This window comes from Pelagibacterium mangrovi (genome assembly GCF_036662815.1).
Taxonomy (GTDB): Bacteria; Pseudomonadota; Alphaproteobacteria; order Rhizobiales; family Devosiaceae; genus Pelagibacterium; species Pelagibacterium mangrovi.
Genome location: NZ_JBAFXA010000010.1, coordinates 1 through 57124 on the forward strand (window position 1 = coordinate 1; position 57124 = coordinate 57124).

Below are 57124 nucleotides of genomic sequence, written 5' to 3' on the forward strand. Positions count from 1 at the left end.
ACCGGAAATCCGTCGATGACCACCCTTCAGCTACACCACCAGTTGGGACACGACCGGTTTCGGAACAGCACAATAGGTCATCTGGTGTCTTCAATGGGGTCGGTAGCCCCCTGCCCCTTTGGCGATCTTTGATGTCCACGGCCGTAGGGCCCGTTGCTCAACCGTTCCTCTGCCGGCCACTTTGGCCATAGGAGAAACGTAATGGGTATCTCACAGTATGATCCTGCTGCGGCAGGGAGGCCAGCTTGGAACGCCGGCAAACAGGTCGGCGCAAAACGCGCTCTAAAGATCAAACAGGTATGGTCGATCCGCTTCTTCCTCGACCGCGAAGGTCGAATGCGAGATCGAGCGCTCTTTGATCTGGCGATCGACAGCAAACTACGGGGATGCGATCTGGTGAAGATCAAGATCGGCACACTCGTGGCTGGCCCGACAATCCGTTCTAGATCGATGGTCATCCAGCAGAAGACGGGCAGACCTGTTCAGTTTGAGATCACCTCAGACACAAGAACCAGCCTGCTGGCTTGGTTGGAGCGACGAGGCGGCACGGTCGATGACTTTGCGTTCCCGAGCCGCGTCGATGCTGATCGCCACCTGAGCACGCGTCAGTACGCGCGCCTGGTAGACGAATGGGTCACCGCCATCGGTCTGACACCGCAGGAATATGGCACCCATTCGCTGCGCCGAACCAAGGCGTCGATCATCTACAAGGCCACAGGCAATTTGAGAGCCATTCAGATATTGCTCGGGCATAGCAAGATAGAGAACACCGTGCGGTACCTGGGTGTCGACGTAGACGATGCACTCTCGCTGTCTGAGGCAACGGAGATTTAAGCCCTGCGGCTTTGCCCATTCTGGGCAGAGCCGCTACATGCCCCTGCCCTGCCCGTCTTCACTGCGCGCCCCCATTCCAGTCGTTCGACGAGCCTTGCAAGTTTGCCGAAAGCGGACATTCCACTGTGATGGGCGATCCGTCGAATGTGAGATGCGATGCGGACGGTTTGTCTTGCGTCAAGGATCGTTGAAATAGGACGATGCGTCCGTTCGACTTGCTGAGGTATCAGTCCGACCCGACCGAATTTCACCCGGTGGCTTGAGGGGTGGCGGCAGCTGTTCGTTCACGGGGCGGCGAGGTTTTGTAAGTCCCTCGGACAGGTTAAGTGAATGGCCTGTGCACAACAGGTCAATGACTAGGGCCTGTTTGTAGCGCAGGCCGAATGGGCGAAAATTTCCAGCGGCAGGTTGTTGCGGATAGTGAGGTGGGTGCCGTTGAAAGCTTGGCCGCGACCTAGACGGCGAAATCAAAATCGCCGGATTGTCCTGGTTGTTAAGGATATCGAGCAGGTCGGAACCATCGAGCGCTGAGGGATCGGTGGTCAGCAAGATAAAGCCGACATCGCCGCGCGCCGAGCCGATGATCATGCGCTGCTCATCGGGAACCAGATGTACCGATGACTCCATGCCCATGCGCAGCAGGCGGATATGTGTATCGAGCGCACTGCCCTGTGAGAGCTGATCGGCCGGCAGGACGCACAGGTGTCGAGCGGTCGCGATGACATCGAGCGCCGCGGCGAAGGCGGCAATATCGAGATCGGACGCTGCGTCAGCGAGAGCTGTCGTCAGGGTTTCCTTCATCGCCATGGCGAGTTCGGAGAAGGAATCAGTGTGGGTCACCGAATTGGCCATAAAACGCGCGTTGACGGCCAGGTTTTGCGCTAGGCAGAGCTTAAATTCGCGCAGCTCGGCCACAAGGCCGGCTTCGGCAGTTCCGACGTCGATGTCATCACCTATGTGGGCGCCGACGACATGGAATTCGGTCGCCTGCAGGTCCAACTCGTGGCCGACCATTTCAAGGGTGAACCGGTCAAAGTGGCCTATGTCATGGGCCCGCTATCGAGCCCGGCACAGGTTCTGCGCGCCCAGGGCTGAGACGAGGCCATGGCCCTCCACCCCGAGATCACTGAGATCGCCTGCGTGTCCGACGACTTCGACAGTGCCAAGGGTCTGGCCGTGGTGCAAGATCTGCTAAGCCGCTTCCCGTCCGGTGAAATCGACGCCATCGTCATGCAGGGACCAGAAGGCGGTGCCGCCGTCGAAAACACCCTGCGCAACCAGCGCACCGATGTCGTCGTCTTCTTCTCAGGCGACTATCCGGCCGATAACCGCCAGTTCATCTATGATGGCAAGATTGCCGGCACCGTGAACCAAGACCCTTATCCCCAGGCGTTCCACGCCATGGAAACGTCAGAATGTGGTTCACCATCGCGACCGTCGATAGTTCAGTCATTAAAGCGTTTCTTTCACGCGACGCTCGCCAGCTTGCCACGTGCACTGTGGAAGTCAGGTGTGAAAGGGTCTACATTTTCCTTGAGGGCGTTGTGTACCGCGATAACGCGGTCGCGAAAGAAATTGCCTTATGCTGGCTCAGATGTAGGCCAGCAATTTGGATGCAAAACTCGGTCTTTTCGAGCTTGTCCATGACCGGGCCTTTCACCTCCGACAGATGCAGGCGAATACCCACCTCGGCCAGCCGGTGATGGATGACCTCGAGGCTTTCGAGCGCCGACATGTCGATGGTGTTGACGGCCGAACACATGAGGATGAGATCGGTCGTATCAGGATTTTCGGCGATCTGCGCCAGGACCAGATCTTCAAGGTAGCGCGCATTGGCGAAATAGAGGCTTTCGTCCACTCGGATGGAGAGGATGCCGGGTACGGTCTCGACCTCGTGCCGCTTGACGTTGCGGTAATGCTCGGTGCCCGGAACTTGCCCCACAACGGCGGCATGGGGGACCGAAGATCGATAGAGGAAGATCAGGATGGACGCGCCCACACCCAGCGCTATGCCCGCTTCCACGCCAAACAGCAGTGTGCCCGCCGTGGTTATGGCAACGGCGCAAAAGTCGGCCCTGGAGTAGGACCAGGCGCGCTTGAAAATTGAAAAATCGACCAACGTCAAGACGGCAATGACGATCGTCGCCGACAGCGTCGCCTTGGGCAGGATCGCGAGGAACGGAGTCAGCATCAGCGTCGCCCCGGCGATGGCGACCGCAGTGAAGGCGCTCGCCGCAGGAGTGGCGGCGCCCGCGTCGAAATTGACGACCGAGCGGGCAAAGCCGCCGGTCACCGGATATCCCCCGCCCAGGGATGCGGCCATGTTGGAGGCGCCCAGACCGATCAGTTCCTGATTGGGCGTGATGCGCTCGCGCCGCTTTGCCGCCAGCGTCTGCGCCACGGAGATGGATTCGACGAACCCGACGATGGAGATGATCAGGGCCGGTACCGCCAGCTGGCCGATGACATCGAGATCAAATGCCGGCAGGCTCAGCATGGGCAGGCCCTGCGGCACGTCCCCCACCAGGGGCACGCCTTTTCCGCCCAGGTCCAGACCGACGGAGCAGGCCATGGTGAGGAACACGACCACCACCGGCCCGGCGCGCGCGATGACGGTTGCGGCGCCCATTGGAATGCCCCAGCGGGCCAGCCAGTTCTTGAGATCGAGGCGGATCCACAACAGCATGCCCAGCGCCGCAATCCCCACCGCAAATGTCCACCAGTTGATGGCATCGATATTGGCGCTGATCGACATGACCAGTTCGGGCATGGCATGGCCGTGAGTACTGATGCCGAGCAGGCCGCCGATCTGGCTGGTGGCGATAATCAGGCCGGAGGCCGTGATAAAGCCGGAGATCACCGGATGAGAGAGGAAGTTGGCGATGAAGCCGAGCCGGAACAGGCCCATGACAAGCAGCATCAGGCCAGAAAGCATGGCCAGCATGATGGCGGCGCTGGCATAGTCGAGGCTACCCTCGGCGGCGATGCGGCCCACCGCACTGGCGGTCATCAGCGAGACGACCGCCACCGGCCCGACTGCCAGTGCCGATGAGGTGCCGAAGATGGCATAGGCGATGAGCGGCAGGATGGAAGCGTAGAGCCCCATTTCGGGAGGCAGGCCCGCCAACAAGGCGTAAGCCAGCGACTGCGGGATCAGCATGATCGTGACAATGACGGCCGCGACGAGATCGCTGGCCAGCGTTCGACGGTTATAGTGCCGGCCCCAGGCGAGAATGGGCACCATCTTCGTCGCCCCGGCGACCAACGACCTCAAGTTCATTCGGACGACTTGCGCGCGAGACGCCGTGCCATTTCGGCGGCGGATTTCGCATAGGGATGGGGCGGCGTGTCGAAGGCACGAACCAGGCTCTCGTCGGGCGGCAAACCCAGGACGTCATAGAGCGCCGAGCGGCCGGCGCGATCATTCTCGGCCTCCTGAACAGCGTATTTGAGCACATCGTCGATCAGGTCGGCCGGCACGGCAATGGCGCCATCGCCATCGGCAACGACAAGATCGCCGGGCCTGATCGCGACACCCCCGATTTCGACGACCGCATCATGGTCACCGAATTCCACCCGGCCCTGATACATGGGCTGCACGATCCAGCGATACCAGCAGGGGAGAGCCTTCTGCAGCAATTGCTCGTCCGTATCGCGTGTACCGCCATTGGTCAGGACGCCTTTGACGCCGAGCGCCGACCAGATCATCGAATCGAGCGAGCCGACCGCGGGGGTCTTTTGCCCCATTGTATCGACAACCAGGAAGTCGCTCTCGCTCACCGACTGGCGGAGGGCGCTGACATCCCATAACTGGCGCGACCAGTATTCGAAGGCCCATTTGGTATAATCTTCGGGCGACAGTTCCGGAATGCGCCGTTGTGTAGGCACATGGCGATAGGTTCGGGCGAAGCCGGCGGCCTTGGTGCGCCAGAGCGGCCGGATATCGCTGTCCACGCTGCCGATATGGTGCATCCCGACCCAATCGAGTCCATCGCGGATATCGCAGACCCGCAGTTGCGCGACAATACCCAGTATGTCCTGGCGCCGGGCGGCATCCATGGCAATATCTCCATCTGTGAACGGCTATGGTCGAATTCTACTCTGGGTAGTGACAGGCAGCCGCGTGCGACACATCGGTTTCGAGAACAGGGGATTCGCTGGCGCACCGCGGTTGCGCTTTGTAGCATCGCGTGTGGAAGCGGCAGCCTGGCGGTACGGCCACGGGGCTGGGCAGATCACCCTGAAGAATGATGCGCTTGTCCAACGACCTCTCGAAGGGATTGTCCGAGGGAACCGCTGACAGCAAAGCCTTCGTATAAGGATGACGGGGATGCGCGAAGAGCGAGGCGCGGTCGGCTATTTCCACGATGCGCCCGAGATACATGACGCCGATGCGATCGGCCATGTATTTGACCACCGACATGTCATGCGAAATGAACAGGAAGGACAGCCCCCGCTCCCGCTGCAGCGACTTGAGCAGATTGAGCACCTGCGCCTGGATCGACACGTCGAGTGCTGACACCGGTTCATCGAGAATGATGAGGCGCGGCTCGAGCGCGAGGGCGCGCGCTATGCCGATGCGCTGGCGCTGGCCGCCTGAAAACTGGCCCGGGGTGCGCATCGCGTGATCGGGCGCCAAGCCCACTTGCGTGAGCAGGTCATTAACCCGACGGCGCAGCGCGTCGCCGCTGGCCACCCCGTGGATGACGAGGGGCTCGGCGACGATGTCGAACACTGTCATGCGCCGGTTCAGCGAGGAGAACGGGTCCTGGAACACTATCTGCACATTGCGGCACAGATCGGCGTCCGCCTTGCGGCTGGCTTCGGTAATATCCCGGCCTTCAAACGTGATCTTGCCGAAGCTGGGTTTTTCGAGACCCACCAGCATCGAGCTGACGGTTGATTTGCCACAGCCCGATTCACCGACAAGCCCAAAGGTTTCGCCACGCTGGATATCGAAATCAACGCCGTCGACGGCCTTGATCTGGCCGCTCACACGCTGAAGCACGCCGGTGCGAACCGGGAAGTGCTTGCCCAGGCCGGATACACGCAGGACCGGGTCCGATGGTGAAGCACTCATCATCATACTCGTCCTTCCTCAAAAATCCTGCTCACGAGTTCTTCGGCAAAGTGACAGGCAGAACGCTGACTCCCGGAAATGGGGCGCAGGCGCGGTTCGGATTCCACGCATTGCGGGCGACCGCCCGAATGCGTGCAGCGCGGCCGGAAGCTGCAACCGGGCGGCAGGTTGTTCAGCCGGGGTGGCTCGCCACCAAGCGCGACGAGGTCTTCGGCGGGCGACATGGACGGTCGCGGCACGCTCGCCATCAGCGCGCGCGTATAGGGATGGCGCGGCTGACCGAGCACATCGAAGACCGACCCTTCCTCCACGATCTGACCGGCATACATCACGAGCACCCGATCGGCGGTTTCCGCAACCAATCCGATATCGTGGGTGATGAGCAGCAGAGCGGCGCCACTCTCGGCAACGGAGGCGCGCATGACATCCATGACCTGCGCCTGGATGGTGACGTCGAGCGCCGTCGTCGGCTCATCGGCGATGATCAGGCGCGGGCCGTTGGCTACTGCCATGGCGATGAGAATGCGCTGGCGCATGCCGCCTGAAAGCTGGTGGGGATAGGCACTGAGCCTTTGCCGCGGTGCGGGAATGCCGACGCGTTTGAGGATATCCTCGGCCATGTCGTCGAGTTCGCGCCGCCCCAGACCCTTGCGATGCGCAGCGATCACTTCCCTGATCTGTTCACCGATGGTGAGGACAGGGTTGAGCGAGGTCATGGGATCCTGAAAGACCATCGCCACCTGATCGCCGCGCAGGCCGGCAAGCTTGCGCTCTGAAAGACCGGTAACATCAACATCGCCGATCGTGACGCGGCCCCGCGTGACGTTGACGGGCGCAGTGTGCAGCCCCATCAGCGCCAGAGCAGTAAGCGTCTTGCCGGACCCCGATTCACCGACGATGCATACGGTTTCGCCGGGCTGTACGACTAGGCTGACATCGCGCACGACGTCAAACCCCGTCTCGTCACCCCCGATACGGACGACCATGTTCTCGACGGCAATGGCTGGGGCAACGGCGGATTGTGCGTTCTGCATGCCCATCATTTTCCCCGCGTTGGATTGAGCGCCTTTTGCAGCGCGTCGGTGAAGAAGTTAAGCCCGAGCACCAGCACGAAGAGCATCAGGCCGGGGGCGATCGCATACATTGGCGCCATGCCGAGGAAGTCGCGACTCTTGTTGAGCATGGCGCCGAGCGAAGCCGTCGGGGCCTGCACGCCGAGGCCGAGGAAGGACAGCGACGCCTCCAGCAGCACCGCATGGCCCACAGCGGCCGAAATCTGGGTGATCACCACGCCCACGGAATTGGGCATGATATGCACGAACAGAATGCGGCGCAGGGAGGCGCCCTGCACCAGGGCGGCCTTCACATAGTCGAGCTGGTGCTCGCGCAGCGCAGCCGAGCGCATCAATCTGGCAAAGACCGGAATGTTGATGACGGCGATGGCGACACAGACCTGAAACAGGCCCGGCCCTAGGACGGCCACGGCCACGATGCCCAGTAGAATGCCAGGATAGGCGAGAATGACGTCACAGGTCCGCATGACCACGGCATCCAGCCGCCCGCCCAGAACGGCGGAAACCATGCCGAGAATGACGCCTATCGCCGCGCCCACGGTGACGCTGGCGACACCAGCCATGAGCGAAGTGCGGGTGCCATGGATAAGCCGGCTCAACAGATCGCGGGACAGTTCGTCGGTGCCCAGAATGTGCCCTGAATCACCCGGCATGACCAGCCGCAGGCCGGAGAACTGGGTGTTGGGATCGAACGGAGAAATCCAGGGCGCCAGCACACCGATGGCGCAGATCAGCAGCAGCAGAACCGCGCCGAGCAGACCGGTGGCGCTGCCGAACAAGAGACCTTGGGTCTTGGCCCAGATCTCCGCCCACCGTGTTGTGGTCAAGGCGCTCATTTGCCGTTCTCCATGGCGGTGCGGATACGCGGATCGAGCACCGCGTAGAGCAGATCGATGATCAGGTTTATGACCAGGAAGAAAACGACCAGGAGCACCAGAATGGCCTGCACGACACCGTAGTCGCGATTAAGGATGGACTGGACCAGCAGCCTGCCGATACCCGGCCAGGCAAAGAGCGATTCAATCACTACGGCGCCGCCCAGCATGCGGCCGAAGATGATGCCCATCATGGTGACGACCGGTACGAGCGAGTTGCGCAACACGTGGTTGACGATGATGCGGCCCGGCAGAAGGCCCTTGGCCCTGGCGGTGCGAATGAAGTTCTCGTCCAGCGTTTCGATGGCGGCACTGCGGGTGAAGCGCGCAAGAATAGCGGTTCCTGTCAGTGCTAGGGTGGCTGCGGGAAGAATGAGCGAACGCACGAGCATGCCGATATCGCTGAACGAGCCATCGGCGCCACCAGCGGGCAGCCAGCCCAGGCTCACGGCAAAGATCATGATTGCAATCATGCCGAACCAGAAGTCGGGTGTGGCAATCGCGACGGCGGACCCGGTCGAGACAATCCAGTCCGGCCATTTGCCATTGCGCATGCCGGCAATCAGCCCGGCGGGAACACCGATGAGCACGGCGATGCACAGCGCGGTTGTTGCCAGAAGCAGGGAATTGGGAATGCGGCTGGCGATCAGGCCGGCAATATCGACATTGTAGATGTAGGAAATGCCGAGCTGACCCTGCACGAGCTGCCACAGCCAGAACAGATACTGCAGTGGCAGGGGCTGATCGAGGCCATAAGCCTCACGAATGGCCGCCAGCGTTTCCGGACCGGCATCCGGTCCGGCGATGACATCGACGACGTCGCCCGGCAGGGCGCGGACAATGACGAACACCACGATGCTTGAAACCAGCAAGACCGGCAGCCATTGCAGCAATCGACGCAAGATGAATGTGGTCATCGTCCGAACCCCTTACTTCAGCGTGGCGGTCGCCAGGATCGGCATGCCGTCGAGATTGAAGCTGACATTCTCGACGCGCTCGGACGACGCCCAGCGGATCGGCAGGCTGACGACCGGCAGTATCCAGGCTTCGGACAGCATGAAGTCGTTAATGCGCGTCCAGGCGTCGGCCACCTCGTCGGGCGCGGCATTGCCGGTCACGATGCCCACATCGGTGGCGTATTGCTCCGAAGCGATGCCGGAGAAATTGTTCGCCGGACGGAAAGGAACGATCGTGAGCAACATGGCTTCGGCCGAGCGGCCGCCGCGCGCGAAAGTGTGCGATTCCAGCTCGAAATCGCTATCGCGGTAGCGCTGGGTGGCAGCGGCCTCGGAGAGATCGACAATGCGCGTGGGAATGCCGATTTCGCCCAGGGAATACTGCACGATCTGCGCCATGCCGCCCAGTTCGGGCACGGCGGGAGCAAAGGTCATGAACTCGACCTCGGTACCCGCGAGGCCATGTTCCTCGACCAGGGCACGGGCCGCTTCGAGATCGTAACGGCATGCGTCCTCGTAGCCGGCAACACGGTCAATTTCACGTTCCGCCCATGGCAGGCACTTGAGCACGCCACCCTCGCCAATCACGTCCGAAGCGATACGAATACGGTCGATGGCCAGGTTGATGGCCTGCCGCAGATGCGGATTGGCGGTCGGGCCGTCCTTGACGTTCATCAGCAGGTCGAGCACGCGACCCTCCGGTGCTGCGATGCCGGTGACGACACCGTTGACATTGGCCAACTGGTCGATGGTCTCGCGGCTGGCGACGGGAAGGAAATCCAGAGCGCCGCTCTGCAGCTGGGCCACCGCGGTCTGGGCATCGGGCACGATGCGAATGTCGACGCCGTCAGCATCTGGGGCTTCGCCCCAGTAGTTCTCGTTGCGAACAAAGCGCGTCATCCGGCCCGGCTCGTGATTTTCGAGGCGGTAGGGGCCGGTGCCGTTGCCACTGGTGGCAATGGCGTCGGGATTGGCGGAGTCGATGATGAACACCAGGTCGAGCAGATCGAGAATGGCGGCCTGACTACCGTTGACTGTCAGTACGACCTGCCGGTCATCCGGGGCCTCGACGCTGGCGATGAGGCGGGCGAGCGGCAGCACGTTGGCGCCGACTTCAGGCGTGGCAGCGTATTCGAGGCTGAAGACGACGTCGGCCGCGGTCATTGGCCGGCCATCGTGGAAAGTAACGCCATCGCGCAGTTGAATGGTCAGCGTCTTGCCATCCTCGGACCAATCGAGGCTCTCCGCCAGTTCGAGCTGGAACGAGCCATCCGGCATCAGCCGGCCAAGCGAATTGTAGAGCAAAAAGGTGGATGTGTAGGAGCCGATGCGCAACTGCGTCGGATCGAAGGATGTGAGGTCCACCGACTGGCCGACGCGCAGGATGTCTTCCTGGGCGACGGCCAGCATGGGCGTTGCGACAGTCAGTGTGGCGCCCAGCGCCAGAGCGACTATGGATGTTTTGATGGTCATAGGGTTCCTCTCCTCCTTGCCGCAGTACGCGCTGCGGACGATCTGTGGTCAGTACGGAACTAGTGGGCGGCGATTTCGCGGATGATCTCGCTGCGCTTGGCGTGGTTGTTGGCGAGCGCCGAGTAGATGCCCTTGGCCGTTTCCTCGAGCGAGCGGCTGCAGACGCTGATTGCCGTATTGGCCTTGGTGGCGCGATCCAGCGTTTCGATCCAATCGGCAGGAATGCCATCCATGCCTGACAGCGCGCCGGACAGGCCTGCGGCAATGGCAGTGGTGCAGTCGGTATCGCGGGCGAAGTTGACGCCGTGCAGGATGGACTCGCGTGCATCGCCCCGCGTCAGGATGGTGATCGCCATGCCGCGCGAAACGACCTCTTCCCCCGAGCTTTTCAGCTCACCGTAGCGATAGATGAAGAAGTCATTGATCTTGCGCCGTGCGTCCTTGATGTCTTCCGCCTGTTCGGCAATCGAGAACACGGCTTCGAAATCGGCACGCACGAAGCGATCGAGATGATCGAGCGCGACGCGCAGGGCGCTTTCAACACTTGCCGATGGTCGCATGGCCTCTGCCAGCGCGCCGGCATAGGCAGCCGCCACCTGGAGGCCCGTACCGTGCTGCTGGTGATAGATCGAGCCGATCTGGTACACGTCATCGATGGCCTGAGCCGGATCGCCGGCATTGACCAGGCCGATCGGGTGGCAGGACCGCGCGAAGGTAACGATCTGCGGCCACAGGCTGAACAGGCCAATATGGCTGGGATGCATTCCGGCCTTGAGCATCTCGTAATAGGGCTTGTCGCTGTAGTGCAGCGAATAGCCAAAATGCTCGTCGCGGATGTTGCGCAGCCAGCTCTGGGCCAGATCGTGGATATTGATGCGATCGTTCTTCTGGATGATCGCATCGGCAATCAGCTTCTGACGCTCGATGCCGTCTTCGGTCGAGCCCGCGGGAAATTCGTACTGCTTCTTGAGCGTCAGCGGCCCATGCGGCCAGCGGAATTCCTTGGCGTTCTGAGTGATGCCACGCATTTCGTCAAGGAAGCCGTAGCGGCGTTCGCTCTCCTCGATGGGCAGGTGTTCGGTCGGCATGGACATTGACGAGCCGATGCGCGAGCCGGCAATGGAGCCGAAAATCTTGCTGTATGTGGTAGCGGCCATTTTACGCGTTCTCCGTCCTAAAAGTTGCTTTCCATTTCGCCGAGCTTCCTGACACGGCGCCGGAACTCTGGCGCCGTGCTGAACTCGGCCCGCAGGAAGGTCTGGACCATTTCCTCGGCGATAGTGCGCCCGATGATCTGCGCGCCCATGCACATGACATTGACATCGTCATGCTCGACGCATTGGCGGGCTGTGTAGACGTCGTGGCAAACCGAAGCTCGGATGTCCCTGACCTTGTTGCAGGCGATGGCGGCCCCGACGCCTGTGCCACAGACCATGATGGCGCGTTCGACCTTGCCGTCATTGATGGCCTTGCAGACCGCCGCAGCGATATCGGGGAAATCCACCGGCTGATCGTCGTAGCTTCCCAGATCGAGCACATCGTGCCCCTGGTCCGTGAGCCATGCCACGATGTGGGGCTTCAGAGAGAAGCCCGCGTGATCTCCGCCGATCGCAATTTTCATTCGCCTGTCCAATGACCTGACCCTAGTCCCGTTAGTGCTTCGATGATCTGTGACCGCTCCGGAAACGAACCGGATGCGCCCTCTTTTAGGGTGGAAAGCGAGGCGGCAACCGCGCCAAAGGCGACCGCGTTCGGCACGTCGCCGCGCTCAAGAAAGATGGTGGCGAAAGCCCCCGCGAACATGTCGCCCGCGCCGGTCGTGTCCAGAGGCTCCACCGCAATTGTGGGAATGCGGCGCGCCCCTTCCGGGCCGACGACCAGAACGCCGTCGCGGCCCAGCTTGGCCAGCACATGCCCCACACCCTTGTCGCGCAAAGCCATAGCCGCCCGCTCGACAGCGGCGAGATCGGCTGTCGGCATACCCGTCAGTTCGGAAAGCTCCACCCGGTTGGGCGTGACGAAGGCGACATCGCGCAACCAAGACAGACGCACGACGCCGGCGGGTGCGGGATCGAGCAGCACTGGAACACCGGCATCTTTCGCCAGGGCGATGGCATGTTCGGTCGTATCTGCGGGCAGTTCACCCTGCACGAGCAGCAGGCCAGCGCGCTGCAGTGCCGCCGGCACGCCGGAAAGGTGTCCGATATCGACCCTGGCATTGGCGCCACTGCTCACGAGAATCGTATTCTCGCCATCGGGATAGCTCATGACCGTGGCCTGGCCAGTCGCCACATCGGGCAGGACGGCGATATCCGCGCAGCCGATGCCAGCGGAACGCAGGCTGTCGAGCAGTGCCCGGCCGGGCGCATCGTCGCCGATTGCGCCGACCATGGTCATCACACCCCCGGCCCGCGCCGCTGCCATGGCCTGGTTTGCGCCCTTGCCGCCCGCCGCAACGAAACTGTCGAGCACCAGCATGGTCTCGCCAGGCAAAGGCGCACGACCCAGCCTCAGAAAGACATCCTGATTGAGGCTGCCGATGACCAGAATAGTGCCGGTCATGGCTTTCCAGGCGCCCAGTCCTTGTCGGCACCAATGGTGAAGTGCTGGCGCAGGGCCAGATCGGCGGCGTCGGGCACACCTGCCCGAAGCACGGCGATGAGATCGCGATGCGCATCGACCATGCTTTGAACGGCTGAGTCCGCGTTGATTTTCAGCCGGCGATCGACATGCGAGCGCATGAGCAGGTCCGAGATGACGGCATAAATACTGATCAGCGCCTGCGACCGGCTCGCCTGCACAATGGTGCGATGAAACTCGAAATCGGCCCGAGCACCTTCCACCGCATCGCCCAGCGTGCGCTCTATCATCGCCAGTCTGGCTTCGAGCTGCATGAAATCCGCGGCGGTGGCGAAACGGCAGGCCAGGCGGATGGCCTGACATTCGATGGCAATACGAGCCTGGATGACATCCTCGATGATCTGGGAATGCGGCGCCAGACCGATGCTGAAGAACTCACCCAGGGTCTGCGAGTTCGGCCGCCGGACCATGGTGCCAACGCCGTGCAGGACCTCAACGACCCCGATGATGGCCAGCGCCCGCAGCGCTTCGCGCACCACAGGGCGGCTCACACCGAGCGCAATGGCAAGATCGCGCTCGGGCAGAAGCATGTCGCCTTCATTCAGCGCGCCGGAGATGAGTTGGTCCTTGATGAAGGAAACAACTTTTTCGTAGCCCGACGAGGACGTGATTTCTGCGCGGCTGATGGACTTTGTCATGCTCATACACTGGTCATATCATGGTCATACCAATGAGTCAAGGCCGTGGTATGACCACTGGCCGCGCCATTCATTTAGGCGGTCAAGTCGCAACTGTGAACTGCTGCTTGGGCATCCGCCTGAAGCGCGCGATTATCATATCGCTCGCAACGTCTGTCTCTGGGTCAGCCGACGATGTGCTCTGCCGGCGGGAATGGGGTCGGGAGCGGCCGTGTGCTGTTGCCGGCCGAGAACGGCGGCTTTCCTGTGTCGATCGCCTGCAAGCTGCCAGTCCGCAACCGGCCCCATTTCGGCCGCACGTTCAAAAACGCGCCCGCCCTTCCACCAGACTGCCGTCGTGGAGCAGGCTTGCGGCGCCCAAATGTAGCAGCTACTGTTACAGCTGGCCGTCACACCGACGAGTCAATATTGTCATTTTTACTAGACGGGACAATAGCTTATCGGAAAAACGGGTGAGAATCCCTCTCTCTCCGCCAAATACCGCCGATTTTACGCGACCGCCCAATCTATCCCGAGCGCCGCGACGGTGACTTCCGACCCAATACGGGTCATTCCCATCCTTCCGCGAAAACGCAAAGCGGCCGCAAGGCAACTCATGTTGATGGCATAGCCGGAGATCCTGGCATTCCGGATGCCGTGACAATGCCGCAGTTCGCCCAACGCTGCATAGAATTCCTATAAGATTTCTATTTCTGGTGCCTTCGGTCTCTCTCGAACCTTTATGCGGTTCGGGGCCATATTCGAGCCGACTTCGATCGCCGTTCCGACGTTACCGCCGGCGAGGAAGACCATCCGGACGCGCCGCATTCGACGCCTCCAGGCAATGATGAGGCTGGAAAATGATCCTTGAACTCCTTTTTGGCAGCGCGGTGGCGCTGCTGATCACCGTCTACCTGATCTACGTGCTGCTGCGCCCCGAGCGCTTCTGACACGCGAACGGCCCGACCGAAAAGAGCAAGCCACCAACATCCCACGCTGGAGTCTCTCATGAGCCAGTCGAACTCAGCGAGCATCCTGGATGCGCGCATTCTTGTGCCCGCGATGGGGGGCGCATTCAAAAAACTCAGGCCATCGGCTCTTGCAAAGAACCCGGTGATGTTTGTCGTCGCCGTGGTTTCAGTGCTGACGACGGTGCTGTTCCTGAAAGACCTTGCGACCGGGGCCGAAGACCTCGGATTTTCCTTCCAGATCATTCTGTGGCTCTGGTTCACGGTCCTGTTCGCCAATTTTGCCGAAGCGGTAGCCGAGGGGCGGGGTAAGGCGCAGGCGGAATCGCTTCGCAAGACACGCTCGGAAACGGAAGCAAAGCTGCTGGTTGACGCCGCGCAGGACGACTTCTCGATGGTGTCCGGGACCAGCCTGAAGGTCGGCGACATCGTTCTTGTCGAGGCTGGAGACCTCATCCCGTCCGACGGCGAGGTTATCGAAGGCGTCGCTTCGGTCAACGAGGCGGCGATCACCGGCGAATCCGCTCCCGTCATCCGGGAGTCGGGCGGCGACCGCTCGGCCGTTACCGGCGGGACGCACGTGCTCTCCGACCGGATCAAGGTGAAAATCACGGCCGCGCAGGGCTCGACCTTCATCGACCGCATGATCTCGCTGGTCGAGGGTGCCGAGCGTCAGAAGACGCCCAATGAGATCGCGCTCAACGTCCTGCTGGCAGGCCTGACGCTGATCTTCGTGCTGGCAACCGCGACCATCCCCGCCTTTGCAGCCTATGCCGACGGATACATTCCGGTCACCGTGCTGGTCGCATTGTTCGTAACGCTCATTCCGACGACCATCGGCGCGCTCGTTTCGGCCATCGGCATCGCCGGCATGGACCGGCTCGTGCGCTTCAACGTGCTTGCCATGTCCGGGCGTGCGGTCGAGGCGGCCGGCGACGTGGATACGCTGCTTCTCGACAAGACCGGAACGATCACGCTCGGCAACCGCCAGGCGACCGAATTCCTGCCGGTGAAGGGCGTCGACGCCAAGGACCTGGCGGACGCCGCGCAGCTCGCTTCACTGGCCGACGAAACGCCGGAAGGCCGTTCCATCGTCGTGCTCGCGAAGGAGAAATACGGCATCCGGGCGCGAGACATGGCGAGCATCCACGCGACCTTCGTGCCGTTCACCGCGCAGAGCCGCATGAGCGGCGTCGATCTCGACGGCTCTTCGATCCGCAAGGGCGCAGTCGATGCGGTTCTCAAACACCCCGATCTTGCGGCCGGCGCGGAAGCCGAGACGGTTCGCGCCTTGCAGGCGATTGCCGACGATGTCGCCCGGAAGGGCGGTACGCCGCTGGCCGTGGCGCGCGACGGCAAGCTGCTCGGCATCGTCGCCCTCAAGGACATCGTCAAGGGCAGCATCCGCGAGCGCTTCGTGGAACTGCGCCGCATGGGTATTCGCACAGTGATGATTACGGGCGACAACCCGATGACTGCCGCTGCGATCGCCGCCGAGGCGGGCGTTGACGATTTCCTCGCGGAGGCAACGCCGGAAAACAAGCTGTCGCTGATCCGTGAGGAGCAAGCCAGGGGCAAGCTCGTTGCGATGTGCGGCGACGGCACCAACGACGCGCCGGCGCTTGCCCAGGCCGATGTCGGCGTGGCGATGAACACCGGCACGGTCGCCGCCCGCGAGGCAGGCAACATGGTCGACCTCGACTCCGATCCCACCAAGCTCATCGAGATCGTCGAGATCGGCAAGCAATTGCTGATGACGCGCGGCGCGCTGACAACGTTCTCCATCGCCAACGACATCGCGAAATATTTCGCGATCGTGCCGGCGATGTTCGTCACGCTCTATCCGCCGCTGGCTGCGCTCAACATCATGGGGCTCGCAACGCCGCAGAGCGCCATCCTGTCGGCGATTATCTTCAACGCGCTCATCATCGTGGCTCTGATCCCGCTGGCGCTCAAAGGCGTCGCCTACAAGGCGATCGGCGCCGATGCGCTGCTGCGCAGCAATCTTCTCATCTACGGGCTTGGCGGCCTGATCGTCCCGTTCGTCGGCATCAAGCTGATCGACGTGATCGTCACTACGATCGGCCTCGCCTGATCAAGGAACCCTATCATGACACTGATCTATATCATCATCGGCCTCGCGGTCTTCGGCCTCCTGCTGGCCCTGACCAACGCTGCCGACCGGGCCTGATCCTGGCGATGACGGAGAAATCGAAATGACAATACAGTCGATACTGTTCGTGCTCCTCGTCGTGGGCGGCACGGCGCTGCTCTCCTGGCCTCTGGGCCGCTACATGAAATGGGCGATGGATCCGGCCGACCCGTCCTCGGGGCTTGCCGCCGGCAAGACCCGCGCTTTCCAGCTCGTCGCCGGCCCGCTGGCGGCCAAGGACCAGGATTGGAAACGCTACATGGTTTCCATGCTGGTCTTTAACGCGGTGATGTTCACCGTCACCTTCGGCATCCTCGCCTTTCAGCATTACCTGCCGCTCAATCCCGACGGCAAGGAAGCGCTCGAAGGCAGCCTGATCTTCAACACTGCTGCGTCATTTACCACCAACACCAACCTCCAGCACTATTCCGGCGAGGTCTCGCTGAGCTATTTCTCACAGCTCGCCGCACTGATGTGGGTGCAGTTCGTCTCGGCGGCGACCGGTATCGCCGCATTAACGGCGCTGGCGCGCGGTCTGGCGGGGCGCGGCTTTGGCAATTTCTTCATTGACGTCCAGCGCGCATCCTTCCTCGTACTCCTGCCGGTGGCTTTGGTTTTCGCGATCCTTCTCGCATTGGGCGGCGTTCCGATGACGTTCAACGGCTCGGCGGTGGCAACGACGCTCGAAGGCGCCCAGCAGGTCATCGCACGCGGTCCGGTCGCCGCCTTTGTCGCCATCAAGCAGCTCGGCACCAATGGCGGCGGCTTTTTTGGCCCCAATTCGTCCCATCCGCTGGAGAACCCGACCTTCTGGACGAACATCCTCCAGATGGTCGCTATCATTGTCATCCCGATGGCGTGCGTATGGATGTTCGGCCGCATCATCGGCCGCATGAAGCACGCGGGTGTCATTTTTGCCGTGATGCTCGCGTTCGTGGCTGTGAAGACCACGGGTGCCGTCTGGTTCGAGATGGCGCCGACCCAGGCATTTGGCAGCCTTCCCATAGAGCAGACCCTCGGAAATCTCGAAGGCAAGGAACTCCGTTTCGGCCCGACCGGAGGCCCATTGTGGTCTGTCCTGACGACGGCGACGTCGAACGGTTCGGTGGGTTCGATGCACGACAGCCTCAACCCGTTGACCGGACTGATGCCGATGGTCGGCATGTGGCTCAACGAATCCTTCGGCGGCGTCGGCGTGGGCATGATCAACATGTTCCTCTACATCGTCGTCGGCGTGTTTCTTGCCGGCATGATGATCGGGCGCACCCCCCAATATCTCGGCTGGCGGATTGAAGCAAAGGAGGTCAAGCTCTCGCTGTTCGCTCTTCTGGCCCATGGCCTGTTCATCCTCGGCGGTACGGCGATCTTCGCCGCGACGCCCTGGGGCGCCGATACGCTCAACAACACTGGGCCGCACGGCTTCAGCGAGATCCTTTACGAGTTCACCTCCGCCAGCGCCAACAATGGCTCGGGTTTCGAGGGGCTCGGAGACAACACGGGCCCTTGGAACGTCGCGACCGGTCTTGTGATGCTGTTCGCCCGCTTCATCCCGATCATCCTGCCGCTGGCGATCGTCGGGTCGCTCGCTTCCAAGCGCCGCAGCGTCGAATCGAGTGGCACGCTGAGCGTTGAAGGCGGCACTTTCGCTACGATGCTCGGCGCGACGGTGATCGTTGTCGGCGCGCTGACCTTCTTCCCGGCGGCGACCCTCGGGCCGATTGCCGAGCATCTGATGTTCATGAACGGAGCCGGACAATGAATGCTCTTCTTGCAAGTCTGCGCATCACGGTCGCAACCATGGCGATCTGTGTAGCGGGTTACTCGGCGGCGGTCTGGGCGTTCGCCCAGGCAGCGGTTTCCCACACGGCGGAAGCCTCGCTGATCCTCAACCAGGACGGCACAGTCGTCGGCAGCTCTCAGATCGCGCAGGCCTTTACCGAGCCGCGATATTTCTGGCCCAGACCGTCGGCGGTAGATTACAATGCAGCCGGCGCGGGCGGGTCCAACAAGTCTCCGACCAGCCCGGAAATTGCCGAGCGCGGACGCGAAATCGCGGCGGCCTATGGTGCCACCTCGGACAACCCGCTTCCCGCCGAGTTGGCCGCGGCATCGGGCGCGGGGCTGGACCCGCACATTTCCGAAGCAGGCGCACTTTATCAGGCCGCGCGGATCGCCGAGGCCCGTGATCTTTCGGCCGAGGAGGTCGAAACGCTCATCCGCCGCGATGCTTTCGCACCGGGCGGATTCCTTGGTCCCGACCGCATCGTCAACGTGCTTGAACTCAATCTGGCGCTCGACGCGTTGTAAGGTGACAATGACGGTGGTTTCCCACTCGAAACCGCCGTCATATGCATGAAAGACAACGGATGCCGACCAAAGACCGCACCGAAGATATCCGGCCCTCTCCTGATGCATTGCTCGCTCAGGTGGAGAAGGAGACGCGCGGTCGCCTGAAAATATTCCTCGGTGCCGCTCCTGGTGTCGGCAAGACCTACGAAATGCTGATGTCGGGGCGGTCGCGAAAGTTCGACGGAGCCGATGTCGTCATCGGCATAGTCGAGACGCATGGGCGCCGGGAGACCGAGGGCCTTACATTTGGCTTCGAGATTATTCCGCGCGCGACCATTGACTACAAAGGTCAGAAACTCGAGGAGATGGACCTCGATGCCGTGCTGGAGCGGAAGCCGAAGCTCGTGCTGGTCGATGAACTCGCGCACACCAATGCGCCTGGAAGCCGCCATCCAAAGCGCTATCTCGACGTTCTCGAACTTCTGGACCGAGGCATCGATGTGTACACGACCCTCAACGTCCAGCACATCGAAAGCCTGAACGATGTCGTCGCCCAGATCACCCGCATCAGGGTTCGCGAGACGGTGCCGGATTCGGTAATCGACCGGGCCGATGACATCGAGATCATCGACATCACGCCCGAGGACCTGCTCAAGCGCCTCGACGAGGGCAAGGTTTACCTGCCGAAGACGGCAAAGCGGGCGACCGCGAATTACTTCTCCCCGGGTAATCTCACCGCGCTGCGCGAGTTGGCATTGCGGCGCACGGCCCAGCGCGTCGATGACCAGTTGGTCAATCACATGCAGGCCAACGCCATCCGCGGCCCCTGGGCAGCCGGCGAGCGGGTACTGGTCTGTGTAAACGATGATCCGCGAAGCCCGTCGCTCATACGCTACGCCCGGCGGCAGGCCGACCGGCTGCGCGCGCCCTGGACCGCGCTGCATGTGGAGCAAGCCAGCTCCGGCGTGACCGATGAGCAGAAGGACCGGATAGCAACCACCCTGCGCCTCGCCGAACGGCTTGGCGGAGACGCAATCACTCTCCCTGGCGACAAGGTTGCCAGGGACATCGTGCGTTACGCGCTTTCCAACAACGTCACGCACATCATCGTCGGTCGATCCGAAAAATCCCGCTGGCGCGAATTCGTGCAAGGGTCGGTTTCGCACGACCTGATCCGACAGGCCGGCGATATCAGCATTCACGTCATCTCCGGCAAAGAGCATGACGCTCTCCCCGCACGCCGCATCGCGAATGCCGAACCGCGACGCTTCTCGGTAAAGCCGTATCTGCTCAGCCTTTTGTATATCGGCATTGCTTTCGGCGTTGGTCAGCTTCTCGCAAGAGCGCTCGGCGTCCAGAGCATTGCCCTCGTTTTCCTGATGGCCGTTCTCGCCTCAGCGGCCACGGCGGGTCTTTTGCCGGCCCTGTTCGGCTCGGTCATCGGCGCACTGGCCCTCAACTACCTGTTTCTCGATCCAGTCTACACCTTTACGATCCGCGATCCGGAAGGCGTCGTCGCATTCTTCTTCTTTCTCGGCGCCGCGATCATAACGAGCAACCTCACCGCGCGCGTCCATCGGCAGGCGGCGGCAGCGCGCCATAGAGCGCGGAGCACGGAGGATCTTTATCTCTTCTCGAAAAGGCTGGCGGGCGCTGGGTCGCTCGACGACGTCCTGTGGGCGAGCGCGCACCAGATAGCCTCCATGCTCAAGGTGCGCGTGGTGATTCTCCTGCCCGACGACGGCACTGTCGTGGTCAAGGCCGGCTACCCCCCGGACGATACGCTGGTCGATGCCGACATTGCCGCCGCGCGCTGGGCGTGGGAACACAACCGTCCGGCGGGCCGCGGCGCCGACACGCTGCCGGGCGCGAAGCGACTTTACATTCCGCTGATCACGGGAAAGACGCCAGTCGGCGTCGTCGGCCTCGACAACGACCGGGAAGGCCCGCTGCTCACGCCCGAACAGCAGCGGCTTTTCGATGCCCTGACCGACCAGGCCGCGATTGCGATCGAGCGTATCCAGCTCGTGGCCGACGTGGACCGGGCCAAGCGCGCGGCGGAGGCCGACAAGCTGCGCTCGGCCCTTCTCACCTCGATCTCGCATGATTTGAAGACGCCGCTTGCAGCCGTCATGGGTGCGGCAGGGACACTGAAGGAATACGCGCAGTCCATGGACAACGCGGACCGCGAGGAATTGCTCGGCACCATTATCGACGAATCCGAACGCCTTAACCGCTTCATTGCCAATCTCCTCGACATGACCCGGATCGAATCCGGCGCCATGGCACCCAACATGTCGCTTCATTATCTCGACGACATCGTCGCCTCCGCACTGAGGCGTGCATCCAAAATTCTATCCGATCACGAGATATCGGTCTCCATTCCGCCCGAGCTGCCGATGCTGAAACTCGACCCCGTGCTGTTCGAGCAGGTCCTGTTCAACCTGTTCGACAATGCCGCCAAATACGCTCCGGCGCGAACAGCGGTGACCATCAAGGCTTGGCAGGATACGGTCAGCGTCGTTCTGCAAGTTTCCGATCGGGGGCCGGGAATTCCGGCTAACGATCTGGAGAAAATCTTCGACAGCTTCCACCGGGTGCGCAAATGCGATCAGGTTCGCGCAGGGACAGGGTTGGGCCTCACGATCTGCAGGGGGTTCGTGGAGGCGATGGGAGGAACCATCGTTGCCGGCAACCGACAAGGACGCGAAGGCGCGGTTTTCACGATCCGGATGCCTGTGCCCGCAGATCGTCCGAAACTGGAGGAGCCTCAATGACCAACGCGACAGTCAAGGTCCTCGTCGTCGACGACGAGCCACCGATCCGCAAACTGCTGCGGGTGGGACTGTCCGCCGAAGGGTACACCGTCATCGAGGCACCGAACGGCAGGGCCGCGCTGGAACTGGTCGGCAGCGACAAGCCCGATCTGATCCTGCTCGATCTCGGCCTGCCGGACATGCAAGGGCACGATTTGCTCGAAAAGCTGCGCGGCGAGCTTGCCGACCTACCGATCGTCGTCCTGTCCAGCCGCACCGACGAGGCCGGTATCGTCAGGGCCCTGGAAATGGGCGCTGACGACTATGTCACCAAGCCCTTCGGCACCCGCGAACTCGTCGCGCGCATCAGAATGGCGCTGCGCCACAAGCTCCAGCAGCAGGGCGAGCGGGCGATCTTTAAGACTGGAGATCTTTCAGTCGATCTCGTCAGGCGCATCGTGAAGCTCGGCGAGCAGGACGTGAAGCTGTCGCCGAAGGAATATGACATCCTGCGCATTCTCGTTCAGCACGCGGGCAAGGTCATCACCCATCAACACCTTCTCAATCAGGTCTGGAGCGGTTCGACCGACGTGCAGTATCTGCGCGTCTATGTTCGTCAGCTTCGCCAGAAGATCGAGCGCAGTCCCGACGCACCGCAATTCATCACCACCGAAACCGGCGTCGGCTACCGCCTGCGCGAGGCCGACCCGATCGTCACCGACTGAGCGTCTCGGCAGCAGGCCTGGGTGCCTAAATCCGTCGCGTTCCGGCAAATAGACCGATCAATTCGCGCTGGCTTGAGGTGGATGTCTTGTCGAGGAGCGAGGAAACCTGATTCCGAACGGTATTGACGCTGGTTTGGCGTTCGGCCGCGAGTTCTTTCAAATCCTTGCCGTCCACAAGTCCGCGGAGCACGGCAGCCTCAGCAGGCGACAGGCCGTACCGGATTTGAGCCGCATCCAGCATGGGCTGGGATGACGCTATGGAGATGATGACTACGGCGCCAGAACGCGTGCCGAGCAATTGGTGGAAAGCCTCCTTACCCTGAGAACCCAGAGGTATCGCCCGCAAGAACGCTGGAGATGACTGCCCTTCGATGGCAATGGGCATTCCTTCACCGAAATCATTGGTGCCTTGATTGGCCTCAAGGACGGCATTGCGGATATAGGCAGATCCCTCCGGATCCTTCATCACGACGACACCGGCGAGGTCAAGCTCGAGAACGCCGGCATCGAAAAGACGACGGGCCTGGCGATTGGTTTCCAGCGGACGCCCCTCCTCATCCAGCACCAGAAACGCTGCTCTTGCCCCTTCCATGAAGGTTTCGAGTACCGAGGCCTTGTTGGTCACCTTGCTCGCGCTATGGTTGAGCCGCAGCGAGCGAGACACATGAGGAGAAATGGCCTGCAGAATATCCATGACACGGGTCAGCGTTTCTGCCCGCGCCGTGCTGGGAAGCAGGGCGGCGAACAGAACGAGGCGGTGTTGCTGGTTCGACGCTGAAAAAATGCCGCCGGTCGTCAGGTCATTTTGCGGCTTCAGCCACTCATTATAAAAGCGCGTCTGAAAAAGGACGCTGGGAGAAACGATCTGGTCGAGACGGAAGGGCACGCCGACAGGGCGGTTGCGCATGGCGCCGATCAGAGGGTTCTCCCTGTCGTAGAGTTCCTTGTACGTCTGATATGAAGCGTCGTCGTGGCCAACATAATAGGCGCGCACGCTGCGATTGGTGGCAAGGTCGGTCGTGGAGATGGAAACATAACACTCCGCCACCATGGCCTGAAACAGCTCGCACACATTCCGCCAATGCCTCGGATCCAGGGCGGCATCATAGACGGCGTCGATAAGAGATTCGATTGGCAGCTCGGTTAACAAGCTTCTAGCGGCATTATCCATCGATCCAGTCGGTATCCTTGCTCCATTTCCACACCCAGGTGCAGAAAAGTCGTTGTCGGCTGCGGGGTTAACGCTGAGTGGCGCATGGATACGTCTTCCGCTGCCGGGCCGCCGAAAAGATCGATAGCTAAATTTGTACAGAATTCAATCTCGTACTGTTCACTATCTCGGTTGGCGGCAATTTAATCGAACGCCAGCTACCCTGAAGGAAATCAAACAAGTATTGATATCAGGGACGCCAAAATGAAAATCGCAATTTCCGCTATCGCCTTTTCTTTGAGCCTGGCCAGTGCAGTCTCAGCCTCTCCCGCCTATATCGAACAATCCCCCTTCGTCACCGGCCAGCCGGTCTTGACGATCGATACCATCGATCTTGCCAGCCTGACGACCGATGTGGACGCCATGCTGGCGCCGTTGGCCGAGGCGGACCTGCCTGCGGCGAGCGTGCTGCAGTCCGGGTTCAACAATCAGGCTGATCTTACCCAAATCGGCACCGACAATCTCGGCCTCATCGTCCAGAACGGGTTCAACAATTCTGCAAATCTCCTGCAGGCCGGTTCGCGCAATATGGCAGTTCTGCATCAGGTCGGTTTCAACAATGCAGCCAGTGTAGGCCAGATGGGCAACAATCATCGTGCGGTCGTCTCCCAGCGTGGCACCGGCAATGTGGCCATCATCCGCCAGTACTGACGCAACCGCTGATTACGCATCAATTGGTTCCGTCACCCGGGACTTCGGGCAGTTCGACCGGATTCTCAATGCCAGGCTGCGCAATGTTCCCGAAATCGGGGAAATCGATCGTGAAACCGGGCGAACCCGCGCCGCCTTCCCTCTGGGCGCTCGCCTGAGAGAACAGCCAGTTCCCATTGAGCGGATCGCCGCCGAATGACGGATTTATGGGCTTGTAAACGAGTGGCGATGCGAAGGCAGGCGCGGCGCTCAGCGCGCACAACGTCACGGCGATCAGAGCTGACTTGGCATTCATAGGCTTCCCCCTGGAAAATCGCGTGTTGGAAGAAATTTAAAGCCTATTCTTCGGCTTGTTCGGCAGTGTCGTCACCTTCATCGACGAGTCCCAGATCGGGGAAATCGATCGTAAAGCCGGGAGCACCCGCGCTATCGGTCTGCGCACTGGCCTGAGAGAATAGCCAGCTGCCATTGAGCGGATCGCCTCCAAACGAGGGATTGATCGGCTTGTAAACGAGTGGCGATGCGACCGAGGGCAGGCTGGTCAGCGCTATTGTTGCTGCGGCCAATGCGAGCATATTGATGGATTTCATTTCCGTGACCCCGATTTCTGCTATTTGTTGAATACGTACATGCGGCCGGGCACAACGATCACGACCTGGTCCTGAAGGCCCCCCAGTCCGATGGGCATCAGATATCGGCCGGTTGCCTCGGTCTGAAGTGCCACAACAGTCGAGTTGCGCCCGCCCACATTGAGAGCGCCGGCCAATTCGTTCCCCGCCTGCACATAGGCAACGTCGTTGCCCTGTCCGGAGACGCCGACGAGCTGGAGATTGTCGTTGCCGATGCTGGCCTGGAGCACGTTGTTGTTCTGCCCGCTTTGATCGAGCAGCAAGGCGTTGCTGTTGCCGGCGATAGCCTGAACGGCGCGGTTGTTGCTTCCCGATTGCGAAATGGCCGAAAGGTTCGAGGTTCCCTCGATGCCCGAAAGGGCAAAGAGATTTTCGCCCAGTTGATTGATGGTGGTGGTGCTGGGTTCCCCATTGGCAACCCAGGGAGCCACTGCGGCCCTGGCACCGCTGAGGAGCAATTGGGCCTGACCTTCTTCGATGAATCCCAGCGAATTTGGCACCGGCTGACCATCCAGGCCAATGATCTCACCTGCAGCCAAAGCGGAACCCGCGGTGATTGCGAATGCGGCGGCGGAGGCCGCCAGACATTTGGTGATCCGAGAAAGCTTGCCCAATTTCCCCTCCATCAAACCTTGCTAACCGTCAAAACCGGATTGCCGGCTGAAAACTTCATGTCGGTGGACACAAAGATGAACATTACATTCGCCCCGAAAGAGTGCCGCGCGGGACCGTGCCCGCGCGGCTTGCCTTGCATCAGTTGGATTGGATGACGGCGGCAAGATTGCCGCGACCAACCTGCACGACCTGAGCGGCCTGATTGGCGCCGCTCTGGATCACTGCAGCCCGGTTGGCTTCCATCGGATTGTCGCCGAAGCCGACCTGGAAGACATCGGCAGTCTGGCTGCTGCCAGTCTGAACGATGAGCGCATCGCTATAGCTGCCCAGCTGCAAGACGTTGGCTTCGTGGCCACCATGGCCACCCTGAAGGATCGCAGCACTCGAATTGTCTGCGAAGGTCAGGATGTTGGCGGCGTTGCCATCGCTCGACTGAATGGTCAAAGCGCGGTTGTCATCGCCGACCTGGACGGTTGCGGCAGTGTTGGACGAACCGGTCTGGACCGTGAGAGCAATGTTTTCATCGCCGATCTGAGCGGTGGACGAGAGATCCACGGCGGCAACCGAGAGGCCCTCGAAGCCGTCTTCCATCAGAGTTTCGAGGCTGATGGTGCCGGTCTGGCTGGTGGCGGCGAAGTTGTCGTTACCGATCTGGACGGTGGCGGCCGCCGAAGCGATCGCTGCTTCCTGATTGGTGAGCGCAGCGTTGCCATTGCCCGACTGCACGGTGGCAGCGAGTGCGCCGACGGTCAGTTCCTGGTTCTGGAGGGCAAAATTGCCTTCCGACGGCACGCCGTTTTCATCGGCCTGGTTCTGAACGATGCCTGCCAACGAGGCGGTAGCGCCAGTTTGGCTGTTGGCAGCGAAGTTCTCGTCGCCGAGCTGGACGATGCCAGCAGCGGAGGCTACGGTCGGAAATGCGAGCGACGATACGCTTGTGGGTAGCCCCAGTTCTTCTGCAGCTTCCTCGGCTGTCAGGCTTGCCGTAGAACCGAAGACATACGCAGTGCCGCTGCCGAAATACTCGATGACTTCCGGCAGCACTACAAGGCCCGCCTGGGTATTGAAGGCCAAGTTGTCATTTCCGATCTGCGCTGCAAAGGTCACGGAAGAGGCAGCCGGAGCGCTTGCAGAGCCACCGAACCCAATATCGGTCCATTCCAAGCCTAAGAACGGGATCCAGCCCTCGGAACCAGCTTCGATCAGGGTGTAGGATACGCTCTGCTCTTCACCCTGCACGTTGAATGCAGTGTTACCCGAGCCGACCTGGACGATACCAGCGAGAACATCGGCGCTGTTGTAATGCTGCAGGTTTGCGCCGAAGTTTCCGACGCCGGCCTGGGCGACAAGCCCGGTTGCGCCCTCGACATCGTCCTGGGTGTTGAAGGCCCAGTTGAATGCGCCGGCCTGAAGGATGGTGGCAGAGCTGCCATCGGCTTCGGTCTGGCTGTTGGCCGCGTTGTTGGCGAGCCCCAACTGACCGATCAGAGCATCCGCGCCTTCGACGTTTACTTGAACGTTGCCCGCCTGGTTGAAGCCGCCGATCTGGACGATGTTGGCAGTGAGATCGGCACCGGTAGTCTGTGAGTTCGCGCCGACATTGCCAACGCCAGCCTGAACGATAGTCGCATCGAGACCGATGCTTTCGCTTTGGCTGTTGGTGGCTTCATTGTCTGCGCCAACCTGCAGGATGGCAGCGTCGAGATCGTTTACAGTCCCGCTCACGCCGAAGCCGCGCTGGGTGTTAGTCGCGGTGTTGCCGTCGCCGAACTGGGCAATGTTGGCCATGAGGCCGCTGCCCTGATTGCTGCCGGCATTGACCTGGGAATTGACGGCGGTGTTTTCGATGCCGAACTGGGCGATATTCGCGTCGAAATTGGCGGCGCCGCGCGTTTCCTGAGTGTTGGAGGCGTTATTGACGACACCGACCTGAAGGATGTCCGCGAAATTGTCGTAGCCGTTCGACTGGGTGTTGGCGGCAACGTTGTCAATGCCGAACTGGGCGATGTTGGCTTCCAACCCATTGCGGTAGCTGCTGGTCTGGGTATTGGTGGCCTGGTTCAGGGCACCGACCTGCAGGATGTTGGCCTCGTTGGACATGCCGCCGGCCTGCGAGTTGCCGCCAACATTAGCGAAACCAAACTGAGCGATATTGGCTTGGTTCTCCTCGCCAGCACGGTTCTGGTAGGACGCGGGCAGTTGGGAATTGGTCGCCACATTGCCCGCACCGAACTGGGCGATGCTCGCATCGAGATTGCTGCCTTCGCTCTGTAGGTTGGTGCCAGCGTTACCAACGCCGACCTGAAGGATGCTAGCGGTATAGTCGCTGTCTTCAGTGCTGTTCCCAAGCTGGGTATTGGAGGCATTGTTGAGCGCGCCGTACTGAGCGATATCGGCGGTCAAACCGTCGCCATTGGCCGGCGGCTGGTTGTCCTGAACATTGTCAGCCTGGTTGGCAAAGCCAACCTGAACGATGTCGGCATCGAACTCGGACCCACCACGCGTGCGCTGATAGTTTGAGGCTTGGTTAAAGGCACCCAACTGCGCGATATCCGCAGTATTGTTCGTCCCGTTCGACTGCTCGTTGGAAGCCGAATTGAACGCACCGAATTGATTGATATTGGCGGTGACGTTCGAACCGTTCCCCTGCCGGTTTTCGCCAGCGTTGCCAACCCCGACCTGCTGAATGCTCGCATCGAGCCCTGCGCCGTAGCCGCTGGACTGGGAGTTCACACCCAGATTGTCCTGGCCCAACTGCGAGATCTGCGCGGTGTTGCCATTTCCGCCGGTCTGGACGTTGAAGGCGTTGTTATCAGCGCCCGAGGACCAGATATTGGCGACTGCGTTGTTCGCGTCGGTCTGAGTATTCACGCCCAGATTGTCCTGGCCGAGCTGAACGATGCCCGAACGGGCGTCCTCGGAATCCGTCTGCGCGGAGAAGGCCATGTTGCGCTGGCCGCCCTGGAACACGGCGGAATACTGGTCGTCGCCCTGCTGATTGTTGAAGGCGAAATTGCCCTGGGTGGCATCGGCACCGTTGATCTGGATTACGCCGGCGTCGTTGCCATCACCATTCTGGATGTTCCAGGCCCGGTTGCGATCGCCGCCCTGAAAGATCGCGGAACGGCTTTCGCCGGTCTGGCGGAACAGGTCAACCGCGTTGCGGTCGCCGAACTGGGCGATCGCTCCGACATTGGTGCCATCCTGAAGGAAGTTGCCGCCGACGAAGTTGTTGCTGCCAACCTGGTACGAGCCGAGCTGGTTGTCGCCGATCTGCGCGGCGCCATCCTGGCCGGGGATAAAAGGCAGGAACGCGTTACGCGCGCCATACTGATAAATGAAGCCGGTGTTGCCGGCGTCTGCGCCCGCAATCTGCACCAGATAAGCGAGGTTGCTGGTATCGAACTGGCCGACATAGGCAAAATTGCCGTTTGTCTGCGCCAGCGCCCCGCTGGCGCCGAGCGCGGCCAGCGCAACGCCAGTCATCAAAGTATATCGGGTCATGATTGCCCTCCATGGTTTTGCCCAAAGGAGGGGATTTCCCTCCCAACATTAACAGACAGGGGAGCCCGCCCTACATGTCGGTTAACGGGTCGTTAATAGAGGAACTGCTTCTGGACTCGCAAGTTAAAGTTACGTGAATTTTTCGACTTCGTTAATTGTAACGGTGAATCCGATATTTGAATATGTTTTTTAGTTATTATGCACTACGCCATATATATTTTAATTGTAGTGCATATGAGCTATTTGAAAAATTTGAACAAAAAAAGAGCGCCATAGGCGCCCTTCATTTTCTCAATGACAGCAGATAGAATCTATTCGGCGGGCAGACTGTACTCGCTGTTAAAGGCTTGCAGCAACGCCGTTCGTTGCGATGCATCGTTCAAATCCCAGAGCCCGCGCTCCAGTCCTTCGACGATAAGGGAGAAGACGGCAAGTTCGATGGCCTCGCGGACAGCGAGCTGGTTGGGATCGTTACGGGCCACGCCGGCTTCGATCTCAAGCAGACGCTGCGGCTCGGCAAACACATAGACGCCGGCGCGGGTGAGATGGGAGAAGATCTGCTTGGTGGTCGTGGTCGAGACCAAAACCTCGCCATTCTGAACGCTGACGGCGCGCAAGTTCACGGTGACCGTATCGGACCGATATTCGGTGTCGCCACCGATGCCGAAATAGCGCGCTCCAACGCCACCCGACATGGTATCGGCATCGTAACCGATGATGCCGCCCTCGAGGATAATGCCTGCAAAACGGATCGGCGGTAGGGGGCCGGCGCCACCATAGGATCTGTTGGTATTTTCGATCAGCGTTCGTTCCTGAACGAGATTTCGCAACCCCGTGCGTTCCGCGATGCGGAACCAGGCGCCGTCGCCAGTGCGCGTCAGAACGTCCACCAGAATCTGCGCGCCACCCTGGGTAACCGCGCGACTCGACTCCGCAAAATTGGGATTGGGACGCGCCTGGCCAGTCAGATCGGCGAACTCATAAACGGCGACATCGAGCGGCTGCCGCGGCGCCGGCAAGGACCGCAATGAGCCGGTAGTGTGCGTGTCGGAAACAAGCGTTGCGGCAGGCGCACTCGAAAAAGTGCCGGTCGAGGTGCATCCAGAAAGAAGCGTCGCCGACAGCACGGCGATTACGATTGCCTTGATCATGGATCCCCCAAGCAATGAGCACGGCAACGAGTACCGCCGCCGTGAAATGCAGATTTGTCGTAGGATTATGTCAAGGTCAATACAGTTGCCGCAATATGATGAATGCTCGCTGCAATTGTGGTTACCGCGACACAGTTAAAGCGCAGTAATAGTGCAAATGCACTATTGATCCCGCCGGGAATCAGTATTGGCAACGGCGCCCGGACCGACTGAGGGCAAGTCGGCCTGTTCGCGGGGCGTCAGAATAACCGTCACTCCGGCGCCGACCGATGGCGGCGCGGAAGCGTCGCTGGTGCGTTCGCTGATGGGTTCTGAATCGGACACTTCGCTCCACCCTTGTGGAAGGGTAGGCTCAGCGGCAGCTAAAAAGTGTTCAGGAACAGGATCTTGAACGATCCTCGTGGTCGCAGGCCGGGGCGGGATTGGCCGTGCCGAAGCAGGAAGCTGAGGGATATTGACCGCCGCCGGGGTGGGAAACTGCCTGACATAGCTGCCCGCGCCGCGATCGAGCTGAGGAACGGAAACCGTTTGCCCCGAAGCGATTGTGGTCGATGCCGCAAGCAGCAAAAACCCGCAAAACCAGCCTGTTTTCATCCCTCACCTCCATTGAACCGCCATTAGGGCATCTCGAAGCGGTTACTCTGATCTAGCGTAAAAATATGCTTCGGTATATTGGAGAATAAACCAATACGGGGACTCGGCCATGCGTTTGACTGCATATGGAGCACTTTTTCTACTGCTTGCCGGGGCGGGCAGCTCTTCTTCTCTGGCCCAGACCGTGTCCGTGCCACCATCGCCACCGCCTTTGATCGATGCGGCGCCAGCCAGCAACGACGACCAGCCGGTGGTCGAGCTGCCGACTCCTCAGATCGGCACTGCCCAGCCGGCCGCCGCCCCGCAATCAGCTCCGGCGCCCGTGATCACGACCACCCAAACCGCCGACGGGGTGGAAACCGAGAGTTTCGAGGACTGGGCGCTCGAATGTTTCCGGGAAAGCGCGACGTGCCAGATCTCACACAGGGTTATTGCCGCCGAAGGAAGCCAGGTGGTGGTCGTGCTCGCCATACTGGCCGACGATGCCGATGGCCCGGTTGAGCTCCAGCTTGCGGTGCCGCTCGGCGTTTCGACAACATCGGGCGTACGACTGACGATCGGCAATCAATACCAGGCCAACATCCCCATCGCGCGCTGCACGCCCCAAGGCTGCCTTGTCGAAGGAACAGTCTCGGACGCCCTCATGGCGGCCATGCGCCGCGGCAGTCGAGGGCAGATCAGCGTCGTCAACGAGGCTGGAAACACGATCGATCTCCCCTTCTCATTGATGGGTTTCACAGCGTCGTTCTCTACCATGATCGAGCGAAACCGGGCCAACGGAAGCTGATTGCGTTCGGACGGGCTGGACGACGGATGCAATCAGGAATTTCACTGTTCAACAGGTTCGAGGCTTGAGCGCAGCATCGAATTTCTTGATCACCAGTGCCTGATCTTCGAGGGTGAAGGCGTGGCCGCCTGGGCGCAAAAGCGTTGTGATGGCTTTTGATGCGCCAGCTCGGTTCCAGGCCGCCCCGAGCGTTTCGAACGCCGCCTCGATGCCGGCGGGCGGGAAAAGCCTGTCCTCACGTCCGGAAATAAACACCGCCGGCTTGGGCGCCGCGAGCGCGGCGATTTCGGGGTAATCGATCCGTCCGGCCAGTTGCGGATGCAGCATGGCATAGGCCGATTGGCCGCGTAGCTGGTTGTTGCCGTCAACCATGAGCGCCTGCATCCTTGTCATCCAGCAGATGGAAGCGAAAATTTCAATGCGCGGGGAGACTGCAGCCAGTTGCCAGCACCTGAGGGCGCCCATGGACAACCCCATCGCGCCGATGCGCTCGCTATCGACAGTCGGCAATCCGGCGAGCAAATTGGCCGACCAATTGTCCTCCGCCGCGATGATGCCCGCCCAGCTCAAACCAAACTGCATGATGTTGGCGGCCAGCGCCTGCTGATTTTCATATTCCCCAACGCTGCGCCCGCCCCATCCCAGCGCATCGATGGCCAACACCGCATAGCCCTGCCGCGCCAGCCAATCGCCTATGGCGCGTCCGCCATAAAAACGGTCGAACCAATCGCGTGGCGCATCCTCGGGACGATCGGCGGGGAAAATCACCTTTTCCTTGCCGACATCGAACCGCGAGCCGTGATCGTGCAGCAAAAGCACCGCCGGAAATGGCCCTGCGCCAGCCGGGCGAAGGAAGAACGCTTCGGCCTCGCCCGTCACGGGAAAATCGATAGCCAATCGCTGAAACACCAAACCCTCGCCCCTCGTTTCCACAACAACGCGGTGGCTGGGCACCAGATCGGGTTCCGGCGCCAGAATCTCCGCAAGCGCCGCGCGCGCCGCTTCGTCCTTGAGCGCGAATTGGTGCCTATCGCGCAGGTTTTCGAGAAATCGAGGAAATGTGGGCCCGCCCATGTTTTCTCCATGCTCACAAAAAGCAATGCCCGCGCCTTATGCAAGCGGGAAGGCGCCCCTCCCGCATCACAACATATGAGCGCGGACATTTATGCCAGCCTTAGCGGCTTTTGCTGACAACACTCAGGTCCGTGGACCAGGAGGGATTGATGGTTAGATCCACCACGTCGCTACGGTGGGCCACCGAATCCACGACTTCCGAGAAGGGCCGGATAGGATGGACGATCTCTTCAAACCGATCCTGGATATTCTCATACATCTGGATCTGCGTCTGGGAATCGGGCTCGATCAGCGCCGCGTCGATCATGGTGTTGAGCTCTTCGTCATGGAACGAAGTGCGCCAGCCCTGGAAGTTGGAAAGCCCGGCCTGTGGCGAATTATCGGGGTTGTAGGCGATAGCGCGCAGGTTGGAATCGGGATGAGGCAATTGCCCGCCACCGCCACGGCCCACGATCATCTCGAAATTACGCTCGCGCATGGGGCCATAGACCTGATTGCCATTGCCCGAAACGATCTGGGCATCGATCCCCGCTTCGGCAAGGCTTGCCTGAATCGCAGTTGCAAGACTGAGAAACGGGGCATCGGAAAGCGACAGCATGGTCGTCGAAAATCCGTCCGGATATCCCGCCTCGGCCAACAGTTCCTTGGCGCGCTCGATATCGAGTTCGTAACCCGGGTCTTCCATCGCGCCAAGGAACCCGGTGTGGATGGGCCGCTGATGCAGGCGCCCGAAATAGGGCAGGATCGTTTCGTTCAATCCCTCGTAATCGATGACGTAACGCAGGGCTTCGCGTACCAGGGGGTCGGCAAAGCGTTCATCTTCCATCGAAACGGCCAGATAATAGAACGCCGCGCCAGGCCCGGTCTGCACTGTGACGTCCTCGCGCCCTTCGAGCGCCTGGAGATCGGGAGCCGAGAGCGAAAACGCGATATCGATATCGCCGCGTTCGAGCATCAGGCGCTGGGTGGTGCTTTCGGGAATGTGCCGCATGATGATGCGGCTCATGGGCGGCTCCTCGCCCCAGTAATTGGCGTTGCGGGCCAAAATCACAATATCGTTGGATTGCCAGGTCTGGATCGAATAGCCGGCCGAACCCGCCGAATTGGTGGTGAGCCAGCTACGGCCCATGTCACTGTCCCGCTCGTTTTCCATAGCAAGCCGGCTGTCGATCACCGAGCCCGGACCGACGATGGCCAAGGTCTGGATGACGATCTGGGGGTCGAGCGGACGCGGCAGGTTGACCGTAAAGGTGCGCTCGTCTTCGGCGACGAAAGAGGCGTCGGCGTTCTCGGCATTGAAGCCATGGGTGACAAGGAAGGACGCCTGGGGCAGTTCGAGCGTCATGAGCCGCTTGAGCGACCATTCGACATCGGCGGCGGTCACCGGGTTGCCCGAAGCGAACTGCGCCCCTTCGCGCAAAGTGAAGGTGATCGACGAATTGTCCTCGGCCACCTGCCAGCTTTCGGCGAGATCGGCGTTGACCTGGGCGCGCTCGACGGCATCGAGCGAGACGAGATTGTCATAGACATTGGCCAGCACCTGCACCGTCTCCTTGCCGGTTATGGCATGGGGGTCGAGCGTCAGCAGGTTCGACATCGAAAAACCGATGATCAACTGGTCGTCCGGGGTTTCCGCGTAAGCCGGAAGCGCCAGCGGCAGAACGAACAGGGCTGCGACAAGCGACAGCCGGGTCAATAACTTCATGATTGTCTCCTCCATCCTGGCGCCGACCTCAGCCATGCGCTAGATCGCATAGTTATAAGACAAGTCATTCATATGTCAAACAGTCATGGCAGCCAGTATTTCTGGCTTTTTCTAGAATATCTGGGAGGATTTGGTGGCTTAATAAAAATTAGTATTACTAATTTTGCCGAACAAAACCTCATCGCCTGATAGCTGGGAGAACCCAATCGAAGACCTGCACCTCGTTAGAAGTGCCGATCTACGATTGGCCTTTGATGAGAATGGGATGCCGAGCCAGTGGGCTGTCCCCCAACCCTTATGCTTCAGCCTGCGCCTGCGTTACCATCCCTGCGGACGCACTCTTATAGCGGGCCTCCGCCCGCCAGGCTTCAGCCACCGCCATCATCAGCGGCCCGACGCCCTTCACATCGTTGGGAGCAAGCCGTTCGCTCACATAATAGCTAGCCGTGCCGTCCCGGTAGCGGCCATCAAAGCCCCCGAGACCGGCAACGTGACACACCGCGTCGAGCACCATGCCGCCGTCGGAATCAGTCACTATCGCGTGCTCGTGCAATCCGGCCAGTGCTCGCACACCGGCCTCCGCGTTCACGCCCGCGATCCCCAGCCGATCACCGGCCAGGAAGAAATAGGCAAGCATCGCCGTGGCCGAACTCTCAGCGTAATTGCCGTCGAGTTTGGGCTGGTCGGTCACCTGATTCCAGCGCCCATCGGCGCGCTGATGCGTGGCGATCCTGTTGGCGAATGCGCCGATCGCGGCGTCCAGACCGACTTCGCCGGCTCGTTGCGACCCAATCGCCTCGCGCACATCCACCATGGCCATCGCCAGCCACCCCAGGGCCCGCGACCAGAACGCGGGCGAGCGCCCCGTCGCCGCATCCGCCCAGCCCTGCTTGCGGGCTTCGTCATAGCCATGGCTGTAGAGGCCAGTGTCGGGCTCGGCCAGCAGTTCAAGCGCGGAGCTCAGTTGGGCCACCGCGTCATCCACCATCCGGGGTTGACCGAAGGCCTCTGCGTATTCGATCTGGAACGGCAGTCCCATATAGAGTCCGTCGAGCCACACTTGATGCGGATAGCGCAGCTTGTGCCAGTAATTGCCGCTGGAAATCCTGGGATGGCGGTAGAGCTGTTCGGCCAGCCGTTCGGCCGCCATGCGGTATTTTTCTTGCCCCGTGCGCTTGCGGAGCGCGATCAAGGCCCGGCCCGACAGGATATTGTCGATGTTGAACTCTTCGATATCGTAGCCCGCGAGGCTGCCGTCCTCGCCCACCTGCCGGTCGAGAAGGCGCTCGACATGCCCATACCAGGGACCTTTCGGATCGACGGTGTCGAGCAGCAGCAACCCGCGATAGATGCACCCGTCCTCATAGCACCAGTCGCCGCGCTTATAGTGCGCGTAGCGGCTGGCATAGGAATCGAAGAAACTATCGATCACCATTACGCGCGCTCCTGGCTGTTGCGGTCATCGGGCCAGGCAATGCGGCGGATGATTGGGTGGGTCGTGTTTTCGGTGACGATGCCCGCGTGGCGCAGCTCGGGCAGTCCCAGCGCCATCTCGGGCACGCCAGCTTGAGCGGCGGTATCATAGGTCACCGAAACGTCCTCGATCACCAATCCGCCGACCGGCGCCTCGGCCAGCCCCAGTATATAGGCGAGCGCGTGATGAACGTTTTTCGCCTCGATCCGCGAAAAAACAATATCGCGAATTTGCGGTGTGGCGGCGGTGACCGACGCGGGCGCGCGGTTCTGGACGGCATCGGACGTTCCGTCCGGATCGCAGAAATAATGGGCGTTGATCGCCAGCGGCGTCCGAACGCCATCCATCATGCAATCGCGCATGGCGATCGCGGCCACCGTGCCGCCCCGCCCCCGGCGCGTCTTGATGCGCAGCCCCCGATCGGTGCCGATGAAAGTGCAATCCGTCACCGTGACGTCGCTGACCGACCCGCTCATTTCCGAACCGATCACCACGCCCCCATGCCCGCGCTCCATGCGACAGTGCCGCACGGAAACACCCCGCGTCGGCTCGGGCAGGCGCCCGTCTGGCCAAATCTTGCCCGCCTTGATCGCTATGCAATCGTCCCCCACCGAAAACCGCACGCCCACGATTTCGACATCGCTTCCGCTTTCGGGATTGAGCCCGTCCGTGTTGGGGCTCTGGGGCGGGTTGTCGATTGCAAGGTCGGCAAACACCATCCGCTCGCTATTGAGCGGATGGATGGTCCAACTGGGCGAATTGCGCACAGTGATCCCCGCCATCGATAGCCCTAGGCAGCGGTTGGCGAAAACCGTTCGGGGTCGGCGCACGCCATCGCGCGTTTCCTTGGGCCAGTTCCACCAGTCACCTTCCGCCCCGGCCCCATCAATCACGCCCAGACCGGCGATGGAGACATTGCGGGCATCTACGATCGTTATCAGCGACGCATAGCACGCCGCGGGAATGCCTTCCCAACTCGCCTGCAATCGCCCCGCCGCATCGAAGGCATCGAGAACGCGATAGGCCTGTCGGTCGGCCAGCCCCTTGAGCTCGGCCCCCGCCGGAAGATGCACGAACAGGTCGGATTTGAGAAACACCGGCCCGGTTCGCCATGTCCCGGGCGGCACATAAAGCGTTGCCCCCTCCGGCGCCGCCGCAACGGCATCGGCAAAAGCCCCGCTGTTGTCGTCGGCTTCCGGCTCTGCCCCATAGTCGCGGATATCGATCAGCGCCGTCTCCCCCGGCGTCGTCAGGGCGAGTGGCTCCCAGCCCTCGATTTCCAGACCATAGTCGACCGAAGGCACCAGCCCTTCCAGGGTCAAAACTGGCCGTTCCACCCACCCCTCCTGCATCACATCGCCGGAGGCGACAAGGCGCCATGGAAGCGGAACGGCCAGTTCATGACGCGCTTTCACGCCCACCAGTTCCACTGTGAGCGTGCGAGGCGTCAGAACGAGAATGCCAAGAATTTGGGGAGAGGACATGGAAACAAGCATTGCAAGGTTGGAGAGGGTGGGCGCGGCAAAACGCGCCCACCGGGATCGGTCTATTGCACGCGGGCCAGCGCCTGCTCGGTGCCCCGAATGATTTCCGCCGCCGCGTCCTCGGCCGAGAGCAGCCCATAGGCGAACTCTTCGAGTACGCCTTCAAAGGCGGTGCGCACGGCGGGGTCCTCGAAATAGGGCGAGGCCTGGGGCGTATCAGCCGCCAGCACCAGATCATTGGCTGCCTTGACGTTGGCTTCGATCAACCCTTCCGCTTCGAGAAGCGCCACCGCCGATGCCGCGGCGGGAACGCCGCGATGGCTGGCCATCACCCGCACCCCTTCCTCTTCGAGAAGCAGGCAGTTGAGGATTTGGGCCGCCGCTTCCTGGTTGGGCGAATGGGCCGAGATCGCGAACATCATTGAAGGCTTGCGGAAGATGCCGTCGGAAACCGCGTCGGCGTCCCGGGGCGGCAGCACGGGCCGCAGCGGAGTCTCGCCCTCGAAGGGGCCGGAAATCTGCGACACCGTGGAGTCCCATTCGTACGACGCAGCCACCTCGCCTGCCGCCCAGTCGCCCCTTTCGTGCAAATTGGGGTTACCCATCGCGGCGGCCTGTTCCCAGCTCTTCATCACACCCGCGTCCACGAGGCTCTGATAGAATTGAATGGCTTGGGTCAGCGTCGCCTCGTCCCATGCCACTTCATTAGTCGCCGGATCGATAAAGCCCACGCCGGTCTTTTGCGTTGCATAGAGCGAAACCAGAAGCATCGCGTTGTAGCGGGCGGCATCGAACGGATAGTAGTTTTCGCCCAGACCGCTCTTGAAGGCTTCGGCAGCGGCGATCATGTCGTCCCAGGTCTGGGGAGCCTCGACGCCGGCCTGTTGATAGGTGTCGACATTGTAGAACAGCACGCGCCCGGTGATCGACACTGGAATGCCGTTCAGCGCTCCGTTGCGCATCCCCGATTCGAGCAGCGCATCGTCCCACTGGGACAGATCGATGATGTCGGAGAATTGGTTGAGATCGGCCAGCCCGGTCCCGTCGGGCGAAAACAGTGGCAGCCAGGGCCAGTTGACCTGCATGAGGTCGGGCGAAGTGCGCCCGGCGAGCTGGGTGGTCAGGCGCTCGAGGTGGCCGTCAAAGCCCGTAAATTCCGGGCTGATTGTATGGCCGTGCTTCTCCCCGCAGATTTCCAGGGCTTCCTGGGTCGCCGCGTGCCGTGCATCGCCGCCCCACCAGGAGACGCGCAGATCGGCCGCCTGGGCCGAGCTGAGCGCCGTGGTGAGCATCAGCGCCGACACACTGGCCAGAGTGAGTGTATGTTTCATCGTTTTCCTCCCTTGGATGCTGGTCAGTCCCATCCCGCCGCTCCCTGACGGCGGAACAATGCTTCGATTAGGCGAGCGAGACATTGCGCCCGGTTTCGCTATCGAAAAGATGCAGCCCACTCTCCTGGGGCGCGACCGAGATCGCCCCGTCAGAGAGCATGGACGGATTGTAGTGTTCGCCCGGAACCACCACCGTGAAGCGATGGCCGGCGATGTCGATATAGAGATTGACCTCATGGCCCATGAACTCCACGTGGCTCACCTTGCCCGAGAAGGCATTGGGCTCGGTGCGCGCGACTAGGTGCATGTGCTGGGGGCGGACCCCCATGGTCACGGTGTCCTCCGTGTGGGCCGAAAGGCGTGAGGCGAGCTGGTTGCCGAAGGTGACCGTCTGGCCGCCCAGCGCTACGGCGGGCGCTCCATTGCGGGTGAGCGCCACCGGAATGAGGTTCATTTCCGGCGACCCGATAAAGCCGGCGACGAACGCGTTTTCGGGCCGGTTGTAGAGCGTCACAGGATCGGCCACCTGCATGATGCGCCCGTCCTTCATGACGCAGATCCGGTCCCCCATGGTCATGGCTTCGGTCTGGTCGTGGGTGACGTACACCACCGTCGAAGAGGTCGTCGTCTGCTTCAATTGCTTGTGCAGATCGGTGATCCTCACCCGCATCGAAGCGCGTAGCTTGGCGTCGAGGTTGGAAAGCGGCTCGTCGAACAGGAAGACTTCGGGCTGCTTGATCAACGCCCGGCCCACCGCCACGCGCTGGGCCTGCCCGCCCGAAAGCTGCTTGGGGAGCCGCTCGAGCAGCTCCTCGATTTCGAGAATGCCCGAAACCCGGTCCACCCCTTCGGTGATTTCGCCCTTGGGCGTGCGCTTGATCCGCAGTCCGAACGAGAGATTGTTCCTCACCTTCATATGTGGATAGAGGGCGTAGTTCTGGAACACCATGGCGATGCCACGGTCTCCGGGAACCAAATTATTGACCACCCTGTCCCCGATGCGAATTTCCCCGCCGGTGATGGTTTCAAGCCCGGCGATCATCCTTAGCGTTGTCGATTTGGCGCAGCCCGAGGGGCCGACCAGCACCATGAATTCGCCGTCCCTGACGTCGAGATCGATGCCATGGACTGCCTTGAAGGCGTTGCCATAGACCTTTTCGACCTTTTTGAGAGAAAGATTGGCCATAAGATTATCCTTTCACCCCGCCGGTCGAAATGCCCTCGATGAAGTAGCGCTGGGCCACGAAGAACACGAGCAGCGAGGGAGCGAGCGTGAGCGCCGACATGGCGAGCACCTGGTTCCACTGGAAAGCTTCGGTCACATCGAGCGAGAGACGGAGCGCCAGGGAAACCGGGTATTTTTCCACCGATGAGATGTAGATCAGCGGCCCGAGGAAGTCGTTCATCGTCCACATGAACTGGAACAGGCATACCGAGATGATCGCTGGGGCCAGCATGGGGATGACGATGAACACCAGCGTCTGGATGGTGTTGGCGCCATCCACCCGCGCGGCCTCTTCCATGTCGCGCGGAATGGCGCGCAGGAACTGGATCAGCATGAAAACGAAGAACGCATCCCCCGCCAGCGCGGACGGCACCCAGAGCGGTAGGTAGCTATCGAGCCAGCCCAGATCGCGGAACAGCAGATATTGCGGAATGCGGGTCACGACATTGGGCAACAGCAAGGTGCCGATCACCGTAACAAAGAGGATTTTCTTGAACGGAAATTCGAACCGCGCGAACCCATAGGCAACCAGCGTCGCCGAAATGGCCGTCCCAATGGTCTTGGGGATGATGATCCACAGGGTATTGAGGAAGGAATGGCCGAAATTCCAGTTGGTCGACGTCTCCCAGCCGCGCCGATACCCCTCAAATGTCGGGTTCTGCGGAATGAAGCTGGGCGAAGCGAAAATCTCGGCATTGGTCTTGAACGAGGCGCCCACCAGCCAGAGCAGCGGGTAGAGCATGATGAACCCGACGCCGGCGAGGATGACGTAGCGGATCACCGCCGAGATGCGCTGGTTGCGGCGGGTGCGCGCATTGTGCGCGTTGGCTTCGTCGATGGCGGTCTGAGACTGATTGGCAAGTGTGGTCATCGTCTCAGCTCCGCTGGTCGCCGGCGTAATAGACCCAGTGACGCGAGGACCAGAAGGCGATGATGGTCAGCACCATGATGATCGCGAACAGGATCCAGGCGATGGCCGAGGCATAGCCCATGTCGAACTGCCGGAACGCCTTGTCGTAGATGTAGAGCGGCACCAGATAGGTGGAACGCAGGGGGGCGCCGGTACCGTCGGTGATGATGAAGGGTCCGTTGAACTCCTGGAACGCCTCGACCATCTGCAGGATCAGATTGAAGAAGATGACCGGGGTTATGAGCGGCAGCGTGATATAAAAGAAGGTCTGCGCCTTGTTGGCCCCGTCGATCGCCGCTGCCTCATAGACATGGGTGGGGATCGATTGCAGCGCGGCCAGAAAGATCACCATGGCCGACCCGAACTGCCATACACGCAAGAGCGTAATGGTGAGAAGCGCGTAGCGCGGGTCCCCAAAGAAGTTGATCGCCTCGAACCCCAGCCCGGTGATCACCATGTTGACCAGACCCACGTCGGCGAAGATGTAGCGCCAGAGCACCGCGATCGCCACCGACCCACCTAGGATCGAGGGTACGTAATAGGCGGTACGGAAGAACCCGATCCCCTTGAGCCTGTAGTTGAGCACATAGGCGATCAGCAGCGCGAAGGTGAGCTTTAAGGGCACCGTGATGAACACATAGGTGAGCGTCACCTGGAGCGCTCGATGGAAAGTGCGGTCGAAAAACAGCAGCTCGATATAGTTGGACAACCCCACCCAGCTCGGAGCGCGTAGCAGGGGATAATCGGTAAACGACAGATAGAAGGATGCCCCGAACGGGATCGCGGTGAAAATCACGAGGCCGATCACATAGGGCATGACATAGAGCAGCCCGGCCCATTTGTTCTCACTGCCCATCGTCTATCCTCCCCATGCCGTCGGCGGGGACGCGTGCGCGCATCGAAGTACGAAAATGTGCATCATGACAAATGGATGGAAGCACTATCCTTGCGCCGCCTCGACGCAATGACAGCAAGACTTCCCTATCCCCTCCCATATAACCTGACCGGATACTGATCATAGTTATCATATGACTTGATTAAAAGCGTTCGCCGTGCAAAACGGAATTCACGCTTTTGGAGAAAAGGATGGACAAAACCGAAGATCAGGTCCTCGCCGGCATCCCACCCGACGCCCTGTCCCTCAAGCTGGCCCGCTCCACGATCAAGATGCGCCACACTTCCACATGGCGCGTGGAAAAATCCAACGAGGTCCACGACCTCGTCGTATGCATTTCAGGTAGCGCGCATTACGAACTCGATGGCGAGCCGGCCTCCCTTTCCCCCGGCGAAGCCATGCTCATTCCGGCCGGTGCCCGGTTCGTCGGCCGCATGGGCAGCGGCCCGGTCTATTCCGGTTTTGCCCAGCATTTCACGCTGGATCTTTTCAGCCATGTGGACCTGATCAGCCAGATGGAGCTCAAACGCACAGTCCACTTCTCGCGCTGGCGGATCATCGAGCCACTGGTGCGCCATTATCGGGAATCCGCCCCGGCCTCCTCCACGACGCTGGGACAATACCATATGTTCATGGTGATCCTCATCGAGTTCCTGGAGGAAGCCTTCATCCGTTGGCGCGAGCAGGCCCTGCTCAACGCCGCCAGCCCCGACGCCCTTTCGCTCCACATCATGCTCGCCGCGGCCCGCATCGCCGGCCAGCCCTTCAGGCCCGGAATTCTCGACGAAGCTCTGGGGCGACTGCCCTATAATCCCGATTATTTCCGCCGCGCTTTCAAGAAACGCCTCGGCTATACGCCAGCCAAATTCGTGGAATTCAAACGTCTCGAACAGGCCATGAACATCCTGGCCGCCGGCCATTCGGTCAAGGAGACCGCGGCCATGACCGGATATCCGGACGTCTATTATTTCTCCCGCCAGTTCAAGCGCTATATGGGCACCTCACCCTCAGCCTACCGGCTCCTCACGCGAGCCAAGGAAGCCGGGCAATTCATCGACGACACCTTTCACTTTCCCGAACGGTCATGAACTGGGCACGAGTTCTGTCTTATAACATTACTATTGAAGTCATATAAGCTGGCTGTATAGTGCCGCCCATGCGCGTTGCCCCAGTTGGCGGCGCTATCTTTTCCCTTGAGCAATCTGGAGAGCGCCATGAGTTTCACCCCTTCGGGCAAGCATTTGATCGCGGGCGAATGGGTCGAGGGAGCGGGCACCTTCGCCTCCGAACCGGCGAGTGGCCCTGTCCACCAGTTCGCCATCGGCACGCCCGAGCTGGTCGACCGCGCGGCAAAGGCCACCGAAGAGGCGTTCTGGTCATATGGCTATTCCACGCGGCAACAGCGCGCGGATTTCCTCAACGCCATCGCCGACGAGATAGAGACGCGCGGCGCCGAGATCACCGAGATCGGCACCCAGGAAACCGGCCTGCCCGCCGCAAGGCTCGAAGGCGAGCGCGGACGCACCACCGGCCAGTTGCGCCTTTTCGCGTCCCATATCCTTGAGGGCGACTATCTTGACCGCCGCCACGACGAGGCGCAGCCCGATCGCAAGCCCGCCCCGCGCCCCGATCTGAAACTGGTCCAGCGCCCCATCGGCCCGGTTGCCGTTTTCGGTGCGTCCAACTTCCCTCTGGCCTTTTCCACCGCCGGCGGGGACACCGCCGCCGCGCTGGCCGCCGGCTGTCCCGTCGTGGTCAAGGGCCACTCCGCCCATCCGGGCACCGGCGAGATCGTGGCCCAGGCCATCGATGCCGCCCGCAGAAAACTCGACATTCACCCCGGCGTCTTCTCCCTGATCCAGGGCGGCAAGCGCGACGTGGGCACCAGCCTTGTGCAACACAAGCTGATCAGGGCCGTCGGCTTTACCGGTTCGCTCGGCGGGGGCCGCGCCCTGTTCGACCTCTGCGCGGCGCGCCCCGAACCCATTCCGTTTTTCGGCGAACTCGGTTCGGTCAATCCCATGTTCCTTCTGCCCGAGGCGACCAAAGCCCGTGGCGAGGAGATTGGCAAGGGCTGGGCGGGTTCGCTCTCCATGGGCGCCGGCCAGTTCTGCACTAATCCCGGCATTGCCGTGGTCCTTGAGGGCGGGCCAGCGCAAGCCTTCATCGCAGCCGCCAAATCGGCGCTGGCCGACGTCGCGCCCCAGACCATGCTCACCGACGGCATCGCCAAGGCCTATCGCGAGGGTCGGAACCGCATCGCCGCGTCGGCAGGGGTGCGCGAGGTGCTGACCTCGACCTGCGATTTGCGCAACGCGACCCCCTATCTCTTTCTCACCGACGGCGCGACCTGGCTCGCCAATCATCAATTGGGCGAGGAAGTCTTCGGCCCGCTCGGGTTGGTGGTGACAGTCAGGGATGAAGATGAAATGGAGGCCATCGCCCGCGCCCTCGAAGGCCAGCTCACCTGCACCATCCACTTCGATGAGGACGACGCCCCCTTAGGTCGGAGGCTCATGCCGATCCTTGAGCGCAAGGCTGGCCGCATCCTTGCCAATGGCTTTCCGACCGGCGTGGAAGTTGCCGATGCCATGGTACATGGTGGTCCCTATCCGGCATCCACCAATTTCGGCGCCACCTCGGTAGGGACCCTGTCGATCCGCCGTTTCCTACGTCCGGTGTCGTACCAGAACATCCCCGCCTCCCTGCTCCCCGGCGATCTCAAGGCCTGAAGCCACAAGGCCCGGAGTACGCGTTCCGGGCCTTTTTCTTCCGATACCATCAAAGGCTGATGCCGTTTTCAGCAAGCATTTTGCCCACATGCGTCGTCTCACCGGTCTCGATGGACCGATTGGCCGCAATCCCGGCAAGGATCGACCAGGCCCCATCCAGATGGGTCGATGAGCGCGCATAGAGATCGGGGTTCATCCCCGCCGGGTCGAATAGATACCCCAGCATGATCGGATCGGCGCCGCCATGCCCGCCCTTGCCGGTCCACACTTGGATCGCTTCGGGCTTTTGCCCGGCACGGTGCAGCGTCGTCTGCATGGCGTCGTCGATGGGCTTGTCTCTCTTGCCGCCGAAAACTCCGTGCACTTCGACATGGCGATGGACGAGCTCTCCTTTGGTGCCATGGAAGCGGATTTCCAGCCCTTCCCAGGGGCTATAGGCGCACAGCGTATAGTTGAGCATCGCGCCGCTCCTATATCCCACCTGCACCTGCATGGTGTCCTCAATGGTGATATCGGGCGCAAAAACGCATTGGTCGCGGCGATAGCCGTCGAACTCCTCAGCATCGAGGTAGAGCTCTCGCAGCTTCTCATCATTTTGAAGGTCCATGCGCAGCTCGCACCGCTCGAACACCGGGCATGTGTGACAGCGCTCGCCGCGCTCGGTCAGCCCTATGGAATCTGCCGTCTGCGGCGTATAGAATGCCCGCCTGCCCCGCGCCGAAACACTCTCGGGCATCGAGCCCAGCCACCAGTTGACGAGGTCGAAATGGTGGGTGGATTTATGCACCAGAAGCCCGCCCGAGCGATCCTTGTAGCGGTGCCAGCGGCGGAAATAATCGGCCCCATGCACCCTGTCGAGATGCCAGGAGAAATCAACCGCGACAATGTCGCCGATCGCACCCGACATCAGCAATTCCTTGATCTGCGTGCGCGCCGGCGTATAGCGATAGTTGAACGTCACCGAAACCTTCCGCCCGGTCTCGCGCTGCGCGTCGAGAATGGCCTTCAACCGCACCAGATCGGTCGTCATCGGCTTTTCGGTGATGACATCGCACCCGGCCCGCATGGCCGAAACCATATAGTGATGGTGCAGATCGTCAGGCACCGTGACGATCACCGTATCGGGCTTTTGCTCGTCGATCATCTGCCCGAAATTCTCGGCCCTGTAGGTGGCGATCCCGTTGCCGCCGCGTTCGGGCACCGCCTGAGCAGAAAGCGCAAGCCTGTGCCCGTTGATATCGCACAGCGCCACGAGTTCGGCGGTTGCGTCATAGGTCGAAACGATGGCGTCGCGAAACATGGCATGGCGCGCGCCGGTGCCTACGATTGCGTATTTCACTGGTCGGATCCCGAGAAACGAAAAGACAGGTGAGGCCCCATTCGTCGCCGCCGATGCAGGACCGGGAGACGGATGGCATGAGGGATTATCGCCGCCCCGCATTCGCTCGTCAATAATTTATCGTACTACTTTGACAAATCAGGCAGACATGTTGCCGTAGCGCCTGGATTTCGACCACACGTAGCGTGGTTCATACCCGAAAGCCCGCCTTGCCTTCTCAGAGCTGAAGCCCGAAGCGCGTCCCAAGGAAAGCCCCGCAACATCGGTTCGCGGCGCATAGCGCGCGAAAAGCTCGGCGGTTTCGCAGTCGTGTAAATTCTCGGTACCCGAAAGATTGTAAAGTCCCGACGCCACCGCGCTCGTCTCCAGCGCCTGCCGGCAGCCGATCGCGATGTCGCGGGCATCGGTGCGTGTCCAGAGGAGAAACCGGTCGCCTTGCGGGTCGGCCAGCGCCCGCTCGATTTCAGCGTCGAGATCCTGCGGCGCCCGCACCCCCATGATGCGGAAGGTCAGGACGTTGAGCCCGCGCCGCGCAAAATAATCGGCGGCCCCCTCGCCGGCGATCTTGGAGAGTGCGTAAGAATTCTGCGGCCGTAACGGATGATCTTCGGTCACCGGCGCGAACTCGGGATCGAGCGCCGCAAACCCATAGACCTGCGCGCTGGACGCGAGGATGATGCGTTTGACCTCTAGCGCATTGCAAGCATCGAGCACGTTGAAATGCCCGGTCACATTGTCCGAATAAGTCCGCGTATCGGGCACGATCCCGGGGTCCGACCACGCCGCCATATGCACCACCGCCTCGGGCCGGGCGTAAGCGAGCGTGCCGTAAACATCCTGCGCCAGGGCGACATTGCCCTGCATGTAGCGCACCCCGGCGATCCGTTCGGGTGCCGGAGCGAGGTCGAGACTGGTGACCTCGTGCCCGGCCCCGGCCAGTTCGGAAACGATGAATTTGCCGACCCGCCCCGATCCTCCGGTTACAACGATCCGCATCGGCATTCCTCCTCCTTAGCGTCATCCCCCGACACACTCTTGGCAGCGCGTCAAAATTAGTCATACTGGTGCTAGTAGTATTAATCGAGCGATGCAAGATGAAAACCGATGCACCACCGAGCCTCTCGGCCCAGACCGCCGGCAGGCTCCGCGCCTGGATCGCCGCCAATGGTCTCAAATCGGGCGCTCGCCTGCCGCCCGAGCATGAATTGATGCTCCAGCTCGATGTGAGCCGCACCGTGCTGCGCGAGGCCGTCGCGGGGCTACGCGCCCAGGGCGAATTGACCAGCCGGCGCGGCTCGGGGGTCTTTGTCGCCCGCATGGCCGATGACGGCCATATCCAGATCGAGCAAGCCGAAGACGACGCCACACCCACAGCGATCCTCAACCTCCTCGAAGTACGCCTCGCGCTCGAGGTCGAGGCCGTCGGCCTCGCCGCCCGCCGCCGCGCCCCCGCCGACCTCGAACGCATCGAGGCGGAACTTAAAGGCATGGCGGCCGCAAGGACCCGCGAAGAACTCGTGGCGCGCGATTTCAGCTTCCACGTCGCCATAGCCGCCGCCACCAACAACCCCCAGTTCATCTACGTTATCCGGCAAGTGGGCGAGCGCGCCTTTCCGCGTGAGCGGTCCTGGCGCACCGCGCCCAGCAGCGGCACCCGCTATGCCGAAATGCGTATGCGGGAACACGAAGCCATCCTGCGCGGCATCGCTGACAAGGATGCCGTCTTCGCCCGCGACGCCATGCGCCACCACATCATGGCCAGCGCCCAGCGTTTCAGGGACGCCATGGCGTGAGGCCGGGCAAATTTTCAGAGGGCAGATCGTGATCGTCACCAAACTGCGCACCGTTCCGCTCGTTCTCCCGCTCGAACGCCCGATCGGCAACGCCACCGCGATGATCGAGCGCTTTTCGATGATCGCCATCTTCCTGGAAACCGACGAGGGCCTTGTCGGGGAAAATCTCGTTTTCACCATCCGGCCCGAGCAGCACAAACTGCTCGAAACCATGGTGCACGTGCTCGCCGATGCGGTGATCGGGCGCGACCCCGATCACGTGGCCGCCTTTTGGCAGGATGCCTGGCGCCGTATCAATTTCATCGGCTTTTCCGGCGTTTCGATCATGGGCATTTCGGCCATCGATGGCGCGCTGTGGGATCTGCGCGGCAAGGCCACAAACCGCTCGATCGCAGCGCTTCTGGGCCAGTCGCGCACCAGCGTTCCCGCCTATGCCAGCGGAGGGCTCTGGTTGAGCCAGAGCATCGATGAAATCGTCGAACAGGCGGGCCATTTTGCTGCCCAAGGCTTTGGCGCGGTCAAACTCCGCCTCGCCGGCCGGGCCGAAATCGATCTTCCCCGCATCGCGGCGGTGCGCGAGACCATCGGCCCTTCGGTGGGTCTCATGGTCGATGCCAATCAGGTGCTCGACGCCGCCTCCGCCATCACCCTCGCCCGCCAGTTCGAGAGCTATGATATCGCCTGGTTCGAAGAGCCCGTCCCCGCGCACGATCTGGACCACTCCGCCCAGGTCGCCGCGGCCCTCGATATGCCTGTTGCCTCCGGCGAGAACGAATACACCCTCCACGGTTTCCGCCGCATGCTGGAGACACGCGCCGCGGATATCCTGATGCCCGATCTCCAGCGGGTAGGCGGGGTCAGCGAGTTCGCGCGCGTCGGCGCCCTGGCCGCCGCTCACAACACGCCGGTCTCGTCCCATCTTTTCCCCGAAATGAGCCTGCAGATCATGGCGAGTCTGCCCAATGCCACCCTTCTCGAACACCTCGATTGGTTTGCTCCGCTGTACTGCGAGGCCATGGAGATGCGCGATGGCGAAATCGCCGTCCCTTCGCGCCCGGGCTGGGGGTTCAGCCTCGCCTCCAAAGCGCTTCGCCGATATGCAGCCGACTAACTAATAAGATAAGTTACAAACTTGTCTGTCATCATATGTAGTGATAAGACGGCTGCAACCATGACGGACGAGAGGGGAGAGCCATGAAAATCGTGGATGTGAAGGTTCGGGTGTTCTGGCACACCACACGCCGGCACCAGGACGCGGCGGGACACGCCCATCCCGGCGATCCCCATCGGGTCAAGCAGGGCATGATCACCATCGTCACCGACGAGGGCCATGAGGGGCATTGCTTCGGTGTACCGGAAGTCATGCGTCCCCATGTCATCGAAAAATTCGTCAAGACCGTGCTGATCGGACAGGACCCGTTCGATCGCGAACGGCTCTGGCAAGAGCTGGCCCATTGGCAGCGCGGCAGCGCGGCCCAGCTCACCGACCGTACTCTCGCTGTCGTCGATACCGCTCTCTGGGATCTGGCCGGCCGCGCGCTCGGCATCCCGGTCTATAAGCTCATCGGCGCCTATCGCGACAAGGTCCCTGCCTATGGCAGCACGATGTGCGGCGACGAACTCGAGGGCGGGCTCGCAACGCCCGAGGATTACGGCCGGTTTGCCGAAAAGCTCGTCAAGCGCGGTTATAAGGGCATCAAGCTCCACACCTGGATGCCGCCGGTCTCCTGGGCACCCGACGTCAGGATGGACCTCAAGGCCTGCGCCGCCGTGCGCGAGGCTGTCGGTCCCGACATTTCACTGATGATCGACGCATTCCACTGGTACTCGCGCACCGACGCCTACGAACTCGGCAAGGGCTTGCAGCAATTGGGCTATGCCTGGATCGAGGAACCCATGGACGAGCAGTCGATGGCCTCCTACGCCTGGCTGGCTGACAATCTCGACATCCCGGTCCTTGGCCCGGAAAGCGCCGCTGGCAAGCACCATGCGCGCGCCGAATGGATCAAATCGGGCGCCTGCGATATCCTTCGCACCGGCGTCCACGATGTCGGCGGCATCGGCCCCTCGCTCAAATCGATAGCGCTCGCTGATTCCTTTGGCATGAACTGCGAAATCCACGGCAATGGCGCGCCCAATCTCGTCCTCGCCGCCGTCGCCCGCAACGTGCGCTGGTACGAGCGCGGCTTGCTCCATCCCTTCCTCGAATATGACGACGGGTTCGAATACCTCAACACCCTACAGGACCCCATGGACGAAGACGGCTTCGTCCACCTCTCGGACAAGCCCGGCATGAGCGAGGACATCAATTTCGATTTCATCGACGGCAATCTGGTCGCCGATTGACCCCAGCCGCCTTCGCCCTTGAGAGATTTCAAACCGGGGCGCTGGCGCGCAGGCGTTCCTTGCTGCCCATCAGGTGCAGGCGCATCGCGCCGCGCGCCGCCTCGCTATCGCCGGCGGCGATGGCGTCGAACACCCTTTGGTGTTCCTCATTGATGTGCCGCAGATAGTCCGTGCGGCTTTCCTGGGCGATCGAGGAGGTGTTGAGCCGCGCGCGCGGCATCAGGAATTCTCCCAGATAGTTGAACAGATTGACGAAGTGATAGTTGCCGGTCGCCGTCGCGATTGCCCTATGGAACGCGAGGTCGGGCTCGATGGCATCGTCTCCCGCCGCTATCGCTTCATCCATTCGTGTCAGTGCATCGCGCATGGTCTTGAGCACTTCGGGCGATCGCCGGGCCGCCGCAAGCCCCGCTGTTTCCACCTCGAGCGCGATGCGCAACTCGAGCACCGCCACCGCCTCATGAACCGCATCCCCACCGCCGCCCCCCAGGATGAAGGGCTGGGCGAAGGGCTGGTCGGTGACGAACACCCCCACGCCCTGGCGTGGCGTCACCAACCCGTTGGCGCGCAGATTGGCGATCGCTTCCCGGATCACCGTCCGGCTTACGCCGAATTCCCCGATCATCGCGTGTTCGGTCGGCAGTTTTTCGCCCGGTCCATAAAACCCGTTGCGAATACGGTCCTGGACCGTTTCGACGATCCGCTGCGAAAGGCTGCCGCGACGGTTATGCATGTTCATTCCCGAATTGGATGGCTTGCTCCATCCCTATGCTACTGACGCAGCTTAAACATAGTCTTCCCGATACGGGGCAAAGGCATCCACCATCGTCCCCGCTTCAATGCACACGGCCCCGTGCAGCACGCCGCCGTCCACTACATAGCTCGACCCCGGCCCGAGCCGTTCGGTCACCCCGTCGATCGTCACGTCGAACAGCCCGCTTTCGATATAGGCCGTCTGCGCATGCGGGTGGATGTGCGGCGCGCCCACGGCGCCCATTTCGAAATCCCAGCGCAGCATCATCAGCTGGTCGGTGTAGCACAGCATCTGCATGCGGCGCCCTTCGCCGACCGATTTCCACTGGGCGTCCTGCCCCTTCAAAAAGCTTCCCGATGTCGGCATGGGCCTGTTCCTTTTCAGCTATTGGCCTGGGCAAGCGCCAGGTCGCGGTCATAAGCGGCGCTGGCCTTGATCAGCGCCCGCGTGTAATCGGTCTGCGCCTCGCCATTTTCCAGCGCCTGTCGCGACAGCACCTCGACGATCTTGCCATTCTGCATCACGGCGAAGTCGGAACACATGTGGTCGATCACCGCGAGATCGTGGCTGACCAGCAGATAGGTGAGGTTGTGCCGCTCGCGCAGATCCATGAACAGATTGAGGATTTCCGCCTGGATCGAAACGTCGAGCGCCGATGTCGGCTCGTCGAGCAACAGGATCTTCGGCTCCAGTATCAGCGCCCGCGCAATCGCCACGCGCTGGCGCTGCCCGCCCGAAAGCTGATGCGGATAGCGATAGCGGAATTGATCCCCCAGCCCCACCTGCTCCAGCGCATCCCCGATCCTGCGGTTGATGTCGGAAAACTTATGGATCTTGAGTGGTTCGGCCAGAATATCGGCGATCTTGCGCTTGGGGTGCAGCGAACCATAAGGGTCCTGAAACACCATCTGCACCCTGCGGCACCAATCGAGCCGATCGGTTTGCGAAAAGCTCCGCCCCTCCACCGAGATCGCGCCCTCCCAGTGCCGGTAAAGCCCGGCGATACAGCGCAGCACCGTCGATTTTCCCGACCCCGACTCCCCGACCAGCCCGAAGGTCTGCCCGTCCGCGACCGAAAACCCGATACCATCGAGAATCTTTCTCCGCCGCATTCCGCTGCCCAGCTCGAGATCGAGCCCTTCGATATCGATCATGCTCATGGCTGACGCTCCAGGGCCTGGGTCCAACTGCTTTGCCGGTCGAGCACCGGCAACCGCCCCTTGTGCTCCCCGATCCGTGGCAGCGAAGCGAGCAGCCCGCGCGTATAGGGGTGCTGCGCATCCTTGAGGTCGCGCGCCGCGATCTCCTCGACCACCTGCCCCGAATACATGATCAGCACCCGGTCGCAAAAACTCTGCACCAGGTTGAGATCGTGGCTGATGAACAACAGCCCGATCCCGCGGTCCTTCACCAGATCGTCGAGCAGCGCCAGCACCTGCAACCGCACAGTCACGTCGAGCGCCGAGGTCGGCTCATCGGCAATGATCATCGCCGGGTCGGGAATGAGCATCATGGCAATCATGATGCGCTGCCCCATGCCGCCCGACACCTCGTGCGGGTACAGCGTATAGACGTGCTCCGGGTCGCGGATCTTAACCGCAGCGAGCTGCTCCATCGCCCGCCGTTTGGCCTCTGCCCGGCCCACCCTATGATGCGCCAGATAGGCTTCGGCGATCTGCTCGCCCACGCTCATCACCGGGTTGAGCGAAAATTTGGGGTCCTGCAGGATCATGGAGATTCGAGCGCCCCGGATCGCCTGCATCTTCTTTTCGCTCAGCTTTAAAAGCTCATTGCCCTCAAAGCGCATCTCGTCGGCGGTGATCCTGGCAATCTCAGGCAAAAGCCGCACGATGGCGCGCCCAACCGTCGATTTGCCCGAACCGGATTCCCCGATAATCGCGACCTTTTCGCGCCCCAGGGTAAAGCTCACATTGCGCACCGCATGCAGTTCGCGCCGCGCCGACATGTAGCCGACATTGAGGTTTTTGACCGAGAGAATGGGTTGGTTCATCTCGCTCCCCTTACTTGGACTGACGCGGGTCGAGCATGTCGCGCAGCCCGTCACCGAACAGGTTGAAGGCCAGCGCCACCAGCAGGATCGCCATGCCCGGCATGGTCACCACCCACCAGCTATCGATCATGAAGCGCCGCCCCGCCGAGGTCATGGCGCCCCATTCTGGCGACGGCGGCTGCGCGCCAAGTCCGAGAAAGCCCAACCCCGCCGCCGTGAGCATGATGCCCGACATGTTGAGCGTCGTGCGCACCACCACCGAGGGGATGCAGATCGGCAGCACATGGCGCAACAGGATGCGCAGCGAGGAAGCGCCCGACACCTTGGCGGCCGCGATATAATCGGCGGCCCGCGTGGTCAGCGTCTCGGCCCGCGCCAGCCGCGCGATCGGGGGCCATGCGGTGAGCGCGATGGCGGTCACGGCGTTCTCGATGCCCGGCCCCAGCGCGGCGGCGAACGCGAGCGCCAGAATGAGGCTGGGAAAGGAGAGGAAGATGTCGGTGATCCGCATCAGAACCCGGTCGGTCCAGCCACCGAAATAGCCCGCCGCCATGCCGATCATCAGCCCGATGGGCGCGACGATCACCGAAACCAGCACCACGATATAGAGCGAAATGCGCGAGCCATAGACGATGCGGCTGTAGATATCGCGGCCATATTCGTCGGTCCCGAACCAGTTCTGCGCGCTGGGCGGCTGCAATGCTCCGCTCAAATTCTGGACCAGCGGATTGTGGGTCGCGACCCATGGCGCAAAAATCGCCATCACGCTCAGAACCAGAACGATCGCCAGCCCGAACACCGCCAGGGGGTTGGAGAAAAACCCCATAACGCCCCAATAAACGCGCTGCGCCGTCGCCTGACGGGAGCTGGTGATGGTGTCGCTGGAGAGATATTCGCGCCAGGTCATGGGGTGCTCGGTGCTCATTGGGCCCGTGTCCTTGGGTCGAAGACCCGATACAAAACGTCGGATAAAATGTTGAGGGCAATGAACAGCAGCCCCACAAGCAGCGTGCAGGCCATCACAGCGTTCATGTCGCCGATCATCAGGTTGGATGTGAGATAGCCGCCGAAGCCGGGCCAGGAGAACACGGTTTCGACCAGCACCGCGCCTTCGAGCAGCCCGCCATAGGCCAGCGCCACGATGGTCACCAGCTGCACGCGGATGTTGCGGAATGCGTGCCGCCAGATCACCTGCCGTTGCGACAGCCCCTTGATGCGGGCGGTGACGATATATTCCTGCCCCATCTGCTCGATCATGAACGAACGCGTCATGCGGGAAATATAGGCCATGGAGTTGAGCCCCAACACCGTCGCCGGCAGCCAGATGTTACGAAGCGCACTCCAGAACACGTCCCACTCGCCCACCAGAATGGAGTCGATCAGAAGAAAGCCGGTTATAGGATCGACAAGTCCGGTATAGAACACCTCGACGCGGCCCGAGCCGCCCGACCAGCCCAGCACGGCATAGAACACCAAAAGCCCCATGAGGCCGAACCAGAAGGTCGGGGTCGAATAAGCGATCAGCGAAAAGAACCGCACGAAATAGTCGGGAAACTTGTTGCGATTGGTCGCCGCCAGGACGCCGAGCGGAATGCCCAGCCCGGCGCCGATCGCTATGGCGATAGTGCCCAGTTCGATCGTCGCGGGAAACACGCGGGCGATATCCTCGATCACCGGACGACCGGTCAGAAGCGCCACGCCGAAATCGCCGCGCGCCAGATCGGCGACAAACCTGAAAAACTGCACATAAAGCGGCTGGTCCAGCCCGAGCTGGCGATAGACCCTGTCATAGGTCGCCTGGGTGGCTTCATCGCCGACGATGGCCAAAACCGGATCGACCGGCATCATGCGGCCGATGATGAAGGTTAGGATCAGAAGACCCAGCAGCGTCACCGCTATCGAGCCGACAAATCCTAAGGCTCCGGTGGCCTGGGTTCGTATGCGCAGAGACAAGGGAGCCATGGACCCGCTCCGTTCTGTCCGCCCCGGCCAAAGGCTCGGGGCGGTTCGTGGCGATGAGGAAAGGGGCGCGGCGCACGAATGCATCCACGCCTGTTCCGGTGAGGTCAGCGGCTCTTGGAGACCGTGTCGAAGCGCGTCGTCCAGCCGTAATGATTCTGGAAGCCATCGATATCGGATCGGAACACCACGGTATCGACCACCGCCGAAATCGGCTGGATGGCGGGCACCAGCTCCTCATAGAGATACTGAACGTCCTCATAGAGCTGGCGCTGCTGATCGGGGTCTCGCTCCACCAGGGCCTGCAAGGCCAGCTCGTTCAGCTCTTCGTTATAGAACGAAGTGCGCCAGCCGATCAGACCGGAAAGCCCCGCGTCGTCGGCATTGTCGGGGTTGATCACCAGCGACTGCATGTTGGAATGTGGGTGCGGTTCCTGCCCGCCGCCGCCACGGCCCACGATCAGCTCGAAATCGCGCTCGCGCATCGGGCCGTAGATCTGGTTGCCCGTGCCCGTCACGATCTCGGCGTTGATGCCCGCCTGCGCCAATGTGCTCTGTATCGAGGTTGCGATGTCGATGAAGGGCGGCTCGTTGATCGCCAAAAGCTGGGTGGTAAAGCCGTCGGGATACCCGGCCTCGGCCAGATACTCCAGCGCCTGCTCCACATCGAACGCATAGCCGGGGTCCTCGATACTGCCCAGCACGCCCGGGGTCACCGGCCGCTGATGCAGAATGCCGTAATTGGGCATGATGGTTTCGTTGATACCCTGGTAATCGATGAGGTAGCGCAGCGCGAGCCGCACATTCTCGTCGGCATATTTCTCGTCCTTCATGGAGACGGCGAGATAATAGAAGCCTGAGCTCGGCACCGATTGCACGACCACGTCGTCATTGGCCGAAAGCGCGCTGATGTCGGGCACCGAAAGCGCCAGCCCCACATCGATATCGCCGCGCTCGAGCATTAGCCGCTTGGTCTGGCTTTCGGGCATGTGCCGGATCAGCACCCGCCGCATATCGGGAGCGCCGCCCCAATAATCGTCAAACCTGTCGAGAATGATCGTGTCGTTGGCCGTCCAGTTGCGCAGCGTGAACGGACCCGAACCGGCCGTATTGGTGGTGAGCCACGCAGCGCCCAGGTCGCCGTCGACTTCATTGGCCAGCGCGGTCTGGCTGTCGATCACCGAGGAGGCGCTGGGCTTGCCGAACATGTAAAGGATAAGCTGCGGGTCGCCATCTTCCGGCATGGTGATGGTTATCGTGTTGCCATCGACCGCGATGTGTTCGTCGAAATTGTCGAGGGTAAACCCATAGGCCTGCCAGGTCGCCGATCCGACCAGCTCGAGTTCGAGAATGCGCTTCCACGACCAAATCGCGTCGTCCACGGTCACCGGATTGCCCGAGGCGAAAACCGCGTCTTCACGGAAATTGAGGGTAATCACCCCGTCTTCGCTGACGTTCCAGCTTTCGGCAAGGCCCGGATTGACCTGGGTAACATCCACCGCGTCGAGCTGCACCGGGGTGTCATAGACGTTGGTCACGATGGCGGTCGATTCACGCCCTGCAATCGCTGCGGGGTCGAGCGTCAGGATATTGGCCATGCTCAGCCCGATCACGAGCTGATCGTCAGGCGTCGCTGCCCAGCTTTGGACAGCTGTGCCACTCAGGGCGGTCGCGACAAGCAGTGCCAGAAGTGTCTTTTTCATTCAGGTTCCTCCTCCCAATTTCAAGACATTTCCATACATATGCGACATCATACAACTAAATGTCAATTGGGCATGTTTCGCACAAATTTAGCTCGAAACCGCAGAAGTTCTGGAAATAATTAGTCCCACTAATTATAAATTTCGGGCGTTTTCGTGGAATTCCACACGAAAGTCGTATCAGTTTTCGCAAGGAAACCCCTCGGCTTGGAAATCTCCGCGCAAGCAAACCGTGCTCCGCCCCTTGCGGATAAGTAAAGCGATATGTATGACAGGACAAAATGTTGTATGGCAAATAGGAGGCCCGGATGACCGTCATTTTTAACGAGCGCAACGCGATAGCGCCCGAGCACGGCGCAGCCATGGATACCGGCGAATTGCGGGATAATTTCCTTATCGACGAGTTGTTCGTCACCGGCGAAATCCGCCTTACCTACACTCATTACGACCGCATGATCGTCGGCAGCGCGGTTCCGGCTTCGGGCGCGCTAAAGCTCGAAGCGATCAAGCCGACAGGCACCGAGACATTTCTCGCCCGCCGCGAATTGATCGCGGTCAATATCGGCCAGTCCGGTTCGGTCACCGTCGATGGCGACCAGTTCGACCTGGGCCATCGCGACATGATCTATATCGGGCGCGGCGCTGGCGACGTTACCTTCGCATCCGACGATAGCGCAGCCCCGGCCAAATTCTATCTCGTGAGCGCGCCGGCCCACGCCACTCATCCCACGAAACTTATCAGGATCGACGACGCCAAGCGGCTCGACCTGGGCGCGTCGGAAACCTGTAATGAGCGTTCCATCTTCCAGTTCT

51 protein-coding genes and 1 pseudogene (1 of these 52 cut by a window edge) are annotated in these 57124 nt (G+C 61.3%); 16 read left to right on the forward strand and 36 right to left on the reverse strand.

Annotated elements, in window-relative coordinates:
- Positions 1-201 precede the first annotated feature (201 nt).
- Complete coding sequence (locus V4T21_RS16720; RefSeq protein ID WP_108398480.1) at positions 202-834, forward strand: tyrosine-type recombinase/integrase; 633 nt, start codon at positions 202-204, stop codon at positions 832-834.
- A gap of 177 nt (positions 835-1011) precedes the next feature.
- Here V4T21_RS16720 and V4T21_RS16725 read toward each other — a convergent pair whose 3' ends face one another.
- On the reverse strand, positions 1012-1848 hold the full coding sequence (locus V4T21_RS16725) for a MurR/RpiR family transcriptional regulator (protein WP_332718960.1): 837 nt from the start codon (positions 1846-1848) through the stop codon (positions 1012-1014).
- Between the two features lie 90 nt (positions 1849-1938).
- Between V4T21_RS16725 and V4T21_RS19210 the strand changes: the two are divergent.
- A pseudogene (locus V4T21_RS19210) lies at positions 1939-2229 on the forward strand (sugar ABC transporter substrate-binding protein); the annotation flags it as partial.
- Positions 2230-2356: 127 nt separating this feature from the next.
- Here V4T21_RS19210 and V4T21_RS16730 read toward each other — a convergent pair.
- The 11 genes from V4T21_RS16730 to V4T21_RS16780 are packed head-to-tail and all read right to left on the reverse strand — an operon-like array spanning position 2357 to position 13575.
- Positions 2357-4114, reverse strand: coding sequence for a SulP family inorganic anion transporter (locus V4T21_RS16730; protein ID WP_332718963.1), 1758 nt, complete (start codon positions 4112-4114; stop codon positions 2357-2359).
- Positions 4111-4893 (reverse strand): RraA family protein, encoded by a 783-nt coding sequence (locus tag V4T21_RS16735; protein ID WP_332718965.1) that lies wholly within the window; start codon positions 4891-4893, stop codon positions 4111-4113. Before V4T21_RS16735 ends, V4T21_RS16730 begins: the two co-directional genes overlap by 4 nt.
- Positions 4894-4930: 37 nt before the next feature.
- Positions 4931-5920, reverse strand: a complete 990-nt coding sequence (locus V4T21_RS16740) for an ABC transporter ATP-binding protein (protein ID WP_332718967.1) — start codon at positions 5918-5920, stop codon at positions 4931-4933.
- Positions 5917-6948: an ABC transporter ATP-binding protein gene (locus V4T21_RS16745; protein WP_332718969.1), complete on the reverse strand. Its 1032-nt coding sequence runs from the start codon at positions 6946-6948 to the stop codon at positions 5917-5919. Before V4T21_RS16745 ends, V4T21_RS16740 begins: the two co-directional genes overlap by 4 nt.
- A 5-nt stretch (positions 6949-6953) precedes the next feature.
- Positions 6954-7823 (reverse strand): ABC transporter permease, encoded by an 870-nt coding sequence (locus V4T21_RS16750; protein WP_332718971.1) that lies wholly within the window; start codon positions 7821-7823, stop codon positions 6954-6956.
- Positions 7820-8779, reverse strand: a complete 960-nt coding sequence (locus V4T21_RS16755) for an ABC transporter permease (RefSeq protein ID WP_332718973.1) — start codon at positions 8777-8779, stop codon at positions 7820-7822. Before V4T21_RS16755 ends, V4T21_RS16750 begins: the two co-directional genes overlap by 4 nt.
- A gap of 12 nt (positions 8780-8791) precedes the next feature.
- The gene (locus V4T21_RS16760) at positions 8792-10291 is read right to left on the reverse strand and encodes an ABC transporter substrate-binding protein (protein WP_332718975.1); all 1500 of its coding nucleotides are present in this window, start codon (positions 10289-10291) and stop codon (positions 8792-8794) included.
- A 59-nt stretch (positions 10292-10350) separates the two neighbouring features.
- Complete coding sequence (locus tag V4T21_RS16765) at positions 10351-11448, reverse strand: ADP-ribosylglycohydrolase family protein (RefSeq protein WP_332718978.1); 1098 nt, start codon at positions 11446-11448, stop codon at positions 10351-10353.
- A gap of 17 nt (positions 11449-11465) precedes the next feature.
- Complete coding sequence (gene rpiB, locus V4T21_RS16770) at positions 11466-11912, reverse strand: ribose 5-phosphate isomerase B (protein WP_332718980.1); 447 nt, start codon at positions 11910-11912, stop codon at positions 11466-11468.
- Positions 11909-12853, reverse strand: coding sequence for a ribokinase (locus tag V4T21_RS16775; protein ID WP_332718982.1), 945 nt, complete (start codon positions 12851-12853; stop codon positions 11909-11911). Before V4T21_RS16775 ends, rpiB begins: the two co-directional genes overlap by 4 nt.
- Positions 12850-13575 (reverse strand): FadR/GntR family transcriptional regulator, encoded by a 726-nt coding sequence (locus tag V4T21_RS16780; RefSeq protein ID WP_332718984.1) that lies wholly within the window; start codon positions 13573-13575, stop codon positions 12850-12852. The genes V4T21_RS16775 and V4T21_RS16780 overlap by 4 nt, the downstream gene beginning before the upstream one ends.
- An 833-nt stretch (positions 13576-14408) precedes the next feature.
- On the opposite strand from V4T21_RS16780, the gene V4T21_RS16785 reads away from it, so the two are divergent.
- From V4T21_RS16785 to V4T21_RS16810, 6 genes are all read left to right on the forward strand, one after another.
- The gene (locus tag V4T21_RS16785; protein WP_332718986.1) at positions 14409-14498 is read left to right on the forward strand and encodes a potassium-transporting ATPase subunit F; all 90 of its coding nucleotides are present in this window, start codon (positions 14409-14411) and stop codon (positions 14496-14498) included.
- 58 nt (positions 14499-14556) lie between these two features.
- The gene (gene kdpB / locus V4T21_RS16790) at positions 14557-16611 is read left to right on the forward strand and encodes a potassium-transporting ATPase subunit KdpB (RefSeq protein WP_332718988.1); all 2055 of its coding nucleotides are present in this window, start codon (positions 14557-14559) and stop codon (positions 16609-16611) included.
- Positions 16612-16732: 121 nt separating this feature from the next.
- The gene (gene kdpA, locus V4T21_RS16795; RefSeq protein ID WP_332718990.1) at positions 16733-18427 is read left to right on the forward strand and encodes a potassium-transporting ATPase subunit KdpA; all 1695 of its coding nucleotides are present in this window, start codon (positions 16733-16735) and stop codon (positions 18425-18427) included.
- On the forward strand, positions 18424-18975 hold the full coding sequence (locus V4T21_RS16800; protein ID WP_332718992.1) for a potassium-transporting ATPase subunit C: 552 nt from the start codon (positions 18424-18426) through the stop codon (positions 18973-18975). Before kdpA ends, V4T21_RS16800 begins: the two co-directional genes overlap by 4 nt.
- Positions 18976-19034: 59 nt before the next feature.
- The gene (locus V4T21_RS16805) at positions 19035-21734 is read left to right on the forward strand and encodes a DUF4118 domain-containing protein (protein WP_332718994.1); all 2700 of its coding nucleotides are present in this window, start codon (positions 19035-19037) and stop codon (positions 21732-21734) included.
- Positions 21731-22438 (forward strand): response regulator transcription factor, encoded by a 708-nt coding sequence (locus V4T21_RS16810; RefSeq protein ID WP_332718996.1) that lies wholly within the window; start codon positions 21731-21733, stop codon positions 22436-22438. The genes V4T21_RS16805 and V4T21_RS16810 overlap by 4 nt, the downstream gene beginning before the upstream one ends.
- Before the next feature lie 25 nt (positions 22439-22463).
- Here V4T21_RS16810 and V4T21_RS16815 read toward each other — a convergent pair whose 3' ends face one another.
- Complete coding sequence (locus tag V4T21_RS16815; protein WP_332718997.1) at positions 22464-23609, reverse strand: helix-turn-helix transcriptional regulator; 1146 nt, start codon at positions 23607-23609, stop codon at positions 22464-22466.
- Between the two features lie 243 nt (positions 23610-23852).
- Between V4T21_RS16815 and V4T21_RS16820 the strand changes: the two genes are divergently transcribed.
- Entirely contained in the window at positions 23853-24299 is a 447-nt protein-coding gene (locus V4T21_RS16820; protein ID WP_332718998.1) for a hypothetical protein, read from the forward strand.
- A gap of 19 nt (positions 24300-24318) precedes the next feature.
- Here V4T21_RS16820 and V4T21_RS16825 read toward each other — a convergent pair whose 3' ends face one another.
- From V4T21_RS16825 to V4T21_RS16850, 6 genes are all read right to left on the reverse strand, one after another.
- The gene (locus V4T21_RS16825) at positions 24319-24594 is read right to left on the reverse strand and encodes a curli assembly protein CsgF (RefSeq protein ID WP_332719000.1); all 276 of its coding nucleotides are present in this window, start codon (positions 24592-24594) and stop codon (positions 24319-24321) included.
- A gap of 43 nt (positions 24595-24637) precedes the next feature.
- On the reverse strand, positions 24638-24889 hold the full coding sequence (locus V4T21_RS16830) for a curli assembly protein CsgF (protein WP_332719002.1): 252 nt from the start codon (positions 24887-24889) through the stop codon (positions 24638-24640).
- A 20-nt stretch (positions 24890-24909) separates the two neighbouring features.
- Positions 24910-25542, reverse strand: coding sequence for a hypothetical protein (locus V4T21_RS16835; RefSeq protein ID WP_332719004.1), 633 nt, complete (start codon positions 25540-25542; stop codon positions 24910-24912).
- Between the two features lie 139 nt (positions 25543-25681).
- Positions 25682-29047: a beta strand repeat-containing protein gene (locus V4T21_RS16840; RefSeq protein ID WP_332719007.1), complete on the reverse strand. Its 3366-nt coding sequence runs from the start codon at positions 29045-29047 to the stop codon at positions 25682-25684.
- Between the two features lie 311 nt (positions 29048-29358).
- Entirely contained in the window at positions 29359-30198 is an 840-nt protein-coding gene (locus V4T21_RS16845) for a CsgG/HfaB family protein (RefSeq protein WP_332719009.1), read from the reverse strand.
- Between the two features lie 162 nt (positions 30199-30360).
- Positions 30361-30792 (reverse strand): hypothetical protein, encoded by a 432-nt coding sequence (locus tag V4T21_RS16850; protein ID WP_332719012.1) that lies wholly within the window; start codon positions 30790-30792, stop codon positions 30361-30363.
- A gap of 109 nt (positions 30793-30901) precedes the next feature.
- Between V4T21_RS16850 and V4T21_RS16855 the strand changes: the two genes are divergently transcribed.
- Entirely contained in the window at positions 30902-31579 is a 678-nt protein-coding gene (locus V4T21_RS16855; protein ID WP_332719014.1) for an invasion associated locus B family protein, read from the forward strand.
- Positions 31580-31627: 48 nt separating this feature from the next.
- On the opposite strand, the gene V4T21_RS16860 is transcribed toward V4T21_RS16855, so the two are convergent.
- The 8 genes from V4T21_RS16860 to V4T21_RS16895 all read right to left on the reverse strand — a co-directional run bounded on the left by V4T21_RS16860 (position 31628) and on the right by V4T21_RS16895 (position 41638).
- Complete coding sequence (locus tag V4T21_RS16860; RefSeq protein WP_332719016.1) at positions 31628-32653, reverse strand: dienelactone hydrolase family protein; 1026 nt, start codon at positions 32651-32653, stop codon at positions 31628-31630.
- 100 nt (positions 32654-32753) lie between these two features.
- The gene (locus V4T21_RS16865) at positions 32754-34358 is read right to left on the reverse strand and encodes an ABC transporter substrate-binding protein (protein ID WP_332719018.1); all 1605 of its coding nucleotides are present in this window, start codon (positions 34356-34358) and stop codon (positions 32754-32756) included.
- 295 nt (positions 34359-34653) lie between these two features.
- A complete protein-coding gene (locus V4T21_RS16870) occupies positions 34654-35793 on the reverse strand; it encodes a glycoside hydrolase family 88/105 protein (RefSeq protein ID WP_332719020.1) in 1140 nt (379 codons plus the stop codon).
- The gene (gene pglA, locus V4T21_RS16875; protein ID WP_332719021.1) at positions 35793-37316 is read right to left on the reverse strand and encodes a polygalacturonase PglA; all 1524 of its coding nucleotides are present in this window, start codon (positions 37314-37316) and stop codon (positions 35793-35795) included. Before pglA ends, V4T21_RS16870 begins: the two co-directional genes overlap by 1 nt.
- Positions 37317-37378: 62 nt before the next feature.
- The gene (locus V4T21_RS16880; protein ID WP_332719023.1) at positions 37379-38647 is read right to left on the reverse strand and encodes an ABC transporter substrate-binding protein; all 1269 of its coding nucleotides are present in this window, start codon (positions 38645-38647) and stop codon (positions 37379-37381) included.
- A 67-nt stretch (positions 38648-38714) separates the two neighbouring features.
- A complete protein-coding gene (locus V4T21_RS16885; protein ID WP_332719025.1) occupies positions 38715-39833 on the reverse strand; it encodes an ABC transporter ATP-binding protein in 1119 nt (372 codons plus the stop codon).
- Between the two features lie 4 nt (positions 39834-39837).
- A complete protein-coding gene (locus V4T21_RS16890; RefSeq protein WP_332719027.1) occupies positions 39838-40743 on the reverse strand; it encodes a carbohydrate ABC transporter permease in 906 nt (301 codons plus the stop codon).
- Positions 40744-40747: 4 nt separating this feature from the next.
- Positions 40748-41638 (reverse strand): carbohydrate ABC transporter permease, encoded by an 891-nt coding sequence (locus V4T21_RS16895; RefSeq protein WP_332719029.1) that lies wholly within the window; start codon positions 41636-41638, stop codon positions 40748-40750.
- Positions 41639-41868: 230 nt separating this feature from the next.
- Between V4T21_RS16895 and V4T21_RS16900 the strand changes: the two genes are divergently transcribed.
- Positions 41869-42765: an AraC family transcriptional regulator gene (locus V4T21_RS16900; protein ID WP_332719031.1), complete on the forward strand. Its 897-nt coding sequence runs from the start codon at positions 41869-41871 to the stop codon at positions 42763-42765.
- A 126-nt stretch (positions 42766-42891) separates the two neighbouring features.
- Positions 42892-44409, forward strand: coding sequence for an aldehyde dehydrogenase (NADP(+)) (locus V4T21_RS16905; protein ID WP_332719033.1), 1518 nt, complete (start codon positions 42892-42894; stop codon positions 44407-44409).
- A gap of 49 nt (positions 44410-44458) precedes the next feature.
- Here the strand turns inward: V4T21_RS16905 and V4T21_RS16910 are convergent, their stop codons facing one another.
- Complete coding sequence (locus tag V4T21_RS16910) at positions 44459-45748, reverse strand: Gfo/Idh/MocA family protein (protein ID WP_332719035.1); 1290 nt, start codon at positions 45746-45748, stop codon at positions 44459-44461.
- Positions 45749-45886: 138 nt separating this feature from the next.
- Positions 45887-46744, reverse strand: coding sequence for an NAD-dependent epimerase/dehydratase family protein (locus V4T21_RS16915; RefSeq protein WP_332719037.1), 858 nt, complete (start codon positions 46742-46744; stop codon positions 45887-45889).
- Between the two features lie 98 nt (positions 46745-46842).
- Between V4T21_RS16915 and V4T21_RS16920 the strand changes: the two genes are divergently transcribed.
- From V4T21_RS16920 to V4T21_RS16930, 3 genes are all read left to right on the forward strand, one after another.
- Positions 46843-47541, forward strand: coding sequence for a FadR/GntR family transcriptional regulator (locus V4T21_RS16920; protein ID WP_332719039.1), 699 nt, complete (start codon positions 46843-46845; stop codon positions 47539-47541).
- 28 nt (positions 47542-47569) lie between these two features.
- Positions 47570-48652 carry a mandelate racemase/muconate lactonizing enzyme family protein gene (locus V4T21_RS16925; protein ID WP_332719041.1) on the forward strand — a complete coding sequence of 361 codons (1083 nt, stop codon included), beginning with the start codon at positions 47570-47572 and terminating at the stop codon, positions 48650-48652.
- 83 nt (positions 48653-48735) lie between these two features.
- A complete protein-coding gene (locus V4T21_RS16930) occupies positions 48736-49887 on the forward strand; it encodes a mandelate racemase family protein (RefSeq protein WP_332719043.1) in 1152 nt (383 codons plus the stop codon).
- 28 nt (positions 49888-49915) lie between these two features.
- Here the strand turns inward: V4T21_RS16930 and V4T21_RS16935 are convergent, their stop codons facing one another.
- The 7 genes from V4T21_RS16935 to V4T21_RS16965 all read right to left on the reverse strand — a co-directional run bounded on the left by V4T21_RS16935 (position 49916) and on the right by V4T21_RS16965 (position 56314).
- Positions 49916-50620: a FadR/GntR family transcriptional regulator gene (locus V4T21_RS16935; protein ID WP_332719044.1), complete on the reverse strand. Its 705-nt coding sequence runs from the start codon at positions 50618-50620 to the stop codon at positions 49916-49918.
- A 51-nt stretch (positions 50621-50671) separates the two neighbouring features.
- Complete coding sequence (locus V4T21_RS16940) at positions 50672-51007, reverse strand: cupin domain-containing protein (RefSeq protein ID WP_332719045.1); 336 nt, start codon at positions 51005-51007, stop codon at positions 50672-50674.
- Positions 51008-51021: 14 nt separating this feature from the next.
- Positions 51022-51801 carry an ABC transporter ATP-binding protein gene (locus V4T21_RS16945; RefSeq protein ID WP_332719048.1) on the reverse strand — a complete coding sequence of 260 codons (780 nt, stop codon included), beginning with the start codon at positions 51799-51801 and terminating at the stop codon, positions 51022-51024.
- Positions 51798-52652, reverse strand: a complete 855-nt coding sequence (locus tag V4T21_RS16950; protein WP_332719050.1) for an ABC transporter ATP-binding protein — start codon at positions 52650-52652, stop codon at positions 51798-51800. The genes V4T21_RS16945 and V4T21_RS16950 overlap by 4 nt, the downstream gene beginning before the upstream one ends.
- Positions 52653-52662: 10 nt before the next feature.
- Positions 52663-53577 (reverse strand): nickel transporter permease, encoded by a 915-nt coding sequence (nikC, locus tag V4T21_RS16955; RefSeq protein WP_440589669.1) that lies wholly within the window; start codon positions 53575-53577, stop codon positions 52663-52665.
- Positions 53574-54614, reverse strand: coding sequence for an ABC transporter permease (locus V4T21_RS16960; protein ID WP_332719052.1), 1041 nt, complete (start codon positions 54612-54614; stop codon positions 53574-53576). Before V4T21_RS16960 ends, nikC begins: the two co-directional genes overlap by 4 nt.
- Before the next feature lie 104 nt (positions 54615-54718).
- Positions 54719-56314, reverse strand: a complete 1596-nt coding sequence (locus V4T21_RS16965; RefSeq protein ID WP_332719054.1) for an ABC transporter substrate-binding protein — start codon at positions 56312-56314, stop codon at positions 54719-54721.
- Positions 56315-56619: 305 nt separating this feature from the next.
- On the opposite strand from V4T21_RS16965, the gene kduI reads away from it, so the two are divergent.
- Positions 56620-57124: the 5' portion of a 5-dehydro-4-deoxy-D-glucuronate isomerase gene (gene kduI, locus V4T21_RS16970; protein ID WP_332719056.1), read on the forward strand. Its footprint extends 332 nt past the window's final position; only the first 505 of its 837 coding nucleotides appear in the window; it begins with the start codon at positions 56620-56622; its stop codon lies beyond the right edge, outside the window.

What these genes read in the sequence shown, in the direction of transcription:
- V4T21_RS16935 (WP_332719044.1), bottom strand. Translation starts at nt 50,620, where the DNA reads ATGCATAACCGTCGCGGCAGCCTTTCGCAGCGGATCGTCGAAACGGTC.
- V4T21_RS16755 (WP_332718973.1), bottom strand. Translation starts at nt 8,779, where the DNA reads ATGACCACATTCATCTTGCGTCGATTGCTGCAATGGCTGCCGGTCTTG.
- V4T21_RS16960 (WP_332719052.1), bottom strand. Translation starts at nt 54,614, where the DNA reads ATGGCTCCCTTGTCTCTGCGCATACGAACCCAGGCCACCGGAGCCTTA.
- V4T21_RS16735 (WP_332718965.1), bottom strand. Translation starts at nt 4,893, where the DNA reads ATGGATGCCGCCCGGCGCCAGGACATACTGGGTATTGTCGCGCAACTG.
- rpiB (WP_332718980.1), bottom strand. Translation starts at nt 11,912, where the DNA reads ATGAAAATTGCGATCGGCGGAGATCACGCGGGCTTCTCTCTGAAGCCC.
- V4T21_RS16825 (WP_332719000.1), bottom strand. Translation starts at nt 24,594, where the DNA reads ATGAATGCCAAGTCAGCTCTGATCGCCGTGACGTTGTGCGCGCTGAGC.
- V4T21_RS16765 (WP_332718978.1), bottom strand. Translation starts at nt 11,448, where the DNA reads ATGGCCGCTACCACATACAGCAAGATTTTCGGCTCCATTGCCGGCTCG.
- V4T21_RS16805 (WP_332718994.1), top strand. Translation starts at nt 19,035, where the DNA reads ATGCCGACCAAAGACCGCACCGAAGATATCCGGCCCTCTCCTGATGCA.
- V4T21_RS16870 (WP_332719020.1), bottom strand. Translation starts at nt 35,793, where the DNA reads ATGGTGATCGATAGTTTCTTCGATTCCTATGCCAGCCGCTACGCGCAC.
- V4T21_RS16920 (WP_332719039.1), top strand. Translation starts at nt 46,843, where the DNA reads ATGAAAACCGATGCACCACCGAGCCTCTCGGCCCAGACCGCCGGCAGG.
- V4T21_RS16905 (WP_332719033.1), top strand. Translation starts at nt 42,892, where the DNA reads ATGAGTTTCACCCCTTCGGGCAAGCATTTGATCGCGGGCGAATGGGTC.
- V4T21_RS16815 (WP_332718997.1), bottom strand. Translation starts at nt 23,609, where the DNA reads ATGGATAATGCCGCTAGAAGCTTGTTAACCGAGCTGCCAATCGAATCT.
- V4T21_RS16820 (WP_332718998.1), top strand. Translation starts at nt 23,853, where the DNA reads ATGAAAATCGCAATTTCCGCTATCGCCTTTTCTTTGAGCCTGGCCAGT.
- V4T21_RS16945 (WP_332719048.1), bottom strand. Translation starts at nt 51,801, where the DNA reads ATGAGCATGATCGATATCGAAGGGCTCGATCTCGAGCTGGGCAGCGGA.
- V4T21_RS16740 (WP_332718967.1), bottom strand. Translation starts at nt 5,920, where the DNA reads ATGATGATGAGTGCTTCACCATCGGACCCGGTCCTGCGTGTATCCGGC.
- kdpA (WP_332718990.1), top strand. Translation starts at nt 16,733, where the DNA reads ATGACAATACAGTCGATACTGTTCGTGCTCCTCGTCGTGGGCGGCACG.
- V4T21_RS16750 (WP_332718971.1), bottom strand. Translation starts at nt 7,823, where the DNA reads ATGAGCGCCTTGACCACAACACGGTGGGCGGAGATCTGGGCCAAGACC.
- V4T21_RS16840 (WP_332719007.1), bottom strand. Translation starts at nt 29,047, where the DNA reads ATGACCCGATATACTTTGATGACTGGCGTTGCGCTGGCCGCGCTCGGC.
- V4T21_RS16885 (WP_332719025.1), bottom strand. Translation starts at nt 39,833, where the DNA reads ATGGCCAATCTTTCTCTCAAAAAGGTCGAAAAGGTCTATGGCAACGCC.
- V4T21_RS16915 (WP_332719037.1), bottom strand. Translation starts at nt 46,744, where the DNA reads ATGCGGATCGTTGTAACCGGAGGATCGGGGCGGGTCGGCAAATTCATC.
- V4T21_RS16890 (WP_332719027.1), bottom strand. Translation starts at nt 40,743, where the DNA reads ATGACCACACTTGCCAATCAGTCTCAGACCGCCATCGACGAAGCCAAC.
- V4T21_RS16930 (WP_332719043.1), top strand. Translation starts at nt 48,736, where the DNA reads ATGAAAATCGTGGATGTGAAGGTTCGGGTGTTCTGGCACACCACACGC.
- V4T21_RS16830 (WP_332719002.1), bottom strand. Translation starts at nt 24,889, where the DNA reads ATGAAATCCATCAATATGCTCGCATTGGCCGCAGCAACAATAGCGCTG.
- V4T21_RS16760 (WP_332718975.1), bottom strand. Translation starts at nt 10,291, where the DNA reads ATGACCATCAAAACATCCATAGTCGCTCTGGCGCTGGGCGCCACACTG.
- V4T21_RS16730 (WP_332718963.1), bottom strand. Translation starts at nt 4,114, where the DNA reads ATGAACTTGAGGTCGTTGGTCGCCGGGGCGACGAAGATGGTGCCCATT.
- V4T21_RS16780 (WP_332718984.1), bottom strand. Translation starts at nt 13,575, where the DNA reads ATGAGCATGACAAAGTCCATCAGCCGCGCAGAAATCACGTCCTCGTCG.
- V4T21_RS16900 (WP_332719031.1), top strand. Translation starts at nt 41,869, where the DNA reads ATGGACAAAACCGAAGATCAGGTCCTCGCCGGCATCCCACCCGACGCC.
- V4T21_RS16785 (WP_332718986.1), top strand. Translation starts at nt 14,409, where the DNA reads ATGATCCTTGAACTCCTTTTTGGCAGCGCGGTGGCGCTGCTGATCACC.
- V4T21_RS16745 (WP_332718969.1), bottom strand. Translation starts at nt 6,948, where the DNA reads ATGCAGAACGCACAATCCGCCGTTGCCCCAGCCATTGCCGTCGAGAAC.
- pglA (WP_332719021.1), bottom strand. Translation starts at nt 37,316, where the DNA reads ATGTCCTCTCCCCAAATTCTTGGCATTCTCGTTCTGACGCCTCGCACG.
- V4T21_RS16865 (WP_332719018.1), bottom strand. Translation starts at nt 34,358, where the DNA reads ATGAAGTTATTGACCCGGCTGTCGCTTGTCGCAGCCCTGTTCGTTCTG.
- kdpB (WP_332718988.1), top strand. Translation starts at nt 14,557, where the DNA reads ATGAGCCAGTCGAACTCAGCGAGCATCCTGGATGCGCGCATTCTTGTG.
- V4T21_RS16880 (WP_332719023.1), bottom strand. Translation starts at nt 38,647, where the DNA reads ATGAAACATACACTCACTCTGGCCAGTGTGTCGGCGCTGATGCTCACC.
- V4T21_RS16940 (WP_332719045.1), bottom strand. Translation starts at nt 51,007, where the DNA reads ATGCCGACATCGGGAAGCTTTTTGAAGGGGCAGGACGCCCAGTGGAAA.
- V4T21_RS16895 (WP_332719029.1), bottom strand. Translation starts at nt 41,638, where the DNA reads ATGGGCAGTGAGAACAAATGGGCCGGGCTGCTCTATGTCATGCCCTAT.
- V4T21_RS16845 (WP_332719009.1), bottom strand. Translation starts at nt 30,198, where the DNA reads ATGATCAAGGCAATCGTAATCGCCGTGCTGTCGGCGACGCTTCTTTCT.
- nikC (WP_440589669.1), bottom strand. Translation starts at nt 53,577, where the DNA reads ATGAGCACCGAGCACCCCATGACCTGGCGCGAATATCTCTCCAGCGAC.
- V4T21_RS16725 (WP_332718960.1), bottom strand. Translation starts at nt 1,848, where the DNA reads ATGGTCGGCCACGAGTTGGACCTGCAGGCGACCGAATTCCATGTCGTC.
- V4T21_RS16800 (WP_332718992.1), top strand. Translation starts at nt 18,424, where the DNA reads ATGAATGCTCTTCTTGCAAGTCTGCGCATCACGGTCGCAACCATGGCG.
- V4T21_RS16775 (WP_332718982.1), bottom strand. Translation starts at nt 12,853, where the DNA reads ATGACCGGCACTATTCTGGTCATCGGCAGCCTCAATCAGGATGTCTTT.
- V4T21_RS16860 (WP_332719016.1), bottom strand. Translation starts at nt 32,653, where the DNA reads ATGGGCGGGCCCACATTTCCTCGATTTCTCGAAAACCTGCGCGATAGG.
- V4T21_RS16720 (WP_108398480.1), top strand. Translation starts at nt 202, where the DNA reads ATGGGTATCTCACAGTATGATCCTGCTGCGGCAGGGAGGCCAGCTTGG.
- V4T21_RS16855 (WP_332719014.1), top strand. Translation starts at nt 30,902, where the DNA reads ATGCGTTTGACTGCATATGGAGCACTTTTTCTACTGCTTGCCGGGGCG.
- V4T21_RS16810 (WP_332718996.1), top strand. Translation starts at nt 21,731, where the DNA reads ATGACCAACGCGACAGTCAAGGTCCTCGTCGTCGACGACGAGCCACCG.
- V4T21_RS16950 (WP_332719050.1), bottom strand. Translation starts at nt 52,652, where the DNA reads ATGAACCAACCCATTCTCTCGGTCAAAAACCTCAATGTCGGCTACATG.
- V4T21_RS16850 (WP_332719012.1), bottom strand. Translation starts at nt 30,792, where the DNA reads ATGAAAACAGGCTGGTTTTGCGGGTTTTTGCTGCTTGCGGCATCGACC.
- V4T21_RS16965 (WP_332719054.1), bottom strand. Translation starts at nt 56,314, where the DNA reads ATGAAAAAGACACTTCTGGCACTGCTTGTCGCGACCGCCCTGAGTGGC.